The sequence below is a fragment of the Streptomyces sp. NPDC031365 genome (assembly GCF_055569765.1).
On sequence record NZ_JBVIIM010000021.1, the window covers coordinates 1 to 55,284 of the forward strand.

Below are 55,284 nucleotides of genomic sequence, written 5' to 3' on the forward strand. Positions count from 1 at the left end.
ATCTGACGATGACCCCAAAAAGGTCAAGGCAGATCGACAAAGACCGGACAAAGGGCGCGCAGAGGTACCTCCTCCCCGCGGGGAAGGGGGGGGGGGGGGGGGTGTTCCCCCCCCCCCCCCCCCCTTCGTCCGCCCGGGGCGAGCTCTGGTGAAACGGGGGGTACATGAGTGATTTGTCGGCGGACTACGCAACGCTGAACCGAGTACGGCACAACCTGGACCACATAGCCCACCTGATGAAGAAGCCGGGCCGGGACATGGAGAACGTCACGGGGGATGCCATGGGCGTTCCCGAGCTGGCCGAGCGGATGGACGATTTCGGCGACGAGTGGTCGTACGGGATCAAGCAGCTGACCAAATTCTCGGAGCAGGCGTCCAAGGCGCTGCTGAAGGTCAAGGAGGCGTTCGAGGGCCTCGACCACGAACTCGCCGAGGTGAGCAAGGGCAAGGGAAACGGAAAGAAGGCATGACTGCGGCGAAGCCGGAGAACTACCCCGCCCTGGGCTTCGTTCCCTGCCCTGGTGATCACACGGTTGCTGACGACGTGGCCAGGACTGTGCGTCGGACAGCGAAGGCGCTCTCCGAGATATGCCAGGTGTTGCACGGCACCGGTGTCGGCGACTGGGAGGGCAAGGCGGCCGAGGCCTTCCGGGAGAAGTTCGACGACGAGTTCCGTCCCCGCATGGACGACGCCCGCGACTCGTTCGGTGACGCGGCCACGGCTCTTGAGGACTGGGCGGCGTACATGGAACGCAAGCAGTCCGCGGCCCTGAAGCTGGAGGCCCGGGCCGCCGCGCTCGACGAGCAACTGGGAAAGGCTCACGAGAAGGCCGACGCGCTGAAGAGGGCGGATGACGACACCAAGGACTCCGAGGACCACAAGGGCAAGCTCAAGGACGCCAACCGGGCGGTGAACGCGAAGGAACTCGAACTGGAGGAACTCCGCCGGGACGGACGTCGCATGGCCGGCGCCTATCAGACATACGGCAAGGAGATCGCGGAGCGGCTGAAGAAGGCCATGAACATCGCTCCGAACGAGCCCGGCATGTGGGACAGACTCGGGGACGCCATCTCCGACCTGGGCAAGGCCCTGGCGGACCTGCCGGGTCAGGTGGGCGAACTCCTCTCCGACATCGGGGACTGGATCAAGGCCCACGCGGACTGGATCACGGTCGCCGCGTCCGTCATCGGGGTCGTCGCCATCTTCTGCCCGGTCCTGGCTCCGCTCGCGATCGGCCTCAGCGCCGTCGCGTTCATGGCACACGCGGCGTCCTACGGGGTCGAAGGGCTCTGGCCGCCGACCGGCCCGCGCATCGGCAACTGGCTCACCCTGGGAGGAGACGCCCTGGGCATGGTGCCCGGCGTCGGGGCGGCCAAGGCGGGGATCATGGCCGGTCTCAAGGCGGGACGAGGCGCCGGTGGCCTTGCAAAGGGAGCGACGGTCGGCATCAAGACGGCCGGCACGACGGCGAAGAACGCCATGAAAGCGGCCGATCCCGTTGCCGCGGTGATCGACAAGCCGATCATGGCCGCCGCGAGCAGGCTCGGCGTCTCGCGTGGCGCCGCTCTGACTGTCACGGAGGGCGTTCAGGCAGCCGCCACGCTGGCATGGACGGCACCGACCGCGATCAACGCCTATGAGACGAGTACGGGCCGGTACGACGCGGCCACCTGGGGAACCGGCGTGGGCAACATCGCGACGGGCACCGGAGGCGGCAAGTTCGGCGGGCTCGTCGCTGTCGGCAGTGTCGTCGGCCTGGGCGCGTGGGAGTTGACGGACTGATGGGTACGAACGACGGACCGGCCACCACTGGTCCTGCCGATACGACGGTGTCCCTCGACGAAATTCCCGACCTGTGGTTTCGACTCCCTCCTGGATTCACCCAGTTCGATCTCGAGGAGGATTCCGAGACGCGCGTGCTGAGGATGGCCGACACGATCGACCCGGTCTTCGCCGGGGCCACCCCCGAGCAGAAGTTCAGCCTCGTCGTCTCGGGCGAGTACATACTCCGGACGATGATCGACGCGGGGGCCGAACACGTGTCGAGCTGTCTGCTGCGCATGCCCGACGGAGAGCTGACCCAGGGCACCTTGTGCGTTCTCGTCGAACGACCGGACGTCGGGCCGCAGCACCAGGACAGAGAGGGAACGGCGAAGCGCACGGCCGTTCAGTGGCGGAGTCTTTATCCCGACGCGGAGGCCGGACTGATCATGCTGCCGTACGGCATGGCGGCCCTCTGCATACGCGATCAGGACCTACGTCTTCCGGGAGCGCTCTTCGGTCTCGAGGAGCCGACTCCCGCGACGGTACGGCAGGTGCAGCTCTGTCTGCCCCTGAAGACCGGCCCCGGGTCGGCTCTGTTCGTGTTCATGACCGAGGACATCGAACACTGGTCAGAGCAACTTGAGGTGTTCAGCGGCATAGTGAAATCCATCTCGGCCGAGGAACCGCAGAGGGAGGGCACCCCATCGTCCTCCTCGGTCGCGTGACGAACGGAGAAGTCGGCATGAGTCGTGGCGTGGAGGACGAGGAGAGGCGAAGGCGGACGAAACACCCCTTCGTGTGGGCGCTCGGCATCAGCTGTTATGTGCTGGCCGTGATCACGGGGTTGTACTTCCTGGCCGATGACGCCGGCCTTCTCCTCCTCGTACCGCTGTGGATCGCGCATGCCGTGCTTCTCGTCCTGTTCCTCCGGAACCTGGGGGCCAGGGCGTCCAGCGGATATGCGATGTTGTTCATCGTGGCCACGTCCTTGATGTCCGTCTACGTCGGTGACATGGCGCGCGACAATCTCACGTTGCAACAGCGAGGTGAGACGGTCACGGCGACGGTCGTCGAGGAGTGGCGCGACCCTGCCCAGGGACGCAAGGCCAGGTTCTACAACTACGCGCTGGAACGGCAGGACGGCAGCAAGGTGCCGGGCCCCGCCCTGAGGGACGCCTCCGACCGCTTCGACGTCGGCGACGTGGTGACGGTGGTCGAGGATCCCGAGGGAGAGCTCCGGCCTCGGACGCCGGGCGATGCGGACGCCATGGGAGACGCGCTCGGCGCGGGGGCCTTCGCCCTCGGGGCGCTCGGGGCCGTCGGCTGGATGACCTGGCGGGGCTCGGACGCCGCGAAGCGGCGGGAAGCCCGGAAGCGTCCGGAGGCCGGCGACGCCACGCACGAGGCGCAGGAGGCGAAGCTGCGCGAGGCCTTGCGCACGCATCCCCGCGACCGTCGCGGCTACATCAAGATCAGCCCTGGGGAGTATCCCGACATCTCGCACCACCGTGCCGCCCGGATCGCCTGGGAGACGGGACTGCGCGCGGAGGCGATGGGCAATCGGGGCGCGTGGCGCTTCGCCGAGAAGGTGATCGAGGAGGTCCCGAACGACTGAGCCGCGGCAGGATGCCCACCGCAGTACGGAAGAAGCGGCCTCATGGCCCGTCGGGGAGGGGCTGCCGGAGGACGTACATGTGCAGCTCGCTGCGGAGCTCCTCCGTGTCGACGCGCAGCCAGGAACCGTCACGGAAACGGATCAACAGCACCCGAGTCTCGAACTCGCCGGAGAGAGGATCGACCAGGGTCGCCTCGTCGGCGGACAGGCGGGCGACGACCTGCAGGTGTTTCTCCCGTCCCGTGCTGACGCGCTGTGGCGGAGCCGTGAGGACGATCCCGTCCGGGGCAGCCGGGCAAAAGTCGCTGGCTAGGGCTTGGACACATTCAGAGAGCGAATGTCATGGGGAAAAAGAAAAGACGGCCGCGGGCAGGCTGGACGCCGCCGCCCAAGTCTGCCGAGCGGATTGCGATGGAAATGGAGTTGCGCAGGCATCGTGTTCAAATGAGGCAGCCTCCCGTACCTCAGCGACGAGTTATCCTGGGGCTCTTCGCGCTGTCCCTGATGTCTGGCGGAATGTTTCTCTTCTTTTTGCTCCCTTCGGATGCGCTGGTGAGCGACTTGCGTTCCCGGGGAGTCTCTGCCTGGGCTGAGGTCACAGAATCGCCGAAAGACAAGTACGGTAACCCGGGAAATGTAAAGGTGAAGTTCCATGGGCCGGAGGGCGAGCTGGAGACCCAGCTCAATGACTGGGGCGGTATGCGCCCTGAGGGACTGGAGTCCGGTGGCACGATATCTGTGACGTACGATCCGCGAGATCCGGCGCGAGTACTCACGACGGATTGGGTGAATAGCCCGCCGAGTATCACCCTGCCGATGTTGGTTGCGCTTTTGGTGTTCCTCGTCCTTATGGTCGGCGGAATTCTTGTCACGATACGACGACGTATTCTTCTCAAGAAGAGGGAGCAGGATGTGACATGTTGACTTTGGTATGCCGACCGAAGAAGTGAATGGGGGATGCGTGGCGAGTCCTGTGCCTGAGGAGGTGGCTGCGGAGGAGGCCTGGTCGTACCACAACAGCGCCTGACGTCGGGTCCTCTGCCGATGCCGATGCCGGTGCCGACGGGCCCGAGCACTACGAGCTCGTGCGGGTGAGCCGTACCGACTCCTCCGTCAGGGCAGACACCTTGAACAGGACACCCGCGAACTCCACCGGATCGCCGACGTGCACGTTCTCATATGCGGCAACCTGGACCGCCGCGCAGTTTGCCGCGATGCCGGCCGTGCCGGTGCCGGTGTCGACGTAAGAGACGGTCAGAGACAGGCCCGTGGGGAAGCGCTGCACTCCGCCGTTGGCAACGAGGGCCAGGACCTTGCCCTCTGCCGGGAAACCGGCCGCGGCGGCGGCAAGGACGTCCTGGTTCGTGGTGAAGCACAGGGAAGCGTCCGCCGGGCTTCCCGCCGATTCCATCGACTTGGGCGGCGCCGCGAGCGCGGTTCTGTCCTCGGCAGTCCTCGGTTCGAGGACGACGCGGTAGGAGCAGATCTGCCGGACGGTGTAGGTGTGACCGGAGACGGTGACCTGGGCCCCGGGCCCCAGCTTCCACTGGCGTTGTCCGGAGTGGTACCGGACGCCTTCACGGAGGGTCGCCTCGCGGGTCGTGCCGTAGGCCCGGGCCTCGGCGTACTGCACGCCTGCGCCACCCGGTAACTGGAAGCCGCCGCCACGTAGGACGTGCACCCCGCCCTGCGGCGCCTCGCCCGCACACACCGGGCCCTTGTCTTCCACCACTGCCTCCGTGGGTGCGGGAGCCACCGTCGGTTCCTCGCTGCCCTCGTCGGACCTCGATCCGCATCCGGCCAGCGCGAGCAGCGCCAGCGTGCAGCTCGCGATGCCGTGCCTGCCGTACCAAGTCACCAGCCTGCCCACCGATCTCCTCGCCCAGATCATTTCAAGAGCGTATGGACAGCGAGCCCAGAAGACTCCGTCAGGGAGCCTTCGGACATAACTCCAGCGGAAATCGCCATGCTGGCCATCTTCTTGTCGCCGAGGTGCACCAGCGTCGCCCGGGGCGACCGCTTCGACGTCGGCGAAGTGGTGGCGGTGGCCGGATATTCCGAGGGAGAGCTCCGTCCTCAGAGGTCGGGTGTTGCGGACGCCACCCGGGAGATGCACTCGGCGCGTCGGCCTTCGCCCTCGGGGAACTCGGGGAGTTCCTAGGGTCGTCGGCTGGATGGCCTGGCAGGGCTCGAACGCCGCGAAGCGGCTTCATGACCCGTCGGAGCGGGGCTGCCGGAGCACATACATGTGCAGCTCGCTGCGAAGCTCCTCCGTGTCGATGCGCAGCCAGGAGCCGTCGTGGAAGCGGATCAGTAGCATCCGAGTCTCGAACTCACCGGAGAAGGGGTCGGCCAGAGTGGCTTCGTCGGCGGACAGACGGGCGACGACCTGTATGTGCTTCTCCCGTCCCACGCTGACGCGCCGCGGCGGAGCCGCGAGGACGATCCCCTCCGGGGTCGCTAGCAGTAGTCGCTGGTGGTGGGTGGAGTGGCCGTACCAACGCAGCAGGAACTGCCCGGCCGCGCCATGCCAGTTCCCGTCGAAGACCTTGTCGAGGCCCTGCTGACCGATGGCGGCGTCCCGGCGCTTGTCCTCCTCCTTCTTGGCATGCCACCGTTCCTTCTCGTCCTTCGTGCCGAGGGATCGCTTGATAGCTTCTTCCGCATCTGACAGAAGACTCAGCAGCATGATGAGGGGTACGAACGGTGCACCAAGTATCGCGCCGATCATTCCCAGGAGGGGCAGTCCAGCAGGGCGGATACGGGGGTTCCCCGCGGTCTGGAGCACGTCTGCCGGGGGCCGCGGGATCTTGCCGATCCAGCACCAGTCGCCTGCTTCGGCGTGGACGCCAAGGCGGCCGGTTGCCACGCGCTGCTTGCCCCTACGTGTCACGTCAAGACTCTCCTCGCCGACGCGGAACAGATTCGGTGGGTCGAGAGTATCTCGTAGGGCGAACCACGAGGGGTGAGGGAGACCGCAATCGTGCCTGCGCTCTTCAGGTTTTTCTGAGAATATTCACAGATTCGACACGAGGGGTTAGTCATGGGGGACCACATTAAGGCGGATCTTGCCGCCATCAAGCAATGCTCACGCGACCTCACCAAAATCCATGGCGAGTTCGAACGGAACGGCAATCCTGCGGACGAGTACGGCCAGGCCGTGGGCCATGGCGGCCTCAAGGATGCCTTCTCCGATTTCGGAGACACCTGGAAGAAGACCCGGAAGAAACTGATGAAGGAGCTTGAGCAGCTGGCGGAGTTCACGAAGACCGCCGCCAAGGCGTACGACGAGATCGACCAGGAGTTGGCCAAGGCCATCCGGGATGCCAAGGCGCAGAGCAAGGGGAAGAAGTGAGCAGGACAGACGCCGACTGGCCGCCTCTCTGGCACGACGACCCGACGCCGGGCGACCCGGAGGAAGTGGCCGAACTCGGGCGTAAATTGCGCAAGATGGCCGACACGATCGATGAACAGTCCCGGGTTATTGCGGCGCTGGCCTCGGTGGACGGCTGGGACAGTGAGGCCGGAAAAGGGTTCCATGAAATCGCCGATGGTACGGCGGATAGGTTGAAAAAGTCCTTCAAGCGTTATGACGAGGCGGCCAAGGCCATTGGGGAGGAAGTGCGAGAAGGGGGTTCGGGCCAGTTCGCCAGTGAAATGCGCCGCGCGCAGCGCAAGGCGGACAAGGCGCTTGCTGATTATCGTGAGGCCAAGGCTGACCATGATCTCGCGGACGGTGAGGTGAAGAAATTCACGGACAAGTACCCCATGGTGCACGATATCCCAGCCGCAGAGAAAGGTGATTACGAGCGCTGGGTCAAGAAGCGCGACGAGGCCTTGCACCGCATCGGTGGCGCACGCAAAGCAGTGAAGGACGCCAGGGACATTTATGACGATGCGGGAGACAAGGCCGCCCGTCACATCAAGAACGTCGTGCACCATGACGCGGTTCGGGACCCGGGTGGGATCCTGAACTGGATCGCGGATCACGCGGACTGGCTGTCGACCGCTGCCACAGTGCTGGCGGTCGCGGCTCTGGTCGCGGCGGTGGTCCTCTCCGGCGGCGTCGTCGCGGCGATCCTCGTAGGCCTGGCGGCCGCGGCGAGCGCCACCGCTCTGACCGGCCGTCTGTACGACGCGTTCGCGAGGGGTGGGAAGCTCGACCTGCTGAAGATCGGCCTTGACATCCTGGGCATCATTCCCGGCCTCGGTGCCTTGAAGGGACTCACGGCGGCGGCCAAGGGCGCGCGCCTGCTCGCGGCGCGAGAAGCTGTCTGGGCCGGCTTCACCAACGGCTTCGCCGTGAAGAACTTCAACAAGGGTGTTGTCTGGGCGTCTAAGTACCTGACCAGCAAGGGCATCACGCGAGTGAAACTACCGGCGAACGGCTTCGACCCGGAGTTGGTCACGCGGTACATCAAGGGCGCTTCCCTGGCCAACGCCGGCGTGCAGGGTTTGCTGAGGGTGAAGAACCGGATGGATGGCATCGATGACTCGCCGGCGGAGAGCAGCACGCCGACGGTAGTTCCGCGTCCCACACCGACGCCGGGCGTGGCCCCCGGCCCATCAGGGAGACCGACGGCGCCCACGCCGTCGCCCCAGCCAGCTCCCAGCCCGTCGTCAACAGCGTTCCACTCCGCCTTGGCCCCTGCCGCGTAAGGAGATTGATTCATGGGTGACTACCACGCGCTGAAATTTGGCAAGTTTGTCGATGATCAGGGAACGGCCCACGACATGGTCCCGTCCGCTGCCATCGCCGCCGTGCCTGAGGCGAAGGAGGCGGCCGAGAAGTACGGCCGGGAGGTTCGCTTCGATTTCCTCGACGACAAGGCCGTGCACTGGATGCTGTTCCAGCGTCGCGAGGACACGGAGAAGGGCAGTATTCTGGGTTGTCTATTCGTTGTACCGTTGCTTGTTTTCGGGGGTGGCGCCTGGCCATTCTGGGACCTGGTGGCGTCTGAGAGATCGCGTCAGTTCCAGATGGTCTTCCTCGCCGTCGACGCGCTGATCCTCTGCGCCGTGGTCGTCGGCGCCTATCTGGCCCGGCGTCCCAGTCTGCTCGACCCGGTGATACGGAACACACGCTGTAGGGCTCGCCTCTATCGAAAGATCGTCGGCATTGCCCGTAAGGGCGGCGCCGATATCCCGCGCCTATACCCCTACTACGGCATGTATGCAACGTCTCGGAAGTTCTTTCCCGAGGCTCCTGACCGCCCCATTCCCGAGCAGGAGGCGTCCTCGTGACAGCTCACTCCGAGGTGTCATCGCTGATTCCCACCGGTGCGGCTCCCGCAGTCCTGCGTGCCGATGACATTCAGGTGCGCTGGGTCATGCCGGAGAACTTCCACGACATTCCGATCGACGCGGCCGATGATGAGGATGCCGTACGCCGACTGGGCGAGCTCGTGGAGAAGGCGCTCCCGGGCGCCGGTGAGGAAGCGCAGACGGCACTCGCGGTCACGTGTGCACTCGGAGTCGACGAGTTGCTGGCAGCAGGGGCCGAGTACGCCGGTATTTGCGTCACTGCGGTCGATGACACAGTGTGCACCGCGACGGTCTTCGCCTCTCTGATCGACAGCCCGGAAAGCGACACCCTTCGGGGAACGGCCAAGGTGATCGCTGCGGAGCTGCGTCGGCTTGGGGAGGGTGAGGTCTCCCGGATCGAGCTCCCATGCGGCTGGGCCGTCTCGTACGTCGGTACCCGGGAAGTCAAGGTGCTCGGTGAACTCACGGAAACCGGTGACGGCTTCACCTTTCTGACGCCGTTCATACGCGTCTACGTTCCCCTTCCCAACGGAAGCACCCTGGTGATGGAGATGTCTACGCCCACCACTCCCGGTTGGGACATGTTCTCGACGATATTCGGCAACGTCGTCAGCAGTATCCGTCTGTTCCGCGCCGACGGAACGGCGCTCATCACCTCTTTGGTGGGGGAATGAGCGGACCCGTATTCGGAGATCCACCCTCGGACTACCGTCTGCTGGTCCCCCGCGACTGGTTCCGCGTCGACCTCACCCAGGAACGCTGGCGCGGGCAGCTGAAGACCTTCGTGGACAAGGAGTTCGCGGGCAGCGGCTCCTCTGCTGAGGTGGCCCGGGGAGTCTGGGCCACCTTGCGTAATACCGCAGAGAACGGGTTGACCTGTGGTGCGTTGGAGTTCTTCCTCCGAGCGGAGTCGTTCGAGGGACCGGTAGTACCCGCTTCCTTGCTGATCTCATGGCCACCAACCCCGCGAGGCATGACACCGGCGCCGGAAGAGTTTGCCGAGGCGCTGACCTGCCGCGCGGACCCTCAGACCGATGTGGTCCTCATCGATCTGCCGGCCGGTCGGACGGTCTACGCGCGCGGGAAGACCACCTTGGACTACCACGTTCGGATGCCGGGTGACGTGGGCTACTTCCACTTGGCCTTCTCGGTGCCGCTGAGCGGCACCGAAGGGCCCATGGGGAACCTGTGCGACGCCATCGCCCATTCCCTGCGGTGGGTGTGAACCGCGGTAGCTGCGGGGTGGCTCTAGAGCGACGCGCTCAATGGATCGTCAGCGGTTGATGGCTTGGATCTCCTGGACGGTGACGTCCTGGTCGTTGCCGAAGGTCCCGTCGGGCAGATCGCCGCCTGCGCCGCCCGTGCCGGTCCATGTGATCTCCCAGGTCACTGCCGCCTGAAGTTTAAAAGTCTCGTCTCCGGAGGAGCGGAAATAGGTGATGCCGCAGGGAGGTGTCCGATCGGCCGCGCCCTTTGCGTAGGGCTCGCCGATGGAGCCGTCCTCGTTGACGGTGCACTCGCCGGACGCGGGATGGGTCTCGGCATCCTCGGTGCCGGGCAGCAGTTTTAGTGCGATCGGCCTGGCTGTGGTCGTGGCCTGGATGTTGTGACCGGGTGCGTCGAGTGACGCGGTGACGGACACGGGCTCGAACTCGCCCTTGTCCAGCCAGGCCCACGTGGGGAGATTGACCTTGGTCGTACCCTCGGGGGCGAGTGTCACCTTGGTTCCGGGAACCTTGATCTGCTCATAAGCCAGGCCGGCGAGGATCTCGGGGGTGATGACGTTCTCGACGTCCGGCGTCTCGCCGTTCTCGGCCCAGAAGGGAAGCGTCCCGTTGCAGGCGGTGCGCTCGAGGATGGGGGCGTTCGGATTCTCGACAGGTCCCCACCACATTCCCTCGTCCTGCTTGTCGAGGTTGTAGTTCTTGTACTTGCCGTCCTTGTACATCTGGCGGAACTCGTGCGTGGCCTTCCTCGCGTGAGGGGCCTGGTTTGGGTCACCGGAAATCTCCTTGTAGCCGGCCTCGGTCTCCTTGGCGAACTGCTTCGCAGTCCACTTGGGCGCCAGCCAGCATGCCGGGGGCTTCCAGGAACCTCCGGCGACAGTCACGGATCCGGCGGCGGGGCCGGAACCGTTCTTCGAGGTGTCGTAGGAGATCGCCGTGGCCCTGGCGTAGAGGTCGTCGCCCTTGAGACCGGCATCGGTTTCCGTGCCCTTGTCGACGGGGCCGCCGGCGAACGCACTGTGCGCGGGTGCCAGGAGCAGAGTGGCTGCGAGGCCGATTGTGCACAGGCTGCGGTGGGTTACGCCTTGCACTGCGTGGCCTCCTTCTGGACCTCGATGGTGTCAGCGATCCACAGGCCTTTTGCCTCCTGGGACGCCGTCATGACGATTTCGAAGAAGTAGTAGTCCTTGTCGCTCGGCTCGGTCTTGAGGACCTTCTTGGTCTTGACCTCTTTGCCGTAGAACTTCGAGTCGTCGTCACAGAAGGAGACCGAGGCGCGGCTGCCGTCGCTCGCCATCTCGACCTTGGCCCGCGTGTAGCGCTGGACTCCGGTGATGGTCCAGCCGCCGTCGACGTACTGCTGAATCTGCTTCTTCGCATACGCCTGGGCGCTGCCGCCGGGTGTGGAGTAGAACTTGTACCCCGCGTCCTCCGCGTCTTGTTGAACGATGCCGTAGTTGATGGCACGCACGAAGTTCTCCGCGTCGGTGAGTGCCGCTGCCTGCTTGGCGTCGGAAGGCACGGCGCGGTCGAACTCCATCGTGAAGTCCGAAGGAAAGGCCATCTTCGGACGCTTGATGTCCGGGATGTTCTCGGACGTACTGGGCGATGTCGAGGGACTGGCGTTGCCGGTGTCGGCTCCGGCGATCCGGTCGTCGTCGCTGGACTTGTCGCTCCCGCTGCCACAGGCCGTCAACAGGAGGACTGCGGTCGCGGCGAGCGCGGTTGCAAGGGGCAAGGTGCGACGCTTCAAGAAGGGCTCCCCGTGAGACAAAGGTTCAGGTAACGCACAGACGCTATCGAGGGCACCACGAGGCTCACCAGCCCGCCCCGGTCTCAGAGTGCACGCACTTGTGAATGTAGGTGCGCAGACCGGAGAGGACCTGTGTGCGGGGTGCTTCCGGCGCGTCAGGGCGCCGAGGGGGATCCTCAGGGGGTCTCCGCTGCTGCCGCAGGCCACCCGTCCCAGTGCTGCGGCGCCGGCCTGCGCGGCTCATCCCGATGACGAGGGGCTTGACCAGTGGGGTGGCGCCTGTACCCATTTCGCTTCCGGCTTTCGACGCGAAATGGCCCCTTCATCGGCACTTCGTCGCTTTCGCTTCGACGTATACCTTGGATGCCTGCCACAGCCCGTCACCTGTGGGATCCTTCATCATTATGATCTTGAAGTGGTCGTAGTCCGCGATGCTGGGCTCGCTCTTCAGGACCTTCCCGGTCTTGATCTCCTTGCCGTAGAACTTGCTGGAGTCCACGCAGAACGCAACCTCCACTGAGGTGCCGTTCGCGGCGGACCGGGTGTTGGCCTGGTAATGACGCCGAGTGCCAGTGGCGGTCCAACCGCCGTCGAGCCTGGCGTCGATCTGCGTCTGCGCGTAGCTCAGCCCTCCGCCCGTGGAATAGGCGTTCACAGCCGCGACCTTGGACATGCGCTTGTCGACGCCGTGGTAAATGGCGCGGACGTAGTTCGCCGCATCCTCCATCGCCGCCGCCTCGTTCTTGTCCTTCGGCTTGTCCCAGTTGAAGACGAGGTTCATGTCCGCGGGCAGGGACACGTCCACGCCGTCCGGCTTGTTCTCTGCCGGTGCTCTCGAAGGTTCCGCCGGTTTGCTCGGCTTCTCCGCGCCCTGGTTGGCGTTGGCGGGCTTGTCGCTGTCGCCGGACTTGTCGTCCCCGCTTCCGCAGGCCGTCAGCATCAAGACCGCGGCAGCGGCGAACGCGGCGGCAATGGGCAAAGTGCGGCGCTTCACAGCGGACTCTCCTTGAGACGAAGGTTCAGTCAAGAGCACAGACGCTAGCCGTGAGGTTGCTGGTTTCGCCAGCGCGAACTGTTCAGAGTGCCAGGGCATTTCGATTGTTCAACGTCCCCGTTGTGATGCGCTGTGTCCGGGCCACAGCTGTTCCTGTGCACGCTTCCGCTCGTTGTGGCGCGGGCTCGCATCTCGGACAGGCGCACGGCGGGTGTGCTGGCGAACAGAGGAGCGGTTCGGAGGACTTGTCGGCTTGTATCTCGGCCTTGCGTTTGCCATCGGTCACGGCTCCCTCCTTGTAGACGCGGAGCGTGAGGCGCAAGCGGCGGCGGGTGGAGCCCAGGACCTCGAGCACGTGCGTCATCGGCGGGTAGCGCGGGTGCACTCCGGACATGTGTACGCGTTAAAGCCGGGCTCGTGGCGGCATGGACCTCGTGGAGCAACCGAACGGGGCTCCAAAGGAGAGCTGCGGCCCGATGTTCGGTTGCCGGGTGAGGGTGACCTTGCCCCGGTGACTCCTCAGTCGCCGAGCAGGAGCAGCCGGTCCGAAGCCGCGCCCGCCTCGCCCCGGCCAGCCACAATGCCGGTAGGAGGTGAGCTGCCGTGTCGGTGATGAGCGAACTGGTCGAGCGGGGTGCCGTACCCGAGGGGTACAAGGTCGAGGTGTTCGACAGCAGGGTGATCATGACGCCACAGAGCCCGGAGCGAAACTGGACCGTTTCCGACGTCAAGGACGCGGTCAAAGACTCCGGCATCGCGCGGGAGCGCGTCTTCGGTGACGTGCTCATCCCGTTCCCCGGGGAGAACGACGCCGCGCCGGATCTGGCGGTCGTCGGCTTCGATGCCGAGCGCCGGAAGAACAGCTACTCGTGCCTCGACGTGCTGGCGGTGGTCGAGGTCCCGTCGGAACCGGAGGACGAGAAGGACTACGTGCGGAACGTCCGGAAGTACGGTCGCTTCGGGATCGACTTCTACATGATCGCCGACCCTTTCAAGACGATGGTCACCTTGATGTCGCAGCCGCACGCCTCGGGATACGGGCGGGTCGTAGAGACCCCGTACGGCGAGCCGGTCAGCTTCACGCTCGCCACTGGGGAGCGGGTCGAGATCGACACGGGGACCTTCCCGACGCGCGATGCCGGGGGAGCGTGACCTCGGACTGGTGCCTGGGTTGCTGCGGGCAGTTGCGGCGATGTCGCGCTCGTTAGGGTGATCCCTCGGACATGAGAAGTGTGACTGAGGGGGGAGTTCCACGTGGCAGAGGGCACATCCGGGGCCGGTACGGGCGTCCGGTGGCGGGCGGATGCGATCCGTTGGTCGTTGTTCAGTCTGGTGTGTGCCGGTGGTTCGCTCGGGCTGTCCTGGGCCGGGCCGGTCGTGCCGTTGCCGAGTCCGTTGCGGGGAGCGGGGCTGGTCCTCGCGTTCCTGGTGCTTCCGCTGACCTCGCTGCTGGTGCCGTTGCTCATGCTGCGGCGGGTGCCGCGCAAGCAGCGGAAGGTGGCGTGGCAGCTGTTCTTTCCGCTGGTGGCCGGGATTGCCATGGGAATATTCGGCAGTGCTGCCGGTAACGAGGTCGCGCTGGCGGACCGGGGCGTGTCGACCGACGCCGTGGTCGTACGCATGGATGACACCGGGACCAACCGTTGCGACCTGCGTATGGTCGACGGGCGTGAGATCCCGCTCTCGCTCTCGGAGGGCGATGGCTGTGAGAACTGGGTGTCGAAGGGCGACAGGCTACGCGTGCTGTACGACCCCGAAGGTGTCGCCAGTCCGACCGAGGACCCGGACAGCAGCTCTTACGGAGGTTTTCTCGGGTCCCTCTTCGTGATCGCCGTCGTGATGGGCACCTGGGGTGGCGTGCGGCAGAGCAGATGGGGTCGTGAGTACGCCGGGCAGTGACCGAGCGGCGGACGGAGAGAAAGAGGAGCGACGGCGTTCGATTCCGGAGAACTTACACTGCGGTCCGATTACCGGCACTTCGCCGCCTTCGTCTCGACGAATACCTTGGACGCCTGCCACAAGCCGGTGCCAGTGGGGTACTTGATCATGATGATCTTGTAGTGGTCGTAGTCCGCGATGCTGGGCTCGGTCTTGAGGACCTTGTCGGTCTTGATCTCCTTGCCGTAGAACTTTCCGGCGTCCGCGCAGAACGCCACTTCCACCGACTTGCCGTTCGCGGCGGACCGAGTGGTGACGTCGTAGTGGCGCAGTGTGCCGGTGGCGGTCCAGCCGCCGTCGATCCAGGCGTTGATCTGCGTTTCCGCGTACTGCAGTCCGTCACCGGTGGCATACGCGGCGACGGACGCGTCCTTGGCCGTACGTTTGTCGACGCCTCGGTAGATGGCCCGGAAGAAGTTCGCCGCGTCGTCCATGGCGGCCGCCTCGTTCTTGTCCTTCGGCTTCTTCCAGTCGAAGAGCAGGTTCATGTCCGCGGGCAAGGACACGTCCACGCCGTCCGGCGTGTCCGTTGCGGGTGTTCCCGAGGGCTCCCCTGACTCCTTCGGTGTCTCCGCTCCCTGGCCGGCGCCGGGCATCTTGTCGTTGTCGGCGGCTTTGTCGTTCCCGCTGCCGCAAGCCGTCAGGAGCAGGGCTGTTGCGGCGGCGAACGTGACAGCAACGGGCGAAGTGCGGCGCTTCACTGTGGGCTCTCCGTAACATGAAAGTTTCAAGTGAACTGACGGTATCAGTGGGGATATTGGCTTCACCAACGCGAACTATCCGATGTTTAGGCCGCCAAGAGGGCGTACGGCGGAGAGCCGCTCCGTTTACGCTGCGGGCGTGGTCTTCATCTCGCACCGTGCTCTTCAGGGCAGCCGTGGGCACCGGTTGGCCGTCGGCGTCATGCTCTTCCTCTTCTGGGTCCTCATGGCCGTCGGACTCACCGCCGCGGCGGTCACGAGCCGGGTCGGGTGGCCGGCCCGGCTGGGGTTCGTTGCCGGAGCCGTCTCCGCGTACCTGCTCGTGTGGTGGAGCGCCCGGTTCTGGTGGTCGGCCTTCTGTCAGGGGCGGCGTGAGGAGGCGGTGGCCGAGCCGGACGCCTGGCACTGGCTGTTTCCCCCGGTGATCGGCGGTGTCGTCCTCGTTGTCTCCGGAGTGGGGGCACTGAGTCGCGGGGACGGCAGTGGGTGGTTCGGCCTGGGGTTCGGTCTGGTGCTCGGCGGTCCTTCCCTCGCGGTGATGGTCCTGGAGGTGGGGGAGTGGTTCTCCAAGCGATCGAGCCGCGACCCGGTCGTGCCGGCCCAACCCGTCGAGCCGCCACGACCCCGGCGGGACTGGGGGCCGATCGGGAGGTGAGGCAGGAGGCACGGGCGGTTTCCGCGGCTTCTCCGAGGTCAGGCCGCGTGGTCCTCGAAGCGGAATTCGGGGCTGGTGCGCGGGTCGATACGGGCTCCGGCCTCGAGCGCTGCGACCAGGCGCTCGATCAGTTCGAGTGTGGGGTCGACGCTGCTTTCCTCGATGCTTTCGATGTCCTTTTCGGAGAGCGCCGCGCGTCGGGCCAGCTCCGCTGTTGTCCAGCCGAGGGCCGAGCGCCGGTCGTAGACCGCTTGGGCGAAGTCCATGCGGCGGCCCGCGGCACGGTACGCGGGGTCCTCGCGGTGTTCCGGCGGGACCTTCCAGCTGGTGTGGTATCCGCTGCTCATCGGGCCTCCTCGTCCCTACGGTAAACGTCGTGCTCACCGGCCGGTGCGTGTTCCGCCTCGCATTCCCTTCCTCGCTCGCTGCGCACGCACGACTTCGTCCCGCTCCCGCATCCTGGTTTTGCGGAAGACCGTGAGGAGGACCGCGCGGCGTCCCCGAGCGAACCAGTAGGTGACGCGCACCGGTCCGATGCGCAGCTCTCGTAGGCCGTCGCCGAGGTGGCTGGCGAGCGGGAAGGGCAACGCGGGGCCGTCGGTGGCGAGCCGGTCCGCGAAGCGTTCGACGGCTCGGTAGTCCGCATGGGAGAGGTTTTCCAGCCAGGCGCGCACCTCCGGCTCCACTTCGATGGTGTAGAGGTCCGGGGCCGGTGGTTCCGACATGGCCGTTCCGTTCGTGGGCGTGGGTTCGTGGACGCGTACAGCGTCCACACAATCGGGCGGCTGCCGGTTCTCGGGCCGGATTGTCCCGGCAATCACCCGATCAGGGCTCAGCCGACTGTCCCGCCTTCCATGCGGCCGCCACGAGCCGCGTAAGTCCGTCGGCAGAGATGACAGCAGGTCGTCCGAAGCCCCATCGGTGAGGGAGCACCCGTGCGATGTGCGGTGTGTCAGCCCAGCTTCCCGTTCTGCGCCGTCACCACCGCCGGGGTGAGCTTCGCGTCGCTCGGCCTGGCGTTGGCGATGGCGGCGCCGTTGACCGAGAAGTAGACGCCTACGACCTCGCCTTCGCGGACGACCTGGGTGTGCATGGTGTGAGGGGCGCCGCGGAAGGTCAGCGTGGCCTTGAAGCCGAGGGTCTCGTCACCCGCCGGGGTGACGTCCTCCGGAGCGACGGAGTCGTACGTGCTGGTACCACCGCTTCCCTTGGCCGTGAAGCCGTCTTCGCAGGCTGCCACGGCCTTCTTCACGTCGGCCATGACGGGCTCGGCCCCGCCGGACGCGTAGGCGGTGAGCGTGATGTAGGTGTGTGCGCTGTTCACGCCCTTCGCCTCGTCCGCCATCACGCGCGTGAGGTCGGCCTGAGGTTCGCCGAGCGGGAGTTGGTTGATCGCGTACGCCAGGGGCGCGCAGGCCGGCTTGTCGAGCGTGACCTCCTCCGGTGACTTGGCGAGGGCGAACTCGTCGCTGTGCTTCTGCACCGAGAACCCCTTCACGTCGGCGGGCGAGACCATGAGCCCGGCCAGCTGTTCGGCGGGAGTGGGCTGCTTCGACTGGGAGGTGGAGGGGCGGGGTTCGCCCGTCGTCCTGTCCGACTCCTCCTCCCCGCCGCACGCGGTGAGTGACAGCGCGGCGAGCAGCGACAGGGCTGAAATGGTGGCCGATGTTGTGCGGTTCAAGTGGACTGCTCCTCAAGGCGTTCGAGTGGCTTGGGTGAGTGGTGTCCCGTGCGTCCCGTACATCCCGTACATCCCGTACGTCCCATCACCCGTCCGGGCGAAGATCATGGCATGGTCGCCCGATGTCCTCGTGAGTGGATGGTGCAGGGCTCGTGTGCGGTGCGTGACGAACCGTATGTCCTCCGTGGTGGGCGGCGTGAGTCGGCGGTTCGCTCACGCACAGGGAGTTCTGGAGTCCCAACTGGGTTGTTCAACAGTGAAATTGCAGATGAGTAACGGTGGGCGCGGTGGGGTGCGTGAGGTGGGCTCCGCCTTGAGGGGCTTATGTGCGGCTGATACGGTGCGATGGCTTGACAGTCACCCTCAGCGTTGGTTATTCGCCCAGGTTGGGCGAGTAGGTCCGGCCCGTCGCGCATGTCCGTGCGCGAGCGAACGTGGGTGAAGTGTCCGGAACTTCAGAGAACTTGGCAGACATCGCCTTGGGTGTACGGGGAGCTGTGGCGTGAAGATCCAAGAACGTACGGGGGCGGGCGCCGGCCGTTCCGCGGCTCCGGCCGGGCCGGCGGTCGGTGACCGGCTTCCGACCCCTCCTCGTGAGCGCAAACCGGCGCTGGCCGCGCTCGCGGTGCTGCTGATCCTGGTCGGTGCGCTCGGTGCCACGATGCTCGTGCTGCAGGCCGGGGAGCGGATCGAGGTCGTGAAGATCACCGAGGAGATCCCCGCCGGGCAGGCGGTCACCAATGCCAACACCACGTCGGTCATGGTCGCCGAGGACCCGGGCATCCACTACATCGAGTGGTCGCAGCTCGCCACCCTGAAGAAGCTCAAGGCCGTCAGCACGATCCCGGGCGGCGTCGTCGCCGTCGGCGAGATGTTCGGTGAGGAGGCCAAGGTCCCCGCGGGCAAGGCACTCGTCGGGCTCTCCCTCAAGGAGGGTCAGTACCCGACCGGGCTGAAGTCGGGGAACACCGTCGCCGCCTACCGTGTCGGTGGCACCTCCCGGTCCGACTCCGACGAGGCCGACAGCGGTTCCTCCGGCTCCACCGGAGGAGGCAACTCCGTGATCGTGGAGCAGGCACGCGTGGACTTCGCCCAGGAGACGAAGAGCGACGAGCTCATCAGCAGCACCAACAAGCCGGTGACGCTGCTCGTCGACAGCGCCGACGCCGCGGCGCTCACCCAGGCCGCCTCCAACGGCGAGGTGGCTCTCGTCCTCGTTCCTGGCAACTAGAAGGCGGCACCCGACCCATGGCCCTCATCGCCCTCGCCGCCGACAAGGGTTCCCCCGGCGTCACCACCGCGGCCGTCGCCCTCGCGGCGGTCTGGCCGCGGCGGGTGCTGCTCGCCGAGACCGACCCGGCGGGCGGCGACCTCGTGTACCGCAGTGCCGCCGCGCACGGCGGGCCGCTGAATCCGAACACCGGGATGCTGTCCATCGCCGCGACCGCCCGCCGCGGGCTCGTGCCCGATCAACTCTGGGATCACGTCCAGCCGTTGAGCGGTGGGCTCGAGGTGCTCGTCGGACTCGGGATCGCCGAGCAGGCCGCAGGGCTCGCCGGGCTGTGGCCGACGCTCGGGCACGCCTTCGCCTCGCTCGCCGACTCCCCGCACGCGCCCGCCGACGTCATCGCCGACTGCGGGCGGATCAGCGGGGACACTCCGGCCGTGGAGCTGTTCCCGCACGCCTCCCTCGTCCTGCTTCTCTCGCGCACCGAGCCCGAGGCGCTCGCGCGCGTACGGGACCGGGCCGCCGCGCTCGCCGGCAAGTTGCACGGTGGGCCGCGCGGTGCGGCGGCACTCGGCAACCCGGTGATCGGCGTCGTGCTGATCGCCGACACGGGTAACGCGGCCAAGCTCGCGTCCCAGGTCAACGACATGCTCGTGCACGCCCAGACCGGTGCCCGGGTGGTCGGCACCCTCGCCGACGACCCGGCCGGTGCCGAGCAGTTGGCCGGGCGGCGGCGCGGGCGGCTCGACAAGTCGCTGCTGATCCGTTCCGCGCGCAAGGTGACGGCCGACGTGTACCAGCAGTACGGCGCCGCGTGGACGGTCCAGGCGCAGGCCCAGCAGCCGCCCCAGGCGCACGGAGCCGGGCGATGACCGTCGACCATCAGCTGGTCAAGCGGTTCCGTCAGGAAGCCGGCGACCGGATCGCCGAACAGCGCCGCCTCGACCAGGTGGCCGGCGTCACGCCGATGTCCACCGAGGACGAGCGGCAGTACGCCCGTGCCGTCATCGCCCAGATACTGGAGGAGTACGCCCGCACGGAGATCAACGCGGGCCGAACGCCGCCGGACGCCGAGACCGAGGAGCAGTACGCGGCCGCCGTGCACGCCGCGCTGTTCGGGGTCGGGCGGCTCCAGCCGCTGCTGGACGACCCCGAGGTCGAGAACATCGACATCAACGGCTGTGACCAGGTGTTCGTCGGCTACTCGGACGGCCGTGAGGTGCGCGGTGACGCCGTCGCCGAGACCGATGAGGAACTCGTCGAGCTGATCCAGGTGCTGGGCGCGTACTCCGGTCTGTCGTCGCGGCCCTTCGACTCCGCCAACCCGCAGCTCGACCTGAGGCTTCCGGACGGTTCGCGTCTGTCGGCCGTCATGGACGTGACGCGGCGGCCCGCGCTCTCCATCCGGCGTGCGCGCATGGGCAAGGTGTTCATCTCCGACCTCGTCGGCAACGGGACGCTGACCCCGGAGCTGGGCCACTTCCTCGCCTGTGCCGTCCGTGCCCGGAAGAACGTCATGATCGCGGGTGCGACCAACGCCGGTAAGACGACGCTCCTGCGTGCCCTCGCCAACGAGATCCCGCCGCAGGAGCGGCTCATCACCGTCGAGCGGGCGCTGGAGCTCGGCCTCGACACCTTCCCCGACCTCCACCCCAACGTCGTGGCGTTCGAGGAGCGGCTGCCCAACTCGGAGGGGCAGGGCACCATTTCCATGGCGGAGCTGGTGCGCCGGTCGCTGCGTATGAATCCCTCCCGCGTCATCGTCGGTGAGGTGCTCGGCGACGAGATCGTGACCATGCTGAACGCGATGTCCCAGGGCAACGACGGTTCGCTGTCCACGATCCACGCCAACAGCTCCAGCGAGGTCTTCAACCGTATTTCCACCTACGCCCTGCAGGCGACGGAGCGGCTGCCCATCGAGGCCAGCCAGATGCTGATCGCGGGCGCGGTGAACTTCGTCGTGTTCATCCAGCGGCGCAACGAGTACCAGAGCGGCGGCCGTCTCCAGCGCATGGTCACCTCCGTGCGCGAGGTCAACGGCGTCGACGGACGCGTGCTGTCCAGCGAGGTGTTCGCTCAGGCCTCCGACGGTCGGGTCACCGCGCACGCCCCCATAGCCTGCCTGGAGGAACTGATGGCCTACGGCTACCGGCCCAGCGGAACGTGGGGGTGAGTGAACCGGTGACCGCTACGACCGAGATCGCGACCGCGACCGAGATCGCGACCACAGACCTCACCGACCTCGCCGCGACCGGTTCGCTCGACTCGCTCGGCGCCATGGGCGGCCTGTTCTCCACCACCGTCCTGTACGCGCTCGCGTCCGGTGTCGCGGTCGGCGGCGGACTCGCCCTGTTCGCCGTCGCCGTACGCGGACTGCCCGCGAAGCCCGAGCACGAGAAGCAGAAGGCGAGCGAGCGGGCGAACGAGCTGGTCCGGTTCGCCGGCCGGCGCGGCTCCCTCGCCGCGCTCGTCGGTCTCGCCGTGCTGCTGCTGACCCGCTGGACGGTCGCCGGGATCGCCGCCGCCGTCCTCGTCTTCTTCTGGGACCGCCTCTTCGGCGGGGCCGCGGAGGAGAAGGCCGCGATGCGGCGCGTGGAGGCGCTGGCCTCCTGGACCGAGTCGCTGCGCGACACCATCGCCGGCGCGGTGGGCCTTGAGCAGGCCATCCCGGCGTCCGCGCGCGCCGCCGCTCCCGTGCTGCGCCCGCACCTCGACGCGCTCGTCGACCGGCTGCGCTCCCGCACTCCGCTGGCCGAGGCGCTCCAGCAGCTCGCCGACGAGATCGACGACGCCTCCGCCGACATCATCGTCGCCGCCCTCATCCTCAACGCCCGGCTGCGCGGCCCCGGTCTGCGGCAGGTGCTGGGCGCGCTGGCGAAGTCGGCCCGCGAGGAGGTCGACATGCGGCAGCGCGTGATGGCGCAGCGCTCCTCCACCCGGCGGTCGGTGCAGATCGTCGTCGCCGTGTCGGTCGCGTTCGTGCTCGGACTGTCCATCTTCAACCGGGAGTTCGTCGAGCCGTACGGTACGGCGGTCGGACAGCTCGTACTGGCCTGTGTCTGCGGTCTGTTCGCGCTCGGCTTCTGGTGGCTGCGCAAGCTGTCCACCATCGAGACGCCCGAGCGGTTCCTGGTGCGCGACGAGCCGGCGGTGCTGTTCGTGCGTCCGCGCACGCCCGATGCCGTGCCGGACCGGCAGCAGGCGCCGTTCCAGCCGGAAGAGGGGGTACGCCGGTGAGTGACGAACTGACGATGCCGGTCGTCGTCGGCGCGGTCATCGGGCTGGGCATCTTCGTCCTGGTCCGCGCGTTGATGCAGACCAAGCGCAGTGCGATCTCCCAGGTCGCCCGGATCGACGCCATGCGGGCGCGTGGAACGGCGTACGAGTCGGCCCGTACGGGGGCGCAGGACACCGGCCGTCTCGGCTCGCTGCGCGCCGAAGTCGGCGCACGTATCGCCGAGTTGTACCTGCAGCAGGGGTGGGAGCAGCGTTCGCTGCGCGCCGACCTCGCCGTCCTGGGGCGCAGCTGGGAGAAGTTCCTGGCGACAAAGGTGCTGCTGGCTGTGGCGGGTCTGTTCTTCGGGCCGTTCCTCTTCGCCATCGTCTGGACGCTCGCCCTCGCCGACAGCCCGGTCATCCCGGTGTGGATGGCTCTGCTGTGCGCGGCGCTGTTCTTCTTCCTGCCCGATCTGGAGGTACGCCGGGACGCCGCCGAGAAGCGGCGCGATCTGCGGCGGGTGATCGGCGCGTATCTGGACCTGGTGTCGATGAGCCTGGCCGGCGGCCGGGGTCTGCCGGAGGCGCTGATGGCGGCGGCCGAGGTGTCCGACGGCTGGGCGGCACAGCGTATCCGCAGCGCCCTCGCCGACGCACGGATCACCGGCATCAGCCAGTGGCAGGCGCTGGGGCAGCTGGGTGAGGAGCTGGGCGTGGAGGAGCTCAAGGACCTCTCCGCGTCGCTGGCGCTGGTCGCCGACGACGGTGCCAAGGTGCGCGAGTCCCTCGCCTCCCGCGCCGAGACCATGCGGCACCGCGAACTCGCCGAGATCGAGGGCAGCGCGGGTGAGAAGTCCCAGTCGATGCTCGTGGCGCAGCTGCTGCTGTGCGCGGGGTTCCTCGTGTTCCTGATCTTCCCGGCGGCGATGAGGGTGTTCCAGGTGTGAGAACCGCGACCCCTGCGCCGTACGTCAGAACTTCCGTGAACCGAATTCGAGAGGACAACGCGTCATGAACGGACGTACCTTCCACACCGGCATTCCTGCCGTGGACTTCCTGGTCACCTTCATGCGGGCCCGCGTGGAGCGTGCCCGCTCCGGCGAACTGGACCGCGGTGCCTCCGCGGTGGAGTGGGTCATCATCTCGGCGGTCGTCGTGGCGATCGTGGGTGTGGTGGCCGCGATCATCAACGCCGCGCTGAGCGACGGCGCCAACAAGGTCGGCGACTGCATCAAGGGCGCCAACGCGAGCGGTACCTGCTGACGGCCCTCACGTTTCCTACGGGGATGCAGGTGCGCGTACGTCGCTGGGTACGCCGACGGGTGGAGGCCGCCTCCGCCCGCGGCGAGTCCGGCATGACCGCGATCGAGTTCGTGTTCCTCACGCCCGTCCTGTTCTTCATGATCTTCGCGACGGTGCAGTTCGCGCTGTACTTCTTCGCCGATCACGTCGCCCAGGCGGCGGCGCAGGCGGGCGCGCGCAAGGCGCGTGCGACGGCGGACGCCCAGCCGGGCGGCTGGCGGGGCGAGGCACGGGGCGTGGTGGACAGCTACATCCAGCAGCTCGGCCCGCAGTTGGTGCTGGGGCCCGACGTGAAGATGCTCCAGCCGGAGCAGGACACGGTGGGTGTGGAGATCACGGCACGCATCCCGACGGTGTTCCCGGGCCTGGACCTGACGGTGCACGCGCAGTCGGTGGGGCCGGTGGAGCGGTTCGTGCAGGAGGGGGAGAACTAGATGGGGTTCCCCCTGGGGGACGGACGGCCGGGAATGGACGACCGTGGGCTGTCCACCATCGAGGTGGTCATCCTCGCACCGGTGATGATCATGTTCATTCTCGTCCTGGTGGCCTTCGGGCAAATGGTCGACGGACGCGGCGCGTTGGACGGTGCGGCGCGTGACGCGGCCCGCGCGGGCTCGATCCAGAAGGACCACGGCACGGCGATGGCGGAGGCGCGGGCGGCGGCGGAGGCGAACCTCACGGACATCTGCTCCGGTCCGGTGTCCGTCGTGCAGACCAGTCAGGGTTTCGAGCCGGACACCATCTTCACGGTCGAGGTGAGCTGCGAGGTACGGGGTCTCGCCATGCTGGGCCTGGACATCCCGACGACCCTGACCGCGAGCTTCAGCTCGCCGCTGGACCCGTACCGGAGGACGGCGTGAGACCGGCACGTATGCAGGCATGGGTTTCGGACCGCCGTACGCGGCTGGACGACCGCGGCTCGGGTGCCGGCGCGGTCATCATCTTCGCGCTCGTCTTCCTGTCCCTGGCGGCGTTCGTCATCGACGGCGGCATGTCCATCTCCAAGCGGGAGCGTGCGGCGGACATCGCGGAGCAGGCGGCCCGTTACGCCGCCCAGGACATCGACCGCGAGGCCCTGTACGACGACGTGGGCGGCCCGGCGCCGATCAACTACGAGAACTGTGACGCCCGGGTGAAGGCGTTCGCCCGCGAGATGGACATGTCCGGTCCGGACATCGCGGGGACGCGCTGCGTGGCGGCGACGGTGGAGGCGGTGGAGGTCGAGGTGCAGCTGACGTACGCGCCGGTCTTCACGGGCATGTTCTACGGCGGGGACGTGGTGGTGCGCGGGCAGGCGGTGGCGGAGAACGAGGTGGGCTGACGCCCGCGCCCGGCTCCGCCCCAGCGGTGGTGCTCCGAGTGCGTGTACCGGCCCCGGTCTGATCGCGGGCCGGAGCCCGGCTCACTTCTTCTCGCGCTTGTCCTCGACCTTCATCTTCTCGTTGACCTGCTTGGTGAGCTCGTCCTCGAGCTTCTTGAACTCGCGCACCACGGCGTCGGACATACCGGCGAGCGCGTCGAGCTGCTGGGTGATGTCCTCACGGCCGTCCTCCCAGTTGGACTCGAAGTCGGAGAGAGCGTCGTTGACACTGCCGTCGCCGATGTCGTCCCTGTAGGACTCGAAGAGCTTCTTGGTGTGGTTCATCCGCTTCTTGAGGGACCGCAGGCGGCGCCCGTAGTCCTCCATCTCGGTCAGCGGAAGCGCGAGGTCGCTCTTTCCTTTGCTCATGCCGGTGCACCGCCTGACGTGAGGGCTTCGATGAAGGTGTCGAAAGGGAGGGCTGGGAAGGAGAGGGGGCCGTGGGCGGGGTGTTTGGAGTCGCGTATGGCGACTCGGGTGCGCAGCGGTGCGATCTCCACGCAGGTATTGCCGTCGCAGCCACCGGAGAACGAGGACTTACGCCAGTGCAAGGGCTCGGTCATGGCTCGTCTCACAGTTCCTTGGTCACGTGGTGGATGACATCCAGCGAAGCTGCGGGGTCCAGCGACGCCCTCTCCACTTTACGGAACAGGTTCGCAGTTGATTCAGCTGAGCTTCCGCGTCGATGAAGGCGGTTCCGGTGGGAAAGTCCCGCAGCACGGTGTCGGGTTGGGGAAGGGGACCGCATGCGTGCCTCATCGAGGCGTCGGCACCGGCGAAGCCGTCCTGGTGGGTGGGGACGACGCGTACGGTCGCGTGACCGTCCTCGAGCTGCGCCAAGATCTGACGGAGTTGCATGCGTGATCACGATCTCGCGCAGGGTCGTGGCGTGGTGCTCGACCTCGGCGGTGTCCAGGAACACCGAGGGCAGCACTTCCCGGTACTCCTCCCACCATCCACGCGTGCGATCGGTAGCCATCGTGACGAGTGCGTCGATCAACTCCTCGTCCGTACAGGCGTAGTGCGCCGCGTGGCGACGTACGCGCTTCTCGCTCACACCCGCGACACCGGACTCGATCTGGCTCATCTGTAGGGAGTCGGCGCCGAGGCGAACTGGTCGCCGGCTTCGCTCGCCGAGCTCGTCCTGGCTCTCGCGGACGCCGGGCCCCTTGAGGTCACGGACGACATCCGCGTGAGGGTGAACGCCTGCTCCGACCCGGAGCAGCTCAGGGGCCCGGGCAAGCCGGGCCATGCGAGTGACCGGTCCGGACGCTGTGTTCGCCGATCGGACGGGCGGATGTGCCGCTGAGGGCAGAGCTCAGCGGTTGATCGACTGGATCTCCTGGACGTTCATGTCCTGGGTCGTCTCGAAGGTGCCGTCGGGGAGGTCGCCGTTCGCGCCTGCCGTGCCCTCCCAGGAGATCTGCCAGGTGATCGACGCCTTCAGTCGGTACGGGTCGCCTGTCGATGCGCGGAGGTAGCGGATGCCGCAGGGCGGGGCCTTGTCGGCGTCGCCCTTGGCGTACGGGGTGCCGATGGAGCCGTCGTCGTTGATCTCGCAGTCGCCGGAGGCCGGGTAGGTCTCCGCGTCGTCCGTGCCGGGGTCCAGGCGGAGGGTCACCGGCTTGGCGGTGGTCTCCGCCCACAGGCCCGTGTTCGGGAGCTCGGCGCGGACGGTGACCTCCTTGAAGGTGCCCTTGTCCAGCCAGACCCAGGTCGGCAGGTTCACCGTGGATTTGGCTTGGGGCTTGAGTTCGATCTCGGTCTCCGGGACCTCGACCTCGTTGAAGGCGTACTCGGCGAGCATTTTCGGCGTCGGGGCGTTCGGGTCGTCCGGGATCTCTCCGGCGTGGACCCAGAACATGACGCGGCCGCAGTCCCACGATTTCGGATCACTGGCATCAGGTGCGATGCCCCGCCAGAAGTAGCCGCCCTTGCCGACGTTGTAGTCCTTGTAGCCCTCGGCGGTGCTGTTGGTGGGCGCGTGGAGATCGAAGTTGTCCGCCGGTTCGCCGTCCCTGTAGTGGTCGGTCCACAGCTCCTTGCCGAACCACGACTCATGGATGCCGACGTCGCCGCCGCCGTCCGTGTCAACGAACTCCTTGAGTTGCTCGGGTGTGAAAGCGGGCTCGTACCAGCACGCCGGAGGCTTCCAGTTCGGGTCGATCGCGGCGAGGCTCCCCTGCTTGTCGCCGCCGACCTTCCCGCTCGGGTACGAGATCCGGATGCTCGAGGCGGAAGCGGAGAGGCTTCCGTTTCCGTTGGTGTTGCCCTTGGTGTCATCCTTGGTGTCCCCCGCCCCGAACGCCTGTGCCGGCGTGGCAGCGAGCGCGACGGTCACGGTTGATGCGACAGCCATGGCCAACAGCTCGACGCGGCGCCTCATCAGGAGCAGCCATTCCTCTTGGAGGTGGTGGAGACGGTCTGCCACACGCCCTGTGCGTTCTTCTGCATGGTGACGGTGTAGGCCACCTTCGGAGCGGTACCCGCCGGGTTGCCGACCTCCTCACCCGTCTTGCGGTGCCTGGTCCGCGCCTTGCTCTCGTCCGTGCAGTATCTGAGCTGTGCCTTCGTCTTCTTGGCGAAGAGTTCGGCTTTGGGATCGAACACCGGGAGCTCACCGACGACGGTGACGTTCTTTTCCGTGTAGGACCTGACCCACTTCTGGTCCTGGGAGAGGCCCGCCTCCGTGTCGTAGAAGGCGAGGGCCTGGCTGCCGGGGTCGTTCGCGATGATCGCCGCGTAGCCCGCCCGGAGCTGCTCCTTGCCGTCGTTGAGGACGGTCTGCTCGTCCGGGTCGCTGCTCGTCCAGTTCTCGAAGGTGAGCTTGAAACTGCTCGGGAGGGTGATCTCCGGGCGCTTCACGTCGGACGAGGCCGATGCCGATGCCGACGGGCTTTCCGACCCCGTGTCCGCTCCCTTGATGTCGTCCGAGGGCGAATCGGCGCCGCCGCAGGCGGACAGGAGCAGGGCTGTCGTCATGGTGAGTGCGGCTGTGGTGAAGGCTCGGCGGGCCACGGACGTTCCCCCTGATGTCGGCTGTGTGCAACGGAGAACGAAGCTATCAGGGGCGGGACATGGGTAGTTGTGAGGTATCAGCGGATTGTGTGGCGAGGTGGGGAGTGTGCCGTGGCTGTCGCCAACGGCGGACGGGGAGAGGGAGTGGCGCCGCCCTTCGACTGGGGCCGTTCGAGTCAATAGGATCTCCGTAGCCCAGCAGACCCTCCTCCCACACGACCCCAGGACACCCGCCATGCCGCGACGCCGCAGTCCCAGCCCGTCCAGCTCGACGGCTCCGAGGAACCGGACACCGCAGCCGGTGCGGTTGCGGCGGCGGTCGTTCGGGGACTTCGTCAAGGCGTTCTTCGCCTTCGTGGCGTTGCTCGTGCTGCTCGTCGGGGTGCCGTTCGCGTTGGCGGTGACCGCCGGCTGGCCGCTCCCGGAGACGTTCGAGCCGATGGAGTGGCTCAAGCAGGACATCTCCGTCGGGACCTTCCTCGGCATCCTGACCTTCGTCGTCTGGCTCGCCTGGGCGCAGTTCACCGCCTGCGTGCTCGTCGAGATGAAGGCCGCGCTGTCGGGGGTCGGGGTACCGGGGCGGGTGCCCGGCGCCGGGCCCAGTCAGCTGCTCGCCCGGCAACTCGTCGCCGCGCTGCTGCTCGTCGGCGCCACCGCCGCCAGTTTCACGCCGGGGCTGGGACAGCTGGGGCAGAGCATCGAGGGCAACCAGCGGCCCACCGTGGCCGCCGCCCAGCAGACCCCCGGCCTCTTCGCCCAGCAGCAGGAGCAGGCCGCCGGTACCGCCGCCGCCCTCGCCGAGCAGGCGTCGCACGCCGAAGCGGCGGCGGGCAGCAGCGCCAAGCAGCGGGGCGACACGAAGTTCTACCGGATCCAGCCGCCCGAGGGACGTCACCACGACTCCCTGTGGGAGATCTCCGAGCGGCACCTCGGCGACGGACGCCGGTACAAGGAGATCTTCGATCTCAACAAGGACCGTACGCAGCCCGACGGTTCCAAGCTGTCCGAGGCCAGCCTGATCCGGCCCGGCTGGATCATGGAGATGCCCGGCGACGCACGCGGCGGCGACCTCGTCGAGATGCCGGACGACGCGCCCGAGGTCTCGCCCGAGGTGCAGCAGCAGATCCGCGACTACGACAGGACCGGGGACCACGCGCAGGGCGGAGGCAGCGGCAGCGGCAGCGGCGCGGCCCAGGTCTCCGTGCCCGAGCAGCGGCCCGCCCCCGCGCCCGCACCCGCGAACGACAACGCCGGTCACCAGCAGCCCGCCGAACAGCACGCCACCCCCGCCGCCCAGGACTCCTCCTCCTTCGGCCTCCCCGAAGCCCTGCTCGCCGCGCCCCTGCTCGCCGCCGGTCTCCTCGGCGCGCTCGGGCACCGGCGCCGCCAGGCGCTGTGGCAGTCGGCGTTCGGTGGTATCGGCGGGCGGCGCGGGATGGAGCCGCCCACACCGGCCGGGGACGCCCTGGACGTGCAGGACGCGCTGCTCGTCGGCGCAGACCCCGAGGGCGTGCGGCTGCTCGACCGGTCGCTGCGCGGGCTCGCCGCGTCGCTGGCCGGCGAGTCCCGCCCGCTGCCCACCGTGTACGCGGCCTGGCTCAGCAGCGGTGACCTGCACCTCCAGCTCGCCCAGCCGTCCGGGAGGCCCCCGGCGCCCTGGCAGCTCGGGCAGGACGAGACGTTCTGGCAGCTCGCCAAGGACGATGCCGAGCGGTACGACGACACGGACACCGCCGCTCCCTACCCGGGCCTCGTCAGCCTCGGCACGCTGGACGACTCCCGTCTGCTGCTCAACCTGGAGTCCGTCCCCGGCCTCGTCTCCCTGAGCGGCAGCGAGGCCGACCGGGCCGCCGTGTTCGCCTCCGTCGCCGCCGAGTTGGCCACCAACGGCTGGTCGGACCGGATGACCATCACCCTCGTCGGATTCGGCGAGGACCTCACCCCGCTCGCCCCCAGCAGGCTGCGCCACCTCGACGGCGTCGAGGCGCTGATCGAGACCATGGAGGCCGAGACGCGACAGCGGCGGGGGGCCCTGGGCGCGGCCGGGCACGACTCCGTGCTCACCGGACGCACCGGGCCCGCCCAGCACACCCGCTGGGCCCCGCACCTCGTGCTGCTCGCCGCCGAACCGTCCGCCGAGGACGCCGTCACCCTCGCCGAACTCGCCGCCGACGCGAGCCGACTCGGCATCGGCTACCTCGTCGGCACCGGAGGTACTGAACTGCCGGGTGCCGCCTGGGAGATGGAGATCACCGGCGAGGGCAAACTGCTGGCACCCCTCCTCGGGCTCGAACTCGACGCCCAGCTCCTGCCGGCCCCCCAGCAGCGCGCGGTCGTCGAGCTGTTCACCGACGCCGACCCCGAGCACGGTCCCGACGGCCCCGGCGACACACCGCCGTTCCTCGTCGACATCAGCGAGCAGGGCAGGCCGGCCGTGTACGCGCGCATGGTCGGACCGTACGAGATCATCGGTCTCGACACCCCGGACGACGAGCGCAGCGCGCTGCTCCACGAGGCGCTCGCGCTGCTGCTCCTGCACCGCGAGGGCGTGCACCCGCGCGTGCTGTCCTCCGCGCTGTGGCCGCGCGGGGTCACCGACGACGTCCGCGAGTCGCTCGTCGAGCGGCTGCGCGCCTGGCTCGGCACCGACCCCGACGGCACGCCCCGCCTCGGCACCGACGCCACCGGACGGCTCACCCTCGCCAAGTCGGTCGTCTCCGACCTGGACGTGCTGCGGTCCCTGTACCACGAGGCGACTCAGGGCAAGGGCGTCGACAGCCGGGCCGTGCGCGGCCGGCTGCTCACCGACGCGCTGGTGCTGGTGCGCGGGCCGCTGCTCGCCGACCGGCCCGCGGCCCGCTACCGCTGGCTCACGCACGAGATCGTCGACGCCCAGCTCCCGCTGCTCGTCGCGGACACCGGACTCGCGCTCGCCGACTTCCACATGGTGAAGGACCGGGCGGAGAAGGCCATCGAGGCGCTGAACGCCGCGCTGCGCACCGCCCCGGCCGACGAGCGGCTGTGGAACGAACTGCTGCGCGCCACCCACGCCCTCGACGACCCCGAGCGGCTCAGCGCCCTCGCCGCCGACCTCGTCGGCCGCAGCGGAGCCCGTGGGCTGCCGCCGCGTACCGAGGCGTTGCTCGACGAACTGCTGCCGGCCTGGCGCGACGCGGTCGCGGCGGCGGGATGAGCGGTCCGGAAGGATGACCGACGGCCTGTACGTCTCGCTGATCGCCGTCGCCGCGCTGTGGGGCGCGGCGGCCGGCGCGGTGCTGCCCCGCGCGGCCTACCGGTTCTCGGCCCCGCCGGGGGAGGCCTGGCGCACGGCGTGCCCGGCGGGGCACCCGGTGAACGGCTGGCTCGGCCCCGCGCGGTGCGGACCCTGCGCGGGCCCGCCGTACGGGTCGGGCGCCGCTCCCGCCGTCGTCACCGCCCTGGTCTGCGCCGCCCTCGCCGCCGCCACCGGGACCCGGCCCGAACTGGGCGTCTGGCTGCTGCTCGCGCCCGTCGGCGTGCTCCTCGCGGTCGTCGACTTCCGGGTCCAGCGGCTGCCCGACCCGCTCACCCTGCCCTTCGCCGGGACCGCCCTCGTCCTGCTCGGCCCGGCCGCCCTCGCCCCCGAGCACGCCGGCGAGTGGACCACCGCCCTGCTGGGCGCGCTCGCGCTGGGCGCCGGCTACTTCGTGCTGTTCCTCATCAACCCGGGCGGCATGGGCTTCGGCGATGTGAAACTGGCGCTCGGCGCGGGCGCCGTACTCGGCTGGTACGGCTGGCCGACGGTGATGCTCGGCACCCTCGCCGGGTTCGTGTTCGGGGCGCTGTACGGGGGCGCGCTGGTCGTCGCCCGGAAGGCGGGGCGCAAGACGTCGATCCCGTTCGGCCCGTTCCTGATCAGCGGTGCCTTCACGGGGCTGCTCATCGGCGCGTACGCGGCCTGACGTCCACCGGCGCAGGCGGCTGACGTACGCTGGATCGGTCCGTCCACAACCCTTACGAACCTTGCGAAAGGGACGCCGGTGACCGAGAAGGCCGACCTTCAGACCGTCCTCGACCGTGCCGCCGCCGGTGGGCGGATCACCCCCGAAGAGGCCCTCGCCCTCTACCGCGACGCCCCGCTGCACGCACTGGGCGGCGCCGCCGACGCCGTCCGCAGGCGCAGGTACGCCGGCACGGAGCACATCGCGACGTACATCATCGAGCGGAACATCAACTACACGAACGTGTGCGTCACGGCGTGCAAGTTCTGCGCCTTCTACGCGGCCCCGAAGGACACGGCGAAGGGCTGGACCCGCGACCTCGACGACATCCTGCGGCGCTGCGCCGAGACGGTCGAGCTCGGCGGCACGCAGATCATGTTCCAGGGCGGTCACCATCCGGACTACGGCGTCGAGTACTACGAGCAGCACTTCGCCGCCATCAAGAAGGAGTTCCCGCAGCTCGTCATCCACAGCCTGGGGGCGAGCGAGGTCGAGCACATGGCCCGGATCTCGGGGGTGCCGGTCGACGAGGCCATCACCCGGATCCACGAGGCCGGGCTCGACTCCTTCGCCGGCGCCGGCGCCGAACTGCTGCCGGAGCGCCCGCGCAAGGCCATCGCCCCGCTGAAGGAGTCCGGCGAGCGCTGGCTGGAGATCATGGAGATCGCGCACAACCTCGGTGTCGAATCGACCTCCACCATGCTGATGGGCACCGGCGAGACCAACGCCGAGCGGATCGAGCACCTGCGGATGATCCGTGACGTGCAGGACCGCACGGGCGGATTCCGTGCGTTCATCCCGTACACCTACCAGCCCGAGAACAACCACCTGAAGGGCCGCACCCAGGCCACGCTCTTCGAGTATCTGCGGATGATCGCCATCGCCCGCCTGTTCTTCGACAACGTGGCCCACATCCAGGGGTCCTGGCTGACCACCGGCAAGGAGATCGGCCAGCTCTCCCTGCACTACGGCGCGGACGACCTCGGCTCGATCATGCTGGAGGAGAACGTGGTCTCCTCAGCCGGTGCCAGGCACCGCTCCAACCGGCTGGAGATCATCGACCTGATCCGCAAGGCGGGACGGGTCCCGGCACAGCGGTCGACCACCTACGAGCACCTGGTCGTGCACGACGACCCGGCCAACGACCCCGTCGACGACCGCGTGGTCTCCCACATCTCCTCCACGGCCATCGAGGGCGGCACGGCCCACCCGGAGCTGAAGCTCCTCGCCCCCAACTGACGCCGCCGTGCTGACCCTTCACACCGCCGACGCCTCGCCCGAGGCGGCCGTCCTGGTCGACGGCGCGCACATCGCCGCCTTCGGCCCGTACGAGCGGCTGGCCGCCGGCCACCCGGACGCCCGGCTGCGGCGGTGGCCCGGCATCCTGACGCCCGGACTGCTCAACCCGTACGGTCCGGAACTGCTGGAGCAGGCGTACCACCCTGATCCGCGCGAGGCGGACCGGCTCGGTACCGAGCCGGTGTTCGGGGAACGCGCGCAGGCACTCCTCGGCGCCGGCCCGTCCGTGCGGGGCGCCAGCGCACGCCGTGGAGTACAGCGCATGCTGGCGCACGGAACGGTCGCGGTCGCCGGTGAACTGCGGAGCCGCGCGGCCCTGGACGCGGTGCGCAGGGCAGGGCTCGCCCGGGCGGGGCGTCCGGCCACGCTGCCCGGGCCCGCGGCGCTCTCCCCGGTGCCTCTCGTGCTGCTGCCGGGCCTCGGCGCAGGGAGACCCGCGCGGTTCGCGGTGTTCGACGTGCCCGACCGGGAGGCCCTCGTGCGGGACGGCGCGTCCACGTGCGTGGTCACCGTCGTGGGCGGCCGCATGGTGTACCGGCGCGCGTAGACCACGGAGGCCGCCTGCCACAATGGCCCCGTGACCCGAGCCAGCCTGAACAAGCAGCCGCACGACGTCGCCTCGATGTTCGACGACGTCGCGGAACGGTACGACCTGACCAACGACGTGCTGTCCCTCGGCCAGGACCGGCGATGGCGCAAGGAGGTCGCGAAGGCGGTCGGCGCACGGCCGGCCCAGAAGGTCCTGGACCTCGCGGCCGGCACGGGCACGTCGTCGATGCCCTTCGCCCGCACCGGCGCCTACGTCGTGCCCTGCGACTTCTCCCTCGGCATGCTCCAGGTGGGCAAGCGCCACCGCGCCTGGCTGCCGTACACCGCCGGTGACGCGACGAGGCTGCCGTTCAAGGACGGTGTCTTCGACGCCGTGACCATCTCCTTCGGGCTGCGCAACGTGCAGGACACGGACGCGGCGCTGCGCGAGATGCACCGGGTGACCCGGCCCGGCGGGCGGATCGTCATCTGCGAGTTCTCGCATCCGACGTGGGCGCCGTTCCGCACCGTCTACACCGAGTACCTGATGCGAGCGCTGCCGCCGGTCGCCCGGTCGGTGTCGTCCAACCCGGACGCGTACGTCTATCTCGCCGAGTCCATCCGCGCCTGGCCCGACCAGCCCGCTCTCGCCGACCTGCTGAAGGGCGCCGGCTGGTCGAAGGTGGCGTGGCGCAACCTGACGGGCGGTGTGGTGGCGCTGCACCGGGGGGTCAAGGACAGCTGAGCATCACGGTGTGGGTGCCGCCGCCGGGCGGCTCCTCCAGTTCGCGCCGGAGTCCGCCCGTGGGCGGCGGCGGGCCGTGCGGCTCGCGCACCCCTCCGCCTCCGCCGTCGTCCTCACCGAAGTCGAACCACACATGGACCACGGAGTCCCGGGGCACCTCGGTGCCGGGCCCCGGGTACTGGCGTACGACGTAGTCGACGACGGCGAGAGGGAGGTCCGGCCGGTCCGGGGCGTTCAGGAACAGGCCCTGTGCGCGGGCCGATTCGCGCGCGTCCACGGCCATCAGACCGACCAGGCGCGGCACGCGCACTTCGGGTGTCCCGGGTCCCTCGGGTGTCACACGCACGGACGTCACCCCCCAGCGGTACCGGCAGAGTAGACCGGCGCGGCGCCCGCCGGAAGCACCATGTGGCGTTCCGTGACATTCGGTTACAGTGCGTGACTGGCAGGTTGGAGGTCCAGTCGGTAGCAGTGGGCCTCGCGCCGTGAGACGGGTGTCATGAAGGTCTCGGCGAGGCGCATCCCCAGCCGCTGGGTGACCGCCACCGAGCGGGTGTTGCGGGCGTCCACCATCGCCACGACCTGATCGACGCCCGCCGCGGTCACCCGTTCCAGCGTCTGACGGGCCGCCGCGGTGACGTACCCCCGGCCCCAGTGCTCCCGGGCGAGGCGCCAGCCGATCTCGATCTCGCCCGTGGGGCCCCAGTCGCGCTCCCACGGCTGGGCACCGGTGAAGCCGATCACCTGCCCGGACCCGTCGAGCATGGTCCACAGGCAGAAGCCGAGCTGGGCGTCGTGCCGGCGCTGGCGGGCGGTGAGCTCCTCGTAGACCGACAGGTCCGCCGCCTTGCCGCCGTGGAACTCCATGACGTCCGGGTCGTCGAAGATCCGGTGCCAGGCGAAGGCGTCCTCGTGGGTGGGGACGCGCAGCCGTACAGCGGGGAGAGCTCGGTTCACTGGGCAGCCCTTCATCCGGGTGATCCATTCTGCTGAATAGACTGCCCGTGTCCAGTGCCGGCCGGCACGCAGATTTATCGACCTGGGGGAGATCCCGCCGTGACCGAGCCCCTCTCCGACAACACCGCCGACGTGATCGTCGTGGGCGCCGGACCAGCCGGCTCCACCACCGCCTACCACCTGGCCCGGTCCGGACTCGACGTGCTCCTGCTGGAGAAGACCGAGTTCCCGCGCGAGAAGGTGTGCGGCGACGGCCTCACCCCGCGCGCCACCAAGCAGCTCGTCGCGATGGGCATCGACATCTCCGAGGAGGCAGGCTGGCTGCGCAACAAGGGCCTGCGCATCATCGGCGGCGGGGTCCGCCTCCAGCTGGACTGGCCGGATCTGGCCTCCTTCCCCGACTACGGTCTGGTCCGCAAGCGCGACGACTTCGACGAGCAGCTCGCCCGGCAGGCCCAGAAGGCGGGCGCCCGGCTGTACGAGCGCTGCAACGTGGGCGCGCCGATCGTCGACGACCGCACCGGGCGCATCACGGGTGTGAAGGCCAAGCTCGGCGAGGAGAAGCGGGAAGTCACCTTCCACGCCCCGCTGGTGGTGGCCGCCGACGGCAACTCCACCCGGCTGTCCCTGGCGATGGGGCTGCACCGGCGCGAGGACCGGCCGATGGGGGTCGCGGTCCGTACGTACTTCACCTCGCCGCGCCATGACGACGACTACCTGGAGTCCTGGCTGGAGCTGTGGGACCGCCGGGGTCCGCAGGACCGGCTGCTGCCCGGCTACGGCTGGATCTTCGGCATGGGCGACGGGACCAGCAACGTCGGCCTCGGCGTGCTCAACACCTCCGAATCCTTCAAGGAGCTGGACTGGCGCGAGGTCCTCAAGGCCTGGTGCGCCTCGATGCCGGAGGACTGGGGCTACACCCCGGACAACATGACCGGCCCGATCCGCGGCGCCGCGCTCCCCATGGCCTTCAACCGCCAGCCGCACTACACACGCGGGCTGCTGCTCGTCGGCGACGCGGGCGGTCTGGTCAACCCGTTCAACGGCGAGGGCATCGCCTACGCCATGGAGTCCGGGCAGCTCGCCGCCGAGGTGATCGTGCAGGCGCACGCGCGGGCCACTCCGGCCCAGCGGGAGATCGCCCTCCAGCGCTACCCGCGCGTCCTGAAGGACACCTACGGCGGCTACTACACGCTCGGCCGCGCCTTCGTGAAGCTCATCGGCAACCCGAAGGTCATGCAGATCGCCGCCCAGCGCGGTCTGACGCACCCCATGCTGATGAGGTTCACCCTGAAGCTGCTCGCCAACCTGACCGACCCGACGGGCGGCGACGCGATGGACCGCATCATCAACGGGCTGAGCAAGGTGGCGCCGAAGGCATGACGCCTCCGCGGCGCGTGGTGACCGTTGTTGTCCGGTGTGACCGGTGAGGTATGCGCGACCGTGATCATCGCGTAACACTTTCGTGGACAACTGAGCGGTAACGGTGGCTGTCGAACGGGACGTACCCAGTAGGGCACGTCCCGTCCGACGAAAGAGCCTTCCATGACACAGCAGGCACCACGGCGGCTCGGGCCGCTCAGAGCCCTGGGGCTGGTGGCCGCCACGAGTCTGATCGCGGCCGGTGCGGCAGGCACCGCCCGCGCGGCCGACGCGCCCCTCCCCGTGACGATCACCGGCGAGGACCGGGTCGACCTGTCGCTGCAGTCCGGCAACGGAGAGCCCTCCGAACCACAGGTCGACCTGAGGCTGGACGCCCCGGGCGAGCCCTTCGAGGGCGACGGCGACATCCCGCCCGTGTTCACCGGTGAGTACACGATCCGCATCGACGCCAGTGAGCTGGCGGGCGTCGCGAAGGTGAAGCTCCCGTGCGACGCCGACGGCCTGGTGGCGGTCTGCACGGGCACCGAACTGTACGCGGGCCAGACGTACAACAGGGTCGGCGGCATCCGGCTCGACATCGGCGACGCCAGCGAGGCCGGGGACTTCGGCAGCATCAAGGTCACCGGTGAGGGCGAAGGGCTGGAGTTCACGCCGCTCACCGTCGATGTGCTGGTCGGCGGTCCCGAGTTCCTGAACCGCAAGCTGTCGGTGCCGGACAGCCTCCGGGCGGGCGGCACGTTCGAGGCGCCCGTGGGGCTGCGCAACGTCGGCAGCATGGCCGCCGAGGGCGCGGTGCTGCGGTTCCACGGCTCCCGCGGGGTGTCCTTCCCCGACTCGTACGGCAACTGCTCCTACGCCGCGGTGACCACCGGCCCCCTGCTGCACCAGGGGACGGACGCCATCTGCACCTTCCCCGACCGGATCGACGCGGGGGCGGCGTACGCCCTGGCCGAGCCGCTGAAGGTGAAGACCGCCGGCTTCGCGCTGCACGACATCTTCACCTACTCCTTCACGGCCGTCAGCCCGAGCGACGCGGCCGGGCTGCGGGCGGCCAAGGACTACCGGCCTGGCACCGGCGCGGACCTCGAGCTGAAGAAGGTCTCCGGCGCGGACCCCGCGGACTACACCAGGTACGCGGACCTGGACCTGCCCCTGAAGAACACCTACGACCTGGAGCTGACCGGCTCCTCGCAGGACGCCGCGGCCGGTGACACCGTCACGGCGCGGATCGGCTTCCGCAACAACGGTCCCGCCTGGATCAGCGCACTGCGGTCCGGCGGTGAGCCCATCGGGTTCACGGTGGCCGTCCCCGAAGGGGCGACCGTCACCAAGGCGCCGGAGCGCTGCCGGAAGACCGACATCGCCGAGGGCGAGAAGGGCTACCGCTGCTGGGTGAGCACCCCGTTGCTGGAGGACGCCGAGGTCGGCTTCCCGTTCGAGTTGCGTGTCGACCGGGTCGTCGAGGGCGCCAAGGGCAAGGTGGCACTGCCCGCATGGGAGGACCCCTTCGACTCGGACCTTTCGAACAACTCCGCCTGGATCGTGCTCAACGGCTCCGACGGGGAGACGGACGGCGGCACGGGCGACGGGACCGACGGCGGCACGCCGGGCGGCTCGACCCCGCCCGGGTCCGGCGGGGATGACTCCGGTTCCTCCGGTACGAACGGCACATCCGGTGCCACGGCGGGCGACGACGCCGAGGGCGGTCTCGCGCTCACCGGTGCCGGCGGGGTGGCGCTGATCGGCGGGGCGGCGCTGCTGGCGCTGGGCCTCGGTGCGGGTGTGGTCGTGCTGATGCGCCGGCGGGCACGGCAGAGCGGCGGTGCCGCCACCTGATGTCGACGCCGTGAGCGGCGCTGTGGGCGGCCGGGGTTCCGAGGAGGGACTCCGGCCGTCGGCGTTCGTGCGGGACGCCGTGAGGGGCCGTCACGGAGCCGCACGGCGCCCCGTCGGGGCACGGGCGTGCCGTCAACACGTCGCGCGGGCGGGATCATTCGGGCAATCGGGCGATCTCGGCCCGGCGGGCGAGGGGTGGGGGCGGGCCGGCGGCGCGGTGAACGAGGGAGGGCCGCTGCCCCCCGAGTGGCAGCGGCCCTTCAGCCCGTGTGGGCGTGGCTCAGAGCACGCGCACGGCACCCGACGCCGGGTAGCCGGACAGGTCCTGGATGACGACGCCCTTGGCGGAGTTGGCGGCGTCCAGGTACTGGCCGTTACCGATGTAGACACCCACGTGGTACGCGGAGCCCTTGCCGCCCCAGTACAGGATGTCGCCGACCTGGATCTGCGACAGCGGGATGTCGGTGCCGGCCATCGACTGGTCCTGCGAGACGCGCGGCAGGTCCACGCCGACCTGCTTGAACGCGGCCTGCACCAGGCTCGAGCAGTCCCAGGCGTTGGGGCCGGTGGCGCCCAGGACGTAGGCGTCGCCCACCTGCGCCCTGAGGAAGGAGATGACCGTCGCGACGCTGCCGCTGGCGGGCGCGGACGCGGTCGTGGCCGTGGAGGCGGTGGAGGTGGTGGCCAGGGCGGGGCGCTCGGCGTCGCGCGCGGCACGTTCGGCGGCGGCCTTGCGGGCCTCCTCCGCGGCCTTCTTCTTGGCCTCGGCCTTCTCCTTGGCCTCGGCGAGGTCCGCCTTGGCCTTCTTCGCGGCCGTCGCGGCGGCCGCGTCACGCTCGGCCCGCAGCTGGTAGTTGGCGGCGGCCTGCTGGGTGGCGTCCGCGGACTGGGCGACCTGGGCGGCCAGGTCAGCCGTCAGGGTGGGCAGTTCGAGGGTCTGCGTCACCGGCTCGGCCGCGTTCGCCGAACCCGACGCCCCGGCCACTGCGAGGGTGCTGAGGACGCCACCGGCAACTCCGGCCCGCATCGCCATCGTGGACGACGCGGTGCGGCGGGGTTTCCGGTGGCTGCGTATGTGAGCGGTGTGGGACATGGGAACAACCGGTACCAGGGGCTCCTTCATATCCACAAGAAACGTGTGCTGCGCCACAGTTGTTCAATCGCGGGTCCAAAACCGGGGCGCGTCACTCTTTATTGACGCCGTAACGGACATTGCGGGCGCCCGTGATCGGCCCGTGATCACGCACTTTCATCGTTACGCCCGGATTGCCCCCCACCTACCACCGGTTGGACTGGTTGGCCAAGCCCTCCTTTCCTCCGGCTCTCCCGAATGTGGCGCACGTCACGGAACGATTGCCCCCGTCGTCGCGTCCGGTGGGCCGGCGGGAGCGCTCGACGGCCGGCGGCGCCGACTGCCGGGCCGCGTCGGCCGGATCGATGGGCGATGCGTGAGGTGCGGGGGGCGGGTGGGGGTGGAGAGGGGGTGGAGAGGGGATGGGCGGAGGGTGAACGGAGTGCGGCGGGGGTGGTGGCTGAATGTGACTGGATCGTGACCCCGCGACTTCGTGAACGCGTGCACACGTCCACACCGCTCCCGGTGCTCCCTCCGACGTGTGAACGTGGCCCCTACCAAGGGATCAAGTCCAGCACCAATTTGCATGCAGAGGAAGCCTCTTGATAGGAGGCCCAACCCTCTGAGCTGCAATGACGTGTTGAAATGTCACTTTTGGTGATCGCGCGGACGCTTGACGTGCGAAGATCACCGCTCATCCGACTTCATGATCGTTCGTCAGGTGGTGGAGATCACAAAGCTTGTGTAATACCCCGTGTCGCAGATCACAGACCCTCGGGCATAGGATGCGGAGCGGTTGGGCTTGTGACCGGCTTCACATGTTCTCGATCTTCGCCGGGGCGGGCGTGGTTCGTGGGGCAGTTGAGGCAGGGAGCGCCCGATGCACAACCGCCAGCAGTCAGTGCCGACTGAGAGGAGCGAGGAGCGGTGAACGCGTATGCGCCCATCCTCGTACTGGGAGCCCTCGGGGCAGGCTTTGCGATCTTCTCCGTGGTCATGGCCACGCTGATCGGTCCGAAGCGGTACAACCGCGCCAGGCTCGAAGCGTACGAGTGCGGGATCGAACCGACCCCCACGCCGGCCGGCGGCGGGCGGTTCCCCATCAAGTACTACCTGACGGCGATGCTCTTCATCATTTTCGATATCGAGATCGTCTTCCTCTACCCCTGGGCCGTCACCTTCGACGCCCTGGGGCTTTTCGGGCTCGTGGAGATGCTGCTCTTCGTGCTCACCGTCTTCGTCGCGTACGCGTACGTATGGCGGCGCGGCGGTCTGGAATGGGACTGAGGGGCCATTAGTCATGGGACTCGAAGAAAAGCTGCCGAGCGGATTCCTGCTGACCACCGTCGAGCAGGCCGCGGGCTGGGTGCGCAAGTCGTCCGTCTTCCCCGCCACGTTCGGCCTCGCCTGTTGTGCCATCGAGATGATGACCACCGGCGCCGGCCGCTACGACCTGGCGCGCTTCGGCATGGAGGTCTTCCGCGGCTCGCCGCGGCAGGCCGACCTCATGATCGTCGCGGGACGGGTCAGCCAGAAGATGGCGCCGGTGCTGCGGCAGGTCTACGACCAGATGCCGAATCCCAAGTGGGTGATCTCCATGGGGGTCTGCGCCTCCTCGGGCGGCATGTTCAACAACTATGCGATCGTCCAGGGCGTCGACCACATCGTCCCGGTCGACATCTATCTCCCCGGCTGTCCGCCCCGCCCCGAGATGCTGCTGGACGCGATCCTCAAGCTCCACGAGAAGATCCAGAACTCCAAGCTCGGCGTGAACGCCGAGGAGGCGGCCCGCGAGGCGGAGGAAGCGGCGCTCAAGGCACTGCCCACGATCGAGATGAAGGGGCTGCTGCGATGAGTGACGCGAAGAACACCGCGGGTGACGGCGTGAACCCCGAGAAGGACCTGTCCGCGGAGAACCTCCCCGGCCAGCGCGGCCAGGGCGGCGAGGAGATCCGCGTCCAGCGCGGCATGTTCGGCGCCAACAGCGGCGGCGACACCTCCGGATACGGCGGACTGGTCCGCTCGGTCCGGCTGCCGGGACCGGCGACCCGCCCCTACGGCGGCTGGTTCGACGAGGTCGCCGACGAACTGGAGGGCGCGCTGGAGGAGCAGGACCTGCTCCCCGGCAACGCCATCGAGAAGACGGTCGTCGACCGCGGCGAACTCACCTTCCACATCGAACGCGAGCACCTGGTCCGTGTGGCGAAGACCCTGCGCGACGACCCCGCCCTGCGCTTCGAGCTGTGCACCGGCGTCAGCGGCGTGCACTACCCGAACGACAAGGGCCGCGAGCTGCACGCCATCTACCACCTGCGGTCGATCACCCACAACCGGCTGATCCGCCTGGAAGTCAGCGCCCCCGACAGCGACCCGCACATCCCGTCGCTGGTCTCGGTCTATCCGACGAACGACTGGCACGAGCGCGAGACGTACGACTTCTTCGGCATCGTCTTCGACGGTCACCCGGCCCTGACGCGGATCCTGATGCCGGACGACTGGCAGGGCTTCCCGCAGCGGAAGGACTACGCGCTCGGCGGCATCCCCGTCGAGTACAAGGGCGCCCAGATCCCGGCTCCGGACCAGCGGAGGTCGTACTCGTGAGCGCCCACCCGTCGCCCGACCACCGCCCCGCAACGACTCCCTTCGGGAGGCTGTGATGACCACATCCGCGTCAGCCGCTTCGGCACGCGAGACCACCGAAGGCACCGTCTACACCGTCACCGGCGGCGACTGGGACGAGGTCGTCGAGACCGCGGCCCGTGCCGACGACGAGCGCATCGTCGTCAACATGGGCCCGCAGCACCCGTCCACCCACGGAGTGCTCCGCCTGATCCTGGAGATCGACGGCGAGACGGTCACCGAGGCCCGCTGCGGCATCGGCTACCTCCACACCGGCATCGAGAAGAACCTCGAGTACCGCACGTGGACCCAGGGCACCACGTTCGTGACGCGCATGGACTACCTGACGCCGTTCTTCAACGAGACGGCGTACTGCCTCGCGGTCGAGAACCTCCTCGGCATCGAGGACCAGGTGCCCGACCGGGCCTCGATCATCAGGGTGCTCCTGATGGAGCTGAACCGGCTCTCCTCCCACCTGGTGTGCATCGCCACCGGCGGTATGGAGCTCGGCGCCACCACGATCATGATCTACGGGTTCCGTGACCGTGAACTCATCCTCGACATCTTCGAGCTCATCACGGGCCTGCGGATGAACCACGCGTACATCCGCCCCGGCGGACTCGCCCAGGACCTGCCGCCCGGTGCGGTGGACCAGATCCGCGAGTTCGTGAAGAAGATGAGGAAGAACCTTCCGGAGTACGACAAGCTCGCCACCGGGAACCCCATCTTCAAGGCCCGTATGCAGGACGTCGGCTACCTGGACCTGACCGGCTGCATGGCCCTCGGCGCCACCGGTCCGGTCCTGCGCTCCGCCGGTCTGCCGCACGACCTGCGCAAGGCCCAGCCGTACTGCGGATACGAGACCTACGACTTCGAGATCCCGACCGCCGACACCTGCGACTCCTACGGCCGCTTCCTGATCCGGCTCGAGGAGATGCGCCAGTCGCTGCACATCGTCGAGCAGTGCCTGGACCGGCTCCAGCCCGGACCGGTCATGGTCGCCGACAAGAAGATCGCCTGGCCCGCCCAGCTCGCCCTGGGGCCGGACGGACTGGGCAACTCCCTCGACCACATCAAGCAGATCATGGGCACCTCCATGGAGGCCCTGATCCACCACTTCAAGCTGGTCACCGAGGGCTTCCGCGTCCCGCCGGGTCAGGCGTACACGGCGGTCGAATCGCCCAAGGGCGAGCTCGGGGTGCATGTCGTCTCCGACGGCGGCACCCGCCCCTACCGGGTCCACTTCCGCGACCCGTCCTTCACCAACCTGCAGGCCATGGCGGCGATGTGCGAGGGCGGCCAGGTCGCCGACGTCATCGTCGCCGTCGCGTCCATCGACCCCGTGATGGGAGGCGTCGACCGGTGACCACCTCATCTTCCGAGCGGTCCGAGCGGGGCGTCAGCCTGGGCATGCCCGAACTGCCCGCGCCCGCCTACCCGGACGACGTCCGGGCCCGGCTGGAGGCCGACGCGCGCGAGATCATCGCCCGCTACCCGGACTCCCGGTCGGCTCTCCTGCCCCTGCTGCACCTCTGCCAGTCGGAGGAGGGGCATGTCACGCGCACCGGGATGCAGTTCTGCGCGGACATGCTGGACCTGACCACGGCCGAGGTGACCGCGGTCGCCACCTTCTACACCATGTACCGGCGCCGGCCGAGCGGTGACTACCAGGTCGGGGTGTGCACCAACACCCTGTGCGCCGTCATGGGCGGAGACGCGATCTTCGAGGAGCTCCAGGAGCACCTGGGCGTCGCCAACGGCGGGACCACCGACGACGGCAAGGTCACCCTGGAGCACATCGAGTGCAACGCGGCCTGCGACTTCGCGCCGGTGGTGATGGTGAACTGGGAGTTCTTCGACAACCAGACGCCCGACAGCGCCAAGCGCATGGTCGACGACCTGCGCGCCGGCCGCCCGGTGGCTCCCACGCGCGGGGCGCCCCTGTGCACCTTCAAGGAGACCGCCCGCATCCTGGCCGGGTTCCCCGACGGGCGCGAGGGAGCCGTCGAGGCCACGGGAGGCGCCGGCCACGCCTCCCTGATCGGCCTGAAGCTGGCCAAGGGAGAGGCCACAGCCGCGCGTGTGGTGCACCCGCGGGGTGAGGCACCCCGGGACACCCCGCCGCACGAGCCGTCGCCCGCGGAGCACCTCAGCTCGCACGACGCGCCGCAGGACACATCGGCCTCCGATCCGTCCCACCCGTCGGGACCCGCTGCCGAGGAGGGGGAGTGATGACCTTGGCACCCGAACTCAAGGACATGAGCCCGGAGGAGCTGCTCGCACCCGTGCTGTCGGCCTTCTGGGACGAGGACAGGTCCTGGACGCTGGACGTCTACAAGAGGCACGAGGGATACGAGGGGCTGCGCAAGGCGCTCGCCATGTCACCGGACGACGTCATCGCGTACGTCAAGGAATCCGGTCTGCGCGGCCGCGGCGGTGCCGGCTTCCCGACGGGAATGAAATGGCAGTTCATTCCCCAGGGCGACGGCAAGCCTCACTATCTTGTTGTCAACGCCGACGAGTCGGAGCCCGGAACGTGCAAGGACATTCCGCTCCTCTTCGCGAACCCGCACAGCCTCATCGAGGGCATCGTCATCGCCTGTTATGCCATCAGGTCGTCCCATGCCTTCATCTATCTGCGTGGTGAAGTCGTCCCGGTTCTGCGGCGGCTGCACGAGGCCGTGCGCGAGGCCTACGCGGCCGGCCTCCTCGGCGAGAACATCCTGGGCAGCGGACTCGACCTCGAACTCACCGTGCACGCGGGTGCGGGCGCGTACATCTGCGGTGAGGAGACCGCACTGCTCGACTCGCTCGAAGGCCGCCGGGGTCAACCGCGGCTCCGTCCCCCCTTTCCTGCCGTGGCGGGCCTCTACGCGTGCCCGACTGTGGTGAATAACGTCGAGTCGATCGCGTCGGTTCCCGCCATCATGAACCGGGGCAAGGAATGGTTCCGCTCGATGGGCAGCGAGAAGTCCCCCGGCTTCACTCTCTATTCCCTCAGCGGCCATGTCGCGAACCCCGGACAGTACGAGGCGCCCCTCGGCATCACCTTGCGCCAGCTGCTCGAAATGAGCGGCGGGATGCGTCCGGGGCACCGGCTGAAGTTCTGGACGCCGGGCGGCTCCTCGACGCCGCTGCTCACCGACGAGCATCTCGACGTCCCCCTCGACTACGAGGGAGTGGCCGCCGCGGGTTCCATGCTCGGCACGAAGGCCCTGCAGTGCTTCGACGAGACGACCTGCGTCGTCCGCGCCGTCACCCGCTGGACCGAGTTCTACGCCCACGAGTCCTGCGGAAAGTGCACCCCCTGCCGGGAGGGCACGTACTGGCTGGTCCAGCTGATGCGGGACCTCGAGGCCGGCAAGGGACAGATGGCCGACCTCGACAAGCTGAACGACATCGCCGACAACATCAACGGCAAGGCCTTCTGCGCCCTCGGCGACGGTGCGGCCTCGCCGATCTTCTCCTCGCTGAAGCACTTCCGCGAGGAGTACGAGCAGCACATCACGGGCCGTGGCTGCCCGTTCGACCCGGCCAAGTCCACGGCCTGGGCCGACCGTACGGAGGTGCACGCATGACTGTGACCACCAACGCTCCCTCCGGCGGGGGAGAGGCGGCGGTTCCGCCCGAGGACCTCGTCACGCTGACGATCGACGGCGCCGAGCTCAGCGTGCCCAAGGGCACCCTGGTCATCCGGGCCGCCGAGCAGCTGGGCATCGAGATCCCCCGGTTCTGCGACCACCCGCTCCTCGACCCGGCCGGCGCCTGCCGCCAGTGCATCGTCGAGGTGGAGGGCCAGCGCAAGCCCATGGCGTCCTGCACCATCACCTGCACCGACGGCATGGTGGTGAAGACCCACCTCACCTCACCTGTCGCCGAGAAGGCGCAGAAGGGGATGCTGGAGTTCCTGCTCATCAACCACCCGCTGGACTGCCCGGTCTGCGACAAGGGCGGCGAGTGCCCGCTGCAGAACCAGTCGATGTCGCACGGCCACGCGGATTCCCGCTTCGACGGCAAGAAGCGCACCTACGAGAAGCCCGTGGCGATCTCCACACAGGTGCTGCTCGACCGCGAGCGGTGCGTGCTGTGCGCCCGCTGCACCCGGTTCTCCAACCAGATCGCGGGCGACCCGATGATCGAGCTGCTCGAGCGGGGCGCGCTCCAGCAGGTCGGCACCGGCGAGGGCGACCCCTTCGAGTCGTACTTCTCCGGCAACACCATCCAGATCTGCCCGGTCGGCGCGCTCACCTCGGCGGCCTACCGGTTCCGCGCCCGCCCCTTCGACCTGATCTCGTCGCCGTCGGTGTGCGAGCACTGCTCCGGCGGCTGCGCCACCCGCACCGACCACCGGCGCGGCAAGGTCATGCGGCGGCTGGCCGGCAACGACCCCGAGGTCAACGAGGAGTGGATCTGCGACAAGGGACGCTTCGCGTTCCGCTACGCGCAGCTGCGGGACCGCCTCGACACCCCGCTCGTGCGCAATGCCGAGGGCGAGCTGGAGCCCGCGTCCTGGCCCGACGCGCTGCAGATCGCGGCCCAGGGGCTGCTGGCCTCGCGGGGCCGTACCGGTGTGCTGACCGGCGGCCGGCTCACCGTCGAGGACGCGTACGCGTACAGCAAGTTCGCGCGGGTGGCGCTCGACACCAACGACATCGACTTCCGCGCGCGCGTGCACAGCGGCGAGGAGGCTGACTTCCTCGCCGCGCGGGTCGCGGGACGCGGCCGCGACCTCGACCGCACCGGTGTCACCTACACCTCGCTGGAGAAGGCACCCGCCGTTCTCCTCGTCGGGTTCGAGTCCGAGGAGGAGGCACCCGGCGTCTTCCTGCGGCTGCGCAAGGCCTGGCGGGGACACGGGCAGAAGACCTTCGCCCTGGCCACGCACGCGACACGCGGACTCGAGAAGGCCGGGGGCACCCTGCTGCCGGCGGCTCCCGGGACCGAGACCGAATGGCTGGACGCGCTGTCGAGCGGGGTCGGCCTGGAGGGCGACGGGGCCAGGGCCGCCGAGGCACTGCGGACCGAGGGCGCGGTGATCGCCGTCGGCGAGCGGCTGGCGGCCGTACGGGGCGGGCTGACCGCGGCCGTCCGGTTCGCCACCGCGACCGGCGCCCGGCTGGTGTGGATCCCGCGCCGGGCCGGTGAGCGGGGAGCCGTGGAGGCGGGGGCGCTGCCGACGCTGCTGCCGGGCGGACGCCCGGCGACCGACCCGCGCGCCCGCGCGGAGATCGCCGCCGCGTGGGGTGTCGCCGAACTGCCGCACCGCTACGGACGCGACACCGGTGAGATCGTCGAGGCGGCGGCACGGGGCGAGCTCCAGGCGCTGCTGGTCGCGGGCGTGGAGGTCGCCGACCTGCCCGACCCGGCCCGCGCGCGTGCCGCACTCGCCGAGGCCGGGTTCGTGGTCTCACTGGAGCTGCGTCCCAGCGAGGTCAGCGAGCTCGCCGACGTCGTCCTGCCGGTGGCCGCGGTCGCCGAGAAGGCCGGCACCTTCCTCAACTGGGAGGGCAGGGTCCGCCTCTTCGAGTCGGCGCTCAAGCCCGAGCAGATGACCCGGCGCGTCGCGCCCACCGACGCGCGCGTCCTGCAGATGCTGGCCGACGCCATGGACGTCCACCTGGGCCTGCCGGACCTGCGCACGATCCGCGCGGAGCTCGACCGGCTCGGAGCCTGGGACGGCCCCCGGGCCACCGACCCGCTGGAGACCGCGGGCGCCCTGCCCCGGCCGGCCGCCGGGGAGGCCGTGCTCGCCGGGCACCGGCTGCTGCTCGACCAGGGCCTGCTGCAACTGGGCGACGAGGCGCTGGCCGGTACCCGGCACGCCGCCCACGCCCGCCTGTCGGCCGCCACGGCCGCCGAGGTCGGCGTCAAGGACGGCGACCCGCTGTCGGTGACCGGCACCGCCGGAACGGTGGAACTGCCGCTGGCGGTCACCGAGATGCCCGACCGCGTGGTGTGGCTGCCGCTGAACTCCGTCGGCGGCGGTGTCGCCTCCGGCACCGGGGCACAGCCCGGCTCCCTCGTCCGTATCGGCCCGGCGGTGCCCGCCGGCGCGGCCCCCAAGGAGGTGGAGGCATGAGTCCGTACCTCCTCGCCGCTGAAGACCTGTCGATGTTCGGCCGCGATCCCTGGTGGCTGATCGCCGTCAAGGCGGTGTTCTGCTTCGCCTTCCTGATGGTGACCGTGCTGCTCTCCATCGTCATGGAGCGCAAGGTCGTCGCCTGGATGCAGCTGCGCATCGGCCCCAACCGGCACGGCCCCTGGGGCATGCTCCAGTCGCTCGCCGACGGCGTGAAGCTGATGCTCAAGGAAGACGTCGTCGTCAAGCGCGCGGACAAGGTGGTGTACATCCTCGCGCCGATCGTCGCGGCCATCCCCGCCTTCATGGCGTTCGCGGTGATCCCCTTCGGGCCGGCCGGAAACGAGATCTCGATCTTCGGCCAGCGCACCACGATGCAGCTCACCGACCTGCCGATCGCGGCGCTCTACATCCTCGCGGTCGCCTCGGTGGGCATCTACGGCATCGTCCTGGCGGGCTGGAGCTCCGGCTCCACCTATCCGCTGCTGGGAGGCCTGCGCTCCTGCGCGCAGATGATCTCGTACGAGATCGCCATGGGCGCCGCGTTCGCCTCCGTGTTCCTCTACTCCGGGTCGATGTCGACGTCGACGATCGTCGAGCAGCAGGCCGACCGCTGGTACGTCGTGCTGCTGCCGGTCTCCTTCCTCATCTACATCGTCACGATGGTCGGCGAGACCAACCGCGCCCCCTTCGACATGCCGGAGTCCGAGGGCGACCTGGTCGGTGGCTTCAACACCGAGTACTCGTCGATCAAGTTCGCGATGTTCATGCTCGCCGAGTACATCAACATGGTGACCGTCTCGGCCGTCGCCGTGACCTTCTTCCTGGGCGGCTGGCGGGCCCCGTGGCCGGTCAGCACCTTCTGGGAGGGCGCGAACCACGGCTGGTGGCCGATGCTCTGGTTCACCGGCAAGCTCCTGAGCCTGCTGTTCTGCTTCGTGTGGCTGCGCGGCACGCTTCCGAGGGTCCGCTACGACCAGCTGATGAAGCTGGGCTGGAAGGTCCTCATCCCGGTCGCGCTCGTGTGGCTGATGGCGGTCGCCACGGTGCGGGCGCTGCGCAACGAGAACTACGACTTCGCCGACATCGCGCTCTACATCGCCGGGGGTGTCCTCACCCTGCTGCTGCTCTCCTTCGTCGCCGACCTGTTCCGGTCGAAGCCGAAGGAGACCGACGAGTCCGAGGGCCCGCCCGCCTTCGACCCCATGGCGGGCGGATTCCCCGTACCGCCGCTGCCGGGGCAGGAGCTGCCGCCGGTGCCCCGCCGCCGCCCGCGCCGGGAGCGGGAGCTGATTGTCAGTGGTGGCCCCGATACTCAGAGTGACGGATCTCTGGGCGGATCTACGGATGGAAAGGAGGCGTCCGATGGCTGAGGAGCCCAAGGAGACCAAGCCCGGTTTCCTGAACCCTGTGGCCGGCTTCGGCGTGACCTTCAAGGCCATGTTCAAGAAGCGGCTGACCGAGCAGTACCCGGAGCAGCAGAAGACCACCGCTCCGCGCTTCCATGGACGGCACCAGCTCAACCGCCATCCGGACGGCCTGGAGAAGTGCGTCGGCTGCGAGCTGTGCGCCTGGGCCTGTCCCGCCGACGCGATCTACGTCGAGGGCGCGGACAACACCGAGGAGGAGCGCTACTCGCCCGGCGAGCGGTACGGGCGGGTGTACCAGATCAACTACGCCCGCTGCATCCTGTGCGGCCTGTGCATCGAGGCCTGTCCCACGCGCGCGCTGACCATGACCAACGAGTTCGAACTGGCGGACTCCAGCCGCGCCAACCTCATCTACACCAAGGAGCAACTGCTCGCCGGTCTCGATGAGGGCATGGTCGACTCTCCGCACGCCATGTACCCGGGCACCGACGAGAAGGACTACTACCGGGGCCTGGTGACCGAGGCCGCGCCCGGCACGGAGCAGCAGACCGCCCACTCCGAGGGCGAGGTGGTGCAGGAGGCCGCCTCGACCTTCGGCGCTGAGGAACCGGCGTCGGAGAAGGTGATCGGGCGATGACCGAGCAGCTCGCCGCCTACTCCACCTCCACCGGAGAGGCCTTCCAGTTCTGGATCCTGGGCACGGTCGCCGTAATCGGCGCCCTGTGCACCGTGTTCATGCGGCGGGCCGTGCACAGCGCGCTCTGCCTCGCCGGGACCATGATCATCCTGGCGGTGTTCTACCTGGCCAACGGCGCCTACTTCCTGGGCGTCGTCCAGATCGTCGTCTACACCGGCGCGATCATGATGCTGTTCCTGTTCGTGGTCATGCTGGTCGGCGTCACGGCGGCGGACTCCCTGAAGGAGACCATCAAGGGCCAGCGCTGGCTGGCCCTGCTGTGCGGGCTCGGCTTCGGCATCCTGCTGACCGGCGGGATCGGGAACGCCTCGCTCAGCGAGTTCAACGGCATCGGCGAGGCGAACGCGGGCGGCAACGTGGAGGGCCTGGCGGCCCTCCTGTTCACCAAGTACGTCTTCGCGTTCGAGATCACCGGCGCCCTGCTCATCACGGCAGCCGTCGGCGCCATGGTGCTCACCCACAGGGAGCGCACCGAGCGCGCCAAGACCCAGCGGGAACTGGCCGAGCAGCGCGTACGCGAGGGCACGCACCTGCCGCCGCTCCCGGCGCCCGGCGTCTACGCCCGGCACAACGCCGTGGACATCGCGGGCCTGCTGCCCGACGGCACGCCGTCGGATCTCACCGTCAGCAAGACGCTGCGGGACCGCGGTCAGGTCCGTGACGTGTCGCAGGAGGCGATCAACGACCTGCGGGCGATGGAGCAGCGCGCGGAGGAGCGCCTTGAGCGCAAGGCGATCGATCCGCCGACGTTCAAGCGGGCCGAGGAGGCGTCGAAGTGAACCCCGTCAACTATCTGTACCTGGCCGCGTTGTTGTTCACGATCGGCGCCACCGGTGTGCTGATCAGGCGCAACGCGATCGTCGTGTTCATGTGCGTCGAGCTGATGCTCAACGCCTGCAACCTCGCCTTCGTCGCCTTCTCCCGGATGCACGGCAACCTCGACGGCCAGGTCATCGCCTTCTTCACGATGGTCGTGGCCGCCGCGGAGGTCGTGGTCGGGCTGGCGATCATCGTGTCCCTGTTCCGTTCCCGCCACTCGGCCTCGGTCGACGACGCCAGCCTGATGAAGTTGTAAGGGGTCGCTGAATCGTGGAGAACCTGATTGCGCTGCTGGTGGCGGCGCCCCTGCTCGGAGCGGTGGTCCTGCTGTGCGGCGGACGCCGGCTGGATGCCGTCGGACACTGGATCGGCACGCTGCTCGCGGCCGTCTCCTTCGCGCTCGGCCTGGTGCTGTTCACCGACCTGCTGGGCAAGGGCGCCGATGAACGCACCCTCACGCAGCACCTGTTCAGCTGGATCCCGGTGGAGGGTTTCCAGGCCGACGTCGCCTTCCAGCTCGACCAGCTGTCGATGACGTTCGTCCTGCTGATCACCGGCGTCGGCTCGCTGATCCACCTGTACTCCATCGGGTACATGGAGCACGACGAGCGGCGCCGCCGCTTCTTCGGCTATCTCAACCTGTTCCTCGCGGCGATGCTGATCCTGGTCCTCGCCGACAACTACCTGCTGCTGTACGTCGGCTGGGAGGGCGTCGGTCTCGCCTCCTACCTGCTGATCGGCTTCTGGCAGCACAAGCCCAGCGCCGCCACGGCCGCGAAGAAGGCCTTCCTGGTCAACCGCGTCGGCGACATGGGTCTGTCCATCGCGATCATGCTGATGTTCCTGTGGTTCGGCACCTTCGCCTTCGGGCCGGTGCTCGGCGGCCACGGGGAGGCCGGACTCGCCGGAGCCGCCGGGGAGGACAAGCTCACCGCGATCGCGCTGATGCTGCTGCTCGCCGCCTGCGGCAAGTCCGCCCAGGTGCCACTGCAGTCCTGGCTCGGGGACGCGATGGAGGGCCCGACCCCGGTCTCGGCCCTGATCCACGCCGCGACCATGGTGACGGCGGGCGTCTACCTGATCGTCCGTTCGGGGGCCGTCTTCAACGGCGCTCCCGACGCACAACTGGTCGTCACCATCGTCGGCGCGGTCACCCTGCTGTTCGGTGCGATCGTCGGTTGCGCGAAGGACGACATCAAGAAGGCACTCGCCGGCTCGACCATGTCGCAGATCGGCTACATGGTCCTCGCCGCCGGCCTCGGCCCCATCGGCTACGTCTTCGCGATCATGCACCTGGTGACGCACGGCTTCTTCAAGGCCGGCCTGTTCCTCGGTGCGGGTTCGGTGATGCACGGCATGAACGACGAGGTCGACATGCGCCGCTACGGCGGTCTGCGCAGGTACATGCCGGTCACGTTCGTCACCTTCGGCCTCGGCTATCTGGCGATCATCGGCTTCCCGGGACTGTCCGGCTTCTTCTCCAAGGACATGATCATCGAGGCGGCGTTCGCCAAGGGCGGCACCGAGGGCTGGATCCTCGGCGCCTGCGCCCTGCTGGGCGCGGCCATCACCGCGTACTACATGACGCGCGTGATGCTGATGACGTTCTTCGGCGAGGAGCGCTGGCGCAACGCGCCGACGCCGTCCCCGGCCGCCCCGGACGTGGAGCCGGCCGCCGAGACGCGCGGCGAGTACACCCCGCCGCACCCGCACGAGTCGCCGAAGAGCATGACGATCCCGATGATCGTGCTCGCCTTCGGGTCGGTCTTCGCCGGCGGCTTCTTCAGCATCGGTGACCGCTTCGTGCACTGGCTGGAGCCCGTTACCGGGCACGACCACGGGCATGCGCCGATCAGCGCCATGACGGTGACCGCCGCGACGGTCGCGGTGATGGTCATCGGCGTGGCGGTCGCCTGGGCCCAGTACGGGCGCCGTCCGGTGCCGGCCGTCGCCCCGCGCGGGTCGCTGCTCACCCGGGCCGCCCGTCGCGACCTGCTCCAGGACGACTTCAACCACGTGGTGCTGGTCCGCGGCGGTGAGCACCTCACCCGCTCGCTGGTGTACGTCGACCACACCCTGGTCGACGGGGTCGTCAACGGAACGGCGGCCTCCATGGGCGGCCTGTCCGGGCGGATGCGCAAGCTGCAGAGCGGCTTCGTGCGGTCCTACGCGGTCTCCATGTTCGGCGGCGCGGCGGTCCTCGCCGCCGCGACCCTGCTGATGAGGGCGGTCTGATACCGATGTCCTTTCCTCTGCTGACAGCGACGGCGGTGCTCCCGGCCATCGGGGCGATCGCCACGGCCGCCGTACCGGCTGCGAAGCGCACGGTCGCCAAATGGCTGGCCCTGCTGTTCTCGCTCGCCACGCTCGTCCTGGCGATCGTCGTCCTGGTGCGGTTCGAGCCGGGCGGCGACCGCTACCAGTTCACCGAGTCCCACGCCTGGATCGCGGACTTCGGCGTCCGGTACGAGCTGGGTGTGGACGGCATCGCGGTGGCGCTGATCGCGCTGACCGCCCTGCTGATCCCGTTCATCGTCCTCGCGGGCTGGCACGACGCCGACCCGCTGGAGACGGGGAACAAGAGGTGGCGGCCGACGCAGGGCTTCTTCGCCCTGATCCTGGCCGTCGAGGCGATGGTGATCCTCTCCTTCGAGGCCACCGACGTCTTCCTCTTCTACATCTTCTTCGAAGCCATGCTGATCCCGCTGTACTTCCTCATCGGCGGCTTCGGGGACCGTGCCCATGAGCACGGTGAGGAGAAGGGGGCGACGCAACGGTCCTACGCGGCCGTGAAGTTCCTGCTCTACAACCTGGCCGGCGGTCTGATCATGCTGGCCGCGGTGATCGGGCTGTACGTGGTCGCCGGGAACTTCTCGCTCACCGAGATCGCCGAAGCGCGGGCCAACGGCTCGCTGGAGATGTCGACCAGCACCGAGCGCTGGCTGTTCCTCGGCTTCTTCTTCGCCTTCGCCGTGAAGGCGCCGCTGTGGCCGCTGCACACCTGGCTGCCCAACGCCATGCAGGAATCCACCGCGCCGGTGGCCGTGCTGATCACGGCGGTCGTCGACAAGGTGGGCACCTTCGCGATGCTCCGCTTCTGCCTCGGGCTGTTCCCGGAGGCGAGCAAGTGGGCGACGCCGGTCGTCCTCGTACTGGCAGTCATCAGCATCATCTACGGCGCGCTGCTCGCGGTGGGGCAGCGCGACATCAAGCGGCTGATCGCGTACGCGTCGATCTCGCACTTCGGCTTCATCGTCATGGGTATCTTCGCGATGACGAGCCAGGGCCAGTCCGGCGCGACGCTGTACATGGTCAACCACGGCATCTCGACGGCCGTGCTGATGCTGATCGCCGGATTCCTGATCTCGCGGCGCGGTTCGCGGCTCATCGCCGACTACGGCGGTGTGCAGAAGGTCGCCCCGGTGCTCGCCGGCACGTTCCTGATCGGCGGGCTCGCGACCCTGTCGCTGCCGGGGCTCGCGCCCTTCGTCAGTGAGTTCCTGGTCCTGGTCGGCACGTTCACGCGCTATCCGGTGATCGGGATCATCGCCACCCTCGGCATCGTCCTCGCCGCGCTCTACACCCTCGTCCTCTACCAGCGGACGATGACCGGCCCGGTGAAGCCCGAGGTGGCGGCGATGCCCGACCTGCGGGTGCGGGAGATCGCCGTGGTCGCGCCGCTGGTCGTGCTGCTGATCTTCCTGGGCGTCTATCCGAAGCCCGTGACGGACGTCGTGAACCCGGCGGTGAAGCAGACCATGTCCGACCTTGAGAAGAAGGACCCCCAGCCCGAGGTGGAGGCGGCCAAGTGAGCGCAACAGCAGCCGTCCACAGCCTGTGGACAACGGCGGCAACCGCGGCCGATCCGATCTCGAAGATCGACGCGCCGAAGATCGAATACGGACAGCTCGCCCCTACCCTGATCGTCGTCGGCGCGGCGGTCGTCGGGATCATGGTCGAGGCGTTCGTCCCCCGAAAGGCCCGCTACTACGCACAGATGTTCGTCTCGGTGGTGGCGCTCACCGCGGCGTTCGCCGCGGTCGTGGCCCTCGCCGCGAACGGCTATGCCACGACCAAGGCGGGCATCGCGGCGATGGGCGCCATCGCCGTCGACGGACCGGCCCTGTTCCTGCAGGGCACCATCCTGCTGACGGCCCTGGTCGGCCTGTTCACCTTCGCCGAG

The 55,284-nt window shown here is 68.7% G+C and carries 59 protein-coding genes and 1 pseudogene (1 of these 60 only partly in view); 43 read left to right on the forward strand and 17 right to left on the reverse strand.

The features are described from left to right. Positions 1-164: 164 nt before the first annotated feature. The 5 genes from ACZ5C2_RS26600 to ACZ5C2_RS26620 all read left to right on the forward strand — a co-directional run bounded on the left by ACZ5C2_RS26600 (position 165) and on the right by ACZ5C2_RS26620 (position 4,304). A complete protein-coding gene (locus tag ACZ5C2_RS26600) occupies positions 165-470 on the forward strand; it encodes a hypothetical protein (protein ID WP_365899410.1) in 306 nt (101 codons plus the stop codon). Continuing rightward, positions 467-1,783 carry a putative T7SS-secreted protein gene (locus tag ACZ5C2_RS26605; protein ID WP_386615899.1) on the forward strand — a complete coding sequence of 439 codons (1,317 nt, stop codon included), beginning with the start codon at positions 467-469 and terminating at the stop codon, positions 1,781-1,783. Before ACZ5C2_RS26600 ends, ACZ5C2_RS26605 begins: the two co-directional genes overlap by 4 nt. Beyond that, on the forward strand, positions 1,783-2,490 hold the full coding sequence (locus ACZ5C2_RS26610; RefSeq protein WP_468795867.1) for a hypothetical protein: 708 nt from the start codon (positions 1,783-1,785) through the stop codon (positions 2,488-2,490). Before ACZ5C2_RS26605 ends, ACZ5C2_RS26610 begins: the two co-directional genes overlap by 1 nt. A gap of 17 nt (positions 2,491-2,507) precedes the next feature. Further along, positions 2,508-3,380, forward strand: a complete 873-nt coding sequence (locus tag ACZ5C2_RS26615) for a hypothetical protein (RefSeq protein ID WP_386502408.1) — start codon at positions 2,508-2,510, stop codon at positions 3,378-3,380. Between the two features lie 342 nt (positions 3,381-3,722). After that, positions 3,723-4,304, forward strand: coding sequence for a DUF3592 domain-containing protein (locus tag ACZ5C2_RS26620; RefSeq protein WP_365899406.1), 582 nt, complete (start codon positions 3,723-3,725; stop codon positions 4,302-4,304). Positions 4,305-4,455: 151 nt separating this feature from the next. On the opposite strand, the gene ACZ5C2_RS26625 is transcribed toward ACZ5C2_RS26620, so the two are convergent. Next, positions 4,456-5,271 (reverse strand): hypothetical protein, encoded by an 816-nt coding sequence (locus tag ACZ5C2_RS26625; RefSeq protein ID WP_468795871.1) that lies wholly within the window; start codon positions 5,269-5,271, stop codon positions 4,456-4,458. 318 nt (positions 5,272-5,589) lie between these two features. Next, positions 5,590-6,273: a hypothetical protein gene (locus tag ACZ5C2_RS26630; protein WP_468795874.1), complete on the reverse strand. Its 684-nt coding sequence runs from the start codon at positions 6,271-6,273 to the stop codon at positions 5,590-5,592. A gap of 150 nt (positions 6,274-6,423) precedes the next feature. On the opposite strand from ACZ5C2_RS26630, the gene ACZ5C2_RS26635 reads away from it, so the two are divergent. Genes ACZ5C2_RS26635 through ACZ5C2_RS26655 form a run of 5 tightly spaced genes read left to right on the forward strand, consistent with a single transcriptional unit; the run spans position 6,424 to position 9,870 of the window. Then, positions 6,424-6,735: a WXG100 family type VII secretion target gene (locus tag ACZ5C2_RS26635; protein WP_468795877.1), complete on the forward strand. Its 312-nt coding sequence runs from the start codon at positions 6,424-6,426 to the stop codon at positions 6,733-6,735. Continuing rightward, a complete protein-coding gene (locus ACZ5C2_RS26640; protein WP_468795880.1) occupies positions 6,732-8,039 on the forward strand; it encodes a putative T7SS-secreted protein in 1,308 nt (435 codons plus the stop codon). Before ACZ5C2_RS26635 ends, ACZ5C2_RS26640 begins: the two co-directional genes overlap by 4 nt. 12 nt (positions 8,040-8,051) lie before the next feature. Then, positions 8,052-8,624: a hypothetical protein gene (locus tag ACZ5C2_RS26645; RefSeq protein ID WP_365899401.1), complete on the forward strand. Its 573-nt coding sequence runs from the start codon at positions 8,052-8,054 to the stop codon at positions 8,622-8,624. Further along, entirely contained in the window at positions 8,621-9,319 is a 699-nt protein-coding gene (locus ACZ5C2_RS26650; protein ID WP_468795883.1) for a hypothetical protein, read from the forward strand. The genes ACZ5C2_RS26645 and ACZ5C2_RS26650 overlap by 4 nt, the downstream gene beginning before the upstream one ends. Continuing rightward, positions 9,316-9,870 carry a hypothetical protein gene (locus ACZ5C2_RS26655; protein WP_365899399.1) on the forward strand — a complete coding sequence of 185 codons (555 nt, stop codon included), beginning with the start codon at positions 9,316-9,318 and terminating at the stop codon, positions 9,868-9,870. Before ACZ5C2_RS26650 ends, ACZ5C2_RS26655 begins: the two co-directional genes overlap by 4 nt. A 48-nt stretch (positions 9,871-9,918) precedes the next feature. On the opposite strand, the gene ACZ5C2_RS26660 is transcribed toward ACZ5C2_RS26655, so the two are convergent. The 3 genes from ACZ5C2_RS26660 to ACZ5C2_RS26670 all read right to left on the reverse strand — a co-directional run bounded on the left by ACZ5C2_RS26660 (position 9,919) and on the right by ACZ5C2_RS26670 (position 12,618). After that, positions 9,919-10,962 carry a hypothetical protein gene (locus ACZ5C2_RS26660; protein WP_468795886.1) on the reverse strand — a complete coding sequence of 348 codons (1,044 nt, stop codon included), beginning with the start codon at positions 10,960-10,962 and terminating at the stop codon, positions 9,919-9,921. Further along, positions 10,950-11,609: a hypothetical protein gene (locus ACZ5C2_RS26665; RefSeq protein ID WP_365896987.1), complete on the reverse strand. Its 660-nt coding sequence runs from the start codon at positions 11,607-11,609 to the stop codon at positions 10,950-10,952. Before ACZ5C2_RS26665 ends, ACZ5C2_RS26660 begins: the two co-directional genes overlap by 13 nt. 337 nt (positions 11,610-11,946) lie before the next feature. Continuing rightward, positions 11,947-12,618, reverse strand: coding sequence for a hypothetical protein (locus ACZ5C2_RS26670; protein ID WP_365896988.1), 672 nt, complete (start codon positions 12,616-12,618; stop codon positions 11,947-11,949). A 612-nt stretch (positions 12,619-13,230) separates the two neighbouring features. On the opposite strand from ACZ5C2_RS26670, the gene ACZ5C2_RS26675 reads away from it, so the two are divergent. Together ACZ5C2_RS26675 and ACZ5C2_RS26680 are read left to right on the forward strand one after the other, a co-directional pair. Then, a complete protein-coding gene (locus ACZ5C2_RS26675) occupies positions 13,231-13,770 on the forward strand; it encodes a Uma2 family endonuclease (protein WP_468795891.1) in 540 nt (179 codons plus the stop codon). Between the two features lie 102 nt (positions 13,771-13,872). Further along, complete coding sequence (locus ACZ5C2_RS26680) at positions 13,873-14,517, forward strand: hypothetical protein (RefSeq protein WP_365896990.1); 645 nt, start codon at positions 13,873-13,875, stop codon at positions 14,515-14,517. 68 nt (positions 14,518-14,585) lie between these two features. Here the strand turns inward: ACZ5C2_RS26680 and ACZ5C2_RS26685 are convergent, their stop codons facing one another. After that, a complete protein-coding gene (locus ACZ5C2_RS26685; RefSeq protein WP_468795894.1) occupies positions 14,586-15,257 on the reverse strand; it encodes a hypothetical protein in 672 nt (223 codons plus the stop codon). A 139-nt stretch (positions 15,258-15,396) separates the two neighbouring features. On the opposite strand from ACZ5C2_RS26685, the gene ACZ5C2_RS26690 reads away from it, so the two are divergent. Beyond that, positions 15,397-15,912 (forward strand): hypothetical protein, encoded by a 516-nt coding sequence (locus ACZ5C2_RS26690; RefSeq protein WP_365896992.1) that lies wholly within the window; start codon positions 15,397-15,399, stop codon positions 15,910-15,912. A gap of 38 nt (positions 15,913-15,950) precedes the next feature. Here the strand turns inward: ACZ5C2_RS26690 and ACZ5C2_RS26695 are convergent, their stop codons facing one another. The 3 genes from ACZ5C2_RS26695 to ACZ5C2_RS26705 all read right to left on the reverse strand — a co-directional run bounded on the left by ACZ5C2_RS26695 (position 15,951) and on the right by ACZ5C2_RS26705 (position 17,593). Then, on the reverse strand, positions 15,951-16,259 hold the full coding sequence (locus ACZ5C2_RS26695) for a helix-turn-helix domain-containing protein (protein WP_468795897.1): 309 nt from the start codon (positions 16,257-16,259) through the stop codon (positions 15,951-15,953). 33 nt (positions 16,260-16,292) lie between these two features. Continuing rightward, the gene (locus ACZ5C2_RS26700) at positions 16,293-16,637 is read right to left on the reverse strand and encodes a type II toxin-antitoxin system RelE/ParE family toxin (protein WP_468795900.1); all 345 of its coding nucleotides are present in this window, start codon (positions 16,635-16,637) and stop codon (positions 16,293-16,295) included. Positions 16,638-16,864: 227 nt separating this feature from the next. After that, positions 16,865-17,593 (reverse strand): hypothetical protein, encoded by a 729-nt coding sequence (locus ACZ5C2_RS26705; RefSeq protein ID WP_468795903.1) that lies wholly within the window; start codon positions 17,591-17,593, stop codon positions 16,865-16,867. A gap of 502 nt (positions 17,594-18,095) precedes the next feature. Here ACZ5C2_RS26705 and ACZ5C2_RS26710 point away from each other — a divergent pair. From ACZ5C2_RS26710 to ACZ5C2_RS26750, 9 genes are all read left to right on the forward strand, one after another. Further along, entirely contained in the window at positions 18,096-18,824 is a 729-nt protein-coding gene (locus ACZ5C2_RS26710) for a hypothetical protein (protein WP_468795906.1), read from the forward strand. Between the two features lie 17 nt (positions 18,825-18,841). Continuing rightward, the gene (locus ACZ5C2_RS26715; protein WP_468795909.1) at positions 18,842-19,693 is read left to right on the forward strand and encodes a hypothetical protein; all 852 of its coding nucleotides are present in this window, start codon (positions 18,842-18,844) and stop codon (positions 19,691-19,693) included. Next, positions 19,690-20,994, forward strand: a complete 1,305-nt coding sequence (locus ACZ5C2_RS26720; RefSeq protein WP_468795912.1) for a CpaF family protein — start codon at positions 19,690-19,692, stop codon at positions 20,992-20,994. The genes ACZ5C2_RS26715 and ACZ5C2_RS26720 overlap by 4 nt, the downstream gene beginning before the upstream one ends. A gap of 104 nt (positions 20,995-21,098) precedes the next feature. Then, on the forward strand, positions 21,099-22,058 hold the full coding sequence (locus ACZ5C2_RS26725) for a type II secretion system F family protein (RefSeq protein ID WP_468796605.1): 960 nt from the start codon (positions 21,099-21,101) through the stop codon (positions 22,056-22,058). A gap of 14 nt (positions 22,059-22,072) precedes the next feature. Next, the gene (locus ACZ5C2_RS26730; protein ID WP_468796608.1) at positions 22,073-22,984 is read left to right on the forward strand and encodes a type II secretion system F family protein; all 912 of its coding nucleotides are present in this window, start codon (positions 22,073-22,075) and stop codon (positions 22,982-22,984) included. A gap of 64 nt (positions 22,985-23,048) precedes the next feature. Then, complete coding sequence (locus ACZ5C2_RS26735) at positions 23,049-23,300, forward strand: hypothetical protein (RefSeq protein WP_360390482.1); 252 nt, start codon at positions 23,049-23,051, stop codon at positions 23,298-23,300. Between the two features lie 23 nt (positions 23,301-23,323). Next, positions 23,324-23,773 carry a TadE/TadG family type IV pilus assembly protein gene (locus ACZ5C2_RS26740; protein WP_360404516.1) on the forward strand — a complete coding sequence of 150 codons (450 nt, stop codon included), beginning with the start codon at positions 23,324-23,326 and terminating at the stop codon, positions 23,771-23,773. Continuing rightward, a complete protein-coding gene (locus tag ACZ5C2_RS26745; RefSeq protein WP_468795916.1) occupies positions 23,774-24,199 on the forward strand; it encodes a TadE/TadG family type IV pilus assembly protein in 426 nt (141 codons plus the stop codon). Between the two features lie 11 nt (positions 24,200-24,210). Next, complete coding sequence (locus ACZ5C2_RS26750; RefSeq protein ID WP_468796611.1) at positions 24,211-24,660, forward strand: Tad domain-containing protein; 450 nt, start codon at positions 24,211-24,213, stop codon at positions 24,658-24,660. Between the two features lie 81 nt (positions 24,661-24,741). Here ACZ5C2_RS26750 and ACZ5C2_RS26755 read toward each other — a convergent pair whose 3' ends face one another. From ACZ5C2_RS26755 to ACZ5C2_RS26775, 5 genes and pseudogenes are all read right to left on the reverse strand, one after another. Next, on the reverse strand, positions 24,742-25,068 hold the full coding sequence (locus tag ACZ5C2_RS26755; RefSeq protein WP_468795919.1) for a hypothetical protein: 327 nt from the start codon (positions 25,066-25,068) through the stop codon (positions 24,742-24,744). Further along, positions 25,065-25,262 (reverse strand): DUF397 domain-containing protein, encoded by a 198-nt coding sequence (locus ACZ5C2_RS26760; RefSeq protein ID WP_468795922.1) that lies wholly within the window; start codon positions 25,260-25,262, stop codon positions 25,065-25,067. The genes ACZ5C2_RS26755 and ACZ5C2_RS26760 overlap by 4 nt, the downstream gene beginning before the upstream one ends. An 8-nt stretch (positions 25,263-25,270) precedes the next feature. Then, a pseudogene (locus ACZ5C2_RS26765) lies at positions 25,271-25,786 on the reverse strand (Scr1 family TA system antitoxin-like transcriptional regulator). Between the two features lie 231 nt (positions 25,787-26,017). Further along, complete coding sequence (locus ACZ5C2_RS26770) at positions 26,018-27,058, reverse strand: hypothetical protein (protein ID WP_468796614.1); 1,041 nt, start codon at positions 27,056-27,058, stop codon at positions 26,018-26,020. A 26-nt stretch (positions 27,059-27,084) separates the two neighbouring features. Continuing rightward, complete coding sequence (locus ACZ5C2_RS26775) at positions 27,085-27,717, reverse strand: hypothetical protein (RefSeq protein WP_468795925.1); 633 nt, start codon at positions 27,715-27,717, stop codon at positions 27,085-27,087. A gap of 235 nt (positions 27,718-27,952) precedes the next feature. On the opposite strand from ACZ5C2_RS26775, the gene ACZ5C2_RS26780 reads away from it, so the two are divergent. The 5 genes from ACZ5C2_RS26780 to ACZ5C2_RS26800 all read left to right on the forward strand — a co-directional run bounded on the left by ACZ5C2_RS26780 (position 27,953) and on the right by ACZ5C2_RS26800 (position 34,269). After that, a complete protein-coding gene (locus tag ACZ5C2_RS26780; RefSeq protein ID WP_468795928.1) occupies positions 27,953-30,910 on the forward strand; it encodes a BTAD domain-containing putative transcriptional regulator in 2,958 nt (985 codons plus the stop codon). A 13-nt stretch (positions 30,911-30,923) separates the two neighbouring features. Continuing rightward, complete coding sequence (locus ACZ5C2_RS26785) at positions 30,924-31,658, forward strand: prepilin peptidase (RefSeq protein WP_468795931.1); 735 nt, start codon at positions 30,924-30,926, stop codon at positions 31,656-31,658. A 78-nt stretch (positions 31,659-31,736) separates the two neighbouring features. Then, positions 31,737-32,936 carry a cyclic dehypoxanthinyl futalosine synthase gene (gene mqnC, locus ACZ5C2_RS26790; RefSeq protein WP_468795934.1) on the forward strand — a complete coding sequence of 400 codons (1,200 nt, stop codon included), beginning with the start codon at positions 31,737-31,739 and terminating at the stop codon, positions 32,934-32,936. Between the two features lie 7 nt (positions 32,937-32,943). Beyond that, positions 32,944-33,543: an imidazolonepropionase-like domain-containing protein gene (locus ACZ5C2_RS26795; RefSeq protein WP_468795937.1), complete on the forward strand. Its 600-nt coding sequence runs from the start codon at positions 32,944-32,946 to the stop codon at positions 33,541-33,543. A 30-nt stretch (positions 33,544-33,573) separates the two neighbouring features. Continuing rightward, complete coding sequence (locus tag ACZ5C2_RS26800; protein WP_468795940.1) at positions 33,574-34,269, forward strand: demethylmenaquinone methyltransferase; 696 nt, start codon at positions 33,574-33,576, stop codon at positions 34,267-34,269. On the opposite strand, the gene ACZ5C2_RS26805 is transcribed toward ACZ5C2_RS26800, so the two are convergent. Together ACZ5C2_RS26805 and ACZ5C2_RS26810 are read right to left on the reverse strand one after the other, a co-directional pair. Next, positions 34,256-34,615: a PASTA domain-containing protein gene (locus ACZ5C2_RS26805; protein WP_468795943.1), complete on the reverse strand. Its 360-nt coding sequence runs from the start codon at positions 34,613-34,615 to the stop codon at positions 34,256-34,258. The genes ACZ5C2_RS26800 and ACZ5C2_RS26805 overlap by 14 nt on opposite strands. Positions 34,616-34,698: 83 nt before the next feature. Further along, complete coding sequence (locus ACZ5C2_RS26810; protein ID WP_468795946.1) at positions 34,699-35,226, reverse strand: GNAT family N-acetyltransferase; 528 nt, start codon at positions 35,224-35,226, stop codon at positions 34,699-34,701. 99 nt (positions 35,227-35,325) lie between these two features. On the opposite strand from ACZ5C2_RS26810, the gene ACZ5C2_RS26815 reads away from it, so the two are divergent. Then, the gene (locus ACZ5C2_RS26815; RefSeq protein WP_468795949.1) at positions 35,326-36,609 is read left to right on the forward strand and encodes a geranylgeranyl reductase family protein; all 1,284 of its coding nucleotides are present in this window, start codon (positions 35,326-35,328) and stop codon (positions 36,607-36,609) included. A gap of 162 nt (positions 36,610-36,771) precedes the next feature. Beyond that, positions 36,772-38,445, forward strand: coding sequence for a hypothetical protein (locus ACZ5C2_RS26820; RefSeq protein WP_468795952.1), 1,674 nt, complete (start codon positions 36,772-36,774; stop codon positions 38,443-38,445). 280 nt (positions 38,446-38,725) lie between these two features. Here ACZ5C2_RS26820 and ACZ5C2_RS26825 read toward each other — a convergent pair whose 3' ends face one another. Beyond that, positions 38,726-39,568 carry a C40 family peptidase gene (locus ACZ5C2_RS26825; RefSeq protein ID WP_468795955.1) on the reverse strand — a complete coding sequence of 281 codons (843 nt, stop codon included), beginning with the start codon at positions 39,566-39,568 and terminating at the stop codon, positions 38,726-38,728. An 876-nt stretch (positions 39,569-40,444) separates the two neighbouring features. Here ACZ5C2_RS26825 and ACZ5C2_RS26830 point away from each other — a divergent pair. The 14 genes in view from ACZ5C2_RS26830 to nuoN are tightly spaced (at most 55 nt apart) and all read left to right on the forward strand, a layout consistent with a single transcriptional unit that may run on beyond the window. Further along, positions 40,445-40,804: an NADH-quinone oxidoreductase subunit A gene (locus ACZ5C2_RS26830; RefSeq protein WP_468795958.1), complete on the forward strand. Its 360-nt coding sequence runs from the start codon at positions 40,445-40,447 to the stop codon at positions 40,802-40,804. A gap of 13 nt (positions 40,805-40,817) precedes the next feature. Then, a complete protein-coding gene (locus tag ACZ5C2_RS26835; RefSeq protein ID WP_399975015.1) occupies positions 40,818-41,372 on the forward strand; it encodes a NuoB/complex I 20 kDa subunit family protein in 555 nt (184 codons plus the stop codon). Next, positions 41,369-42,118: an NADH-quinone oxidoreductase subunit C gene (locus ACZ5C2_RS26840; RefSeq protein ID WP_468795962.1), complete on the forward strand. Its 750-nt coding sequence runs from the start codon at positions 41,369-41,371 to the stop codon at positions 42,116-42,118. Before ACZ5C2_RS26835 ends, ACZ5C2_RS26840 begins: the two co-directional genes overlap by 4 nt. A gap of 55 nt (positions 42,119-42,173) precedes the next feature. Beyond that, entirely contained in the window at positions 42,174-43,502 is a 1,329-nt protein-coding gene (locus ACZ5C2_RS26845; protein WP_468795965.1) for an NADH-quinone oxidoreductase subunit D, read from the forward strand. Next, positions 43,499-44,368: an NADH-quinone oxidoreductase subunit NuoE gene (gene nuoE, locus ACZ5C2_RS26850; protein ID WP_468795968.1), complete on the forward strand. Its 870-nt coding sequence runs from the start codon at positions 43,499-43,501 to the stop codon at positions 44,366-44,368. The genes ACZ5C2_RS26845 and nuoE overlap by 4 nt, the downstream gene beginning before the upstream one ends. Then, entirely contained in the window at positions 44,368-45,714 is a 1,347-nt protein-coding gene (gene nuoF, locus ACZ5C2_RS26855) for an NADH-quinone oxidoreductase subunit NuoF (RefSeq protein ID WP_468795971.1), read from the forward strand. Before nuoE ends, nuoF begins: the two co-directional genes overlap by 1 nt. Then, on the forward strand, positions 45,711-48,215 hold the full coding sequence (locus ACZ5C2_RS26860; RefSeq protein WP_468795974.1) for an NADH-quinone oxidoreductase subunit G: 2,505 nt from the start codon (positions 45,711-45,713) through the stop codon (positions 48,213-48,215). Before nuoF ends, ACZ5C2_RS26860 begins: the two co-directional genes overlap by 4 nt. After that, on the forward strand, positions 48,212-49,588 hold the full coding sequence (gene nuoH / locus ACZ5C2_RS26865; RefSeq protein ID WP_468795977.1) for an NADH-quinone oxidoreductase subunit NuoH: 1,377 nt from the start codon (positions 48,212-48,214) through the stop codon (positions 49,586-49,588). The genes ACZ5C2_RS26860 and nuoH overlap by 4 nt, the downstream gene beginning before the upstream one ends. Then, positions 49,581-50,222 carry an NADH-quinone oxidoreductase subunit NuoI gene (nuoI, locus tag ACZ5C2_RS26870; RefSeq protein WP_468795980.1) on the forward strand — a complete coding sequence of 214 codons (642 nt, stop codon included), beginning with the start codon at positions 49,581-49,583 and terminating at the stop codon, positions 50,220-50,222. The genes nuoH and nuoI overlap by 8 nt, the downstream gene beginning before the upstream one ends. Then, entirely contained in the window at positions 50,219-51,061 is an 843-nt protein-coding gene (locus ACZ5C2_RS26875; protein ID WP_468795983.1) for an NADH-quinone oxidoreductase subunit J, read from the forward strand. Before nuoI ends, ACZ5C2_RS26875 begins: the two co-directional genes overlap by 4 nt. After that, positions 51,058-51,357, forward strand: a complete 300-nt coding sequence (nuoK, locus tag ACZ5C2_RS26880) for an NADH-quinone oxidoreductase subunit NuoK (RefSeq protein ID WP_037929353.1) — start codon at positions 51,058-51,060, stop codon at positions 51,355-51,357. Before ACZ5C2_RS26875 ends, nuoK begins: the two co-directional genes overlap by 4 nt. A 14-nt stretch (positions 51,358-51,371) precedes the next feature. After that, a complete protein-coding gene (gene nuoL / locus ACZ5C2_RS26885; protein WP_468795986.1) occupies positions 51,372-53,336 on the forward strand; it encodes an NADH-quinone oxidoreductase subunit L in 1,965 nt (654 codons plus the stop codon). A 5-nt stretch (positions 53,337-53,341) separates the two neighbouring features. Further along, positions 53,342-54,913 carry an NADH-quinone oxidoreductase subunit M gene (locus ACZ5C2_RS26890; protein WP_468795989.1) on the forward strand — a complete coding sequence of 524 codons (1,572 nt, stop codon included), beginning with the start codon at positions 53,342-53,344 and terminating at the stop codon, positions 54,911-54,913. Further along, a protein-coding gene (gene nuoN / locus ACZ5C2_RS26895; RefSeq protein WP_468795992.1) for an NADH-quinone oxidoreductase subunit NuoN crosses the window boundary here: on the forward strand, positions 54,910-55,284 show its 5' portion. The gene runs 1,287 nt beyond the window's last position; only the first 375 of its 1,662 coding nucleotides appear in the window; it begins with the start codon at positions 54,910-54,912; its stop codon lies off the right edge, out of view. Before ACZ5C2_RS26890 ends, nuoN begins: the two co-directional genes overlap by 4 nt.

Excerpts from the sequence above, each read along its gene's own strand:
- ACZ5C2_RS26720 (WP_468795912.1), top strand. The coding sequence starts at position 19,690 with ATGACCGTCGACCATCAGCTGGTCAAGCGGTTCCGTCAGGAAGCCGGC.
- ACZ5C2_RS26675 (WP_468795891.1), top strand. The coding sequence starts at position 13,231 with ATGAGCGAACTGGTCGAGCGGGGTGCCGTACCCGAGGGGTACAAGGTC.
- ACZ5C2_RS26600 (WP_365899410.1), top strand. The coding sequence starts at position 165 with ATGAGTGATTTGTCGGCGGACTACGCAACGCTGAACCGAGTACGGCAC.
- ACZ5C2_RS26645 (WP_365899401.1), top strand. The coding sequence starts at position 8,052 with ATGGGTGACTACCACGCGCTGAAATTTGGCAAGTTTGTCGATGATCAG.
- ACZ5C2_RS26725 (WP_468796605.1), top strand. The coding sequence starts at position 21,099 with ATGGGCGGCCTGTTCTCCACCACCGTCCTGTACGCGCTCGCGTCCGGT.
- ACZ5C2_RS26625 (WP_468795871.1), bottom strand. The coding sequence starts at position 5,271 with ATGATCTGGGCGAGGAGATCGGTGGGCAGGCTGGTGACTTGGTACGGC.
- ACZ5C2_RS26635 (WP_468795877.1), top strand. The coding sequence starts at position 6,424 with ATGGGGGACCACATTAAGGCGGATCTTGCCGCCATCAAGCAATGCTCA.
- ACZ5C2_RS26610 (WP_468795867.1), top strand. The coding sequence starts at position 1,783 with ATGGGTACGAACGACGGACCGGCCACCACTGGTCCTGCCGATACGACG.
- ACZ5C2_RS26745 (WP_468795916.1), top strand. The coding sequence starts at position 23,774 with ATGGGGTTCCCCCTGGGGGACGGACGGCCGGGAATGGACGACCGTGGG.
- ACZ5C2_RS26750 (WP_468796611.1), top strand. The coding sequence starts at position 24,211 with ATGCAGGCATGGGTTTCGGACCGCCGTACGCGGCTGGACGACCGCGGC.
- ACZ5C2_RS26620 (WP_365899406.1), top strand. The coding sequence starts at position 3,723 with ATGGGGAAAAAGAAAAGACGGCCGCGGGCAGGCTGGACGCCGCCGCCC.
- ACZ5C2_RS26825 (WP_468795955.1), bottom strand. The coding sequence starts at position 39,568 with ATGAAGGAGCCCCTGGTACCGGTTGTTCCCATGTCCCACACCGCTCAC.
- ACZ5C2_RS26740 (WP_360404516.1), top strand. The coding sequence starts at position 23,324 with ATGCAGGTGCGCGTACGTCGCTGGGTACGCCGACGGGTGGAGGCCGCC.
- ACZ5C2_RS26655 (WP_365899399.1), top strand. The coding sequence starts at position 9,316 with ATGAGCGGACCCGTATTCGGAGATCCACCCTCGGACTACCGTCTGCTG.
- ACZ5C2_RS26615 (WP_386502408.1), top strand. The coding sequence starts at position 2,508 with ATGAGTCGTGGCGTGGAGGACGAGGAGAGGCGAAGGCGGACGAAACAC.
- ACZ5C2_RS26845 (WP_468795965.1), top strand. The coding sequence starts at position 42,174 with ATGACCACATCCGCGTCAGCCGCTTCGGCACGCGAGACCACCGAAGGC.
- ACZ5C2_RS26840 (WP_468795962.1), top strand. The coding sequence starts at position 41,369 with ATGAGTGACGCGAAGAACACCGCGGGTGACGGCGTGAACCCCGAGAAG.
- ACZ5C2_RS26755 (WP_468795919.1), bottom strand. The coding sequence starts at position 25,068 with ATGAGCAAAGGAAAGAGCGACCTCGCGCTTCCGCTGACCGAGATGGAG.
- ACZ5C2_RS26820 (WP_468795952.1), top strand. The coding sequence starts at position 36,772 with ATGACACAGCAGGCACCACGGCGGCTCGGGCCGCTCAGAGCCCTGGGG.
- ACZ5C2_RS26890 (WP_468795989.1), top strand. The coding sequence starts at position 53,342 with ATGTCCTTTCCTCTGCTGACAGCGACGGCGGTGCTCCCGGCCATCGGG.
- ACZ5C2_RS26785 (WP_468795931.1), top strand. The coding sequence starts at position 30,924 with ATGACCGACGGCCTGTACGTCTCGCTGATCGCCGTCGCCGCGCTGTGG.
- ACZ5C2_RS26875 (WP_468795983.1), top strand. The coding sequence starts at position 50,219 with ATGACCGAGCAGCTCGCCGCCTACTCCACCTCCACCGGAGAGGCCTTC.
- ACZ5C2_RS26700 (WP_468795900.1), bottom strand. The coding sequence starts at position 16,637 with ATGTCGGAACCACCGGCCCCGGACCTCTACACCATCGAAGTGGAGCCG.
- ACZ5C2_RS26735 (WP_360390482.1), top strand. The coding sequence starts at position 23,049 with ATGAACGGACGTACCTTCCACACCGGCATTCCTGCCGTGGACTTCCTG.
- ACZ5C2_RS26760 (WP_468795922.1), bottom strand. The coding sequence starts at position 25,262 with ATGACCGAGCCCTTGCACTGGCGTAAGTCCTCGTTCTCCGGTGGCTGC.
- ACZ5C2_RS26860 (WP_468795974.1), top strand. The coding sequence starts at position 45,711 with ATGACTGTGACCACCAACGCTCCCTCCGGCGGGGGAGAGGCGGCGGTT.
- nuoI (WP_468795980.1), top strand. The coding sequence starts at position 49,581 with ATGGCTGAGGAGCCCAAGGAGACCAAGCCCGGTTTCCTGAACCCTGTG.
- nuoH (WP_468795977.1), top strand. The coding sequence starts at position 48,212 with ATGAGTCCGTACCTCCTCGCCGCTGAAGACCTGTCGATGTTCGGCCGC.
- ACZ5C2_RS26695 (WP_468795897.1), bottom strand. The coding sequence starts at position 16,259 with ATGAGCAGCGGATACCACACCAGCTGGAAGGTCCCGCCGGAACACCGC.
- ACZ5C2_RS26730 (WP_468796608.1), top strand. The coding sequence starts at position 22,073 with ATGCCGGTCGTCGTCGGCGCGGTCATCGGGCTGGGCATCTTCGTCCTG.
- ACZ5C2_RS26780 (WP_468795928.1), top strand. The coding sequence starts at position 27,953 with ATGCCGCGACGCCGCAGTCCCAGCCCGTCCAGCTCGACGGCTCCGAGG.
- nuoF (WP_468795971.1), top strand. The coding sequence starts at position 44,368 with ATGACCTTGGCACCCGAACTCAAGGACATGAGCCCGGAGGAGCTGCTC.
- ACZ5C2_RS26605 (WP_386615899.1), top strand. The coding sequence starts at position 467 with ATGACTGCGGCGAAGCCGGAGAACTACCCCGCCCTGGGCTTCGTTCCC.
- ACZ5C2_RS26715 (WP_468795909.1), top strand. The coding sequence starts at position 18,842 with ATGGCCCTCATCGCCCTCGCCGCCGACAAGGGTTCCCCCGGCGTCACC.
- ACZ5C2_RS26835 (WP_399975015.1), top strand. The coding sequence starts at position 40,818 with ATGGGACTCGAAGAAAAGCTGCCGAGCGGATTCCTGCTGACCACCGTC.
- ACZ5C2_RS26770 (WP_468796614.1), bottom strand. The coding sequence starts at position 27,058 with ATGGCTGTCGCATCAACCGTGACCGTCGCGCTCGCTGCCACGCCGGCA.